This is a genomic window from Hymenobacter sp., assembly GCF_036387835.1.
Taxonomy (GTDB): Bacteria; Bacteroidota; Bacteroidia; order Cytophagales; family Hymenobacteraceae; genus Hymenobacter.
The window spans coordinates 1-40,799 of sequence record NZ_DASVSY010000107.1; the positions used below are offsets into that span (position 1 = coordinate 1).

The following is a 40,799-nucleotide window of genomic DNA, read 5'->3' on the forward strand; positions in this document are numbered from 1 at the left end:
CGCGAAGTGTCGCGTCTCTACATCGTCCAACACACTCGACTTGTGCATACCGAGAATTGCGTTTGGGCTTTAACGTTGGAAAGCGTACTTGTTACGCGTAATAAAGCTTTCAGTGCCGTCGTATTTTACCTCTTTCAGCACCGAAAACTGACTAGCACCTAAGACGAGCGTGCGTTTGATCAGGCAGTTTCGGTTGTCATCGAAGCCGCGGCCTTCGAGCACAAGTTCCAGTGCTTGATTGGGCAGACGCGTTTTGCGGCTGATTTGCAAAGGGGTGCCATCCCAAATCAAGCGGGTTCCATCGTCGGATAGCTGCACTTTGTCGTACCCTTTCACTTGGTTGCCCTCAGGTTCCTGGTAGATAAAGTCCAGCACCAGTTCCCGTGGCTTCGACTGCATCCCGTTGAGTGTAGTTACAAGTGTCACGGGCTTCTTGGTCTTGTAGTCGAGGTAGGTGAGGGAGCCGTTCCACTGTTGGGCAATGGCTGATAGCTCCTGCATAGCCACTTTGGCGGGAGTGCCCACCGTTTGGGCCACCCCCGACCCCGACGCCAGCAGCACCAGCACTACGGCCGTTACTTGAGTTTTCAAGCCCAGTAGTTGCGTTGTTGGGATGCTGCTGCTTCGCTGCAACAGCCAGTAGTCCAGTGAGTACCGGCCGCCACCTACCATCGTCACGAGCACAAAGGACCAGAAAAGCAGTTGCTGATAATACATGCCCAGCAGGGGTTCGGGCTCGCCATACCATACGAAAGCAATTATCAGAAACTGAACAGCTAGCTGCAAGCCGCTCCAGCGCGTGAGCAGCCCGAATGCTACCAGGAGGCCGCCCACAAACTCACCCCAGGCGGCCAACCAGGCCCATAGGTAAGGTGAGGGATAACTGAACCCAAGGTTGGCAACCTGTTGTACAAACCAGTCGGGCGGCCCCAAAGGAGCGGCCCCAACGGCTAGTTTGCTGGTTTCCTGCGCAGTAGTGAGGTTAACAAGCTTGGCCCAGCCAGCCCCAACGGCAATAGACAGGCCGAGGTGCAGACGGAACAGCAGCCAGGCGCCATCGGCAAGGCGAGACGAATGAGGTCGAGCAACAAAGAGGAGCTTTTTCATGGCAAGTCAGGAAGGTGAGTGAGCAGTAGTAGCAGCGCTAAGGCAGCCGATTTATTTACTCGCATTGTCCTGATTGCGCATGTCAAGCCCGCCTGCGCCGGTGATGTGCAGGTCTAGGTTAGCTTGGATAGTGGTGGTATTGACGAGCACGGCGGCTGAGCCAGCCGCAAAGCGGAGGATAGCCCGTTGCCCGGGGTTGAGAGTAGCTTTACTGAAAACGGCCCCGTTCGCGGGCCGCTCTTTCACCTCCACGGCCACCTTGCCCACGTTGTGGGCCGCCACCTTGAAGGCGCCGCGTTGGTTGCCTCCTAGCACAAACTGCTTGCCGGGCTCGATATATAAATCGGAATGAACGTCGGCCCAACAGGCGGTAGCCAGCAACAGCAAACCAGCGAATACAGATAAGAGGGCCTGACGACGGAGGCTAATTAGAGTGCACATAAGCCATGAGGTTAGTGGAAGGATGACCCAAAGGAAGGCTTCCCTTCCACCCCACGCGCTCCGAATTACCTTTCGGGACGTCCCAACTTATGAATTGAGCCCTGCCGCCACCTCGCTAGGCGTAGCGCCCCGCAGCTTCTTGAACACTCTGTTGAAGGTGGACTTGGAATTGAACCCTGATTCCAGAGCCACAGCCAACAGTGTATACTGCTGAAACTTAGGGTCACGCAAACGGCGCTCGGCCTCGCGCACCCGGTACTCGTTCACGTAGTCGTTGAAGTTCTGGCCGAACCCGGTATTGATAACCCGCGACAACATCGATGTATTGGTGCCTAAGCGAGCAGCTAGCTCCGGCAGCGTTAGCTCGGGCGCCAAGTACGGATGGTCGGTTTCCATGAGTTGGGTAAGGCGCGTTGCCCAACGGGCCAGTTCTGGGTCGGCGGCTTCGGGAATTGCGGCCGCTGGCCGCTCAGTTGCCGGAACCAATGTGGTGGTTTCAACGGCCACCGCCGGCGCTGCGCCCGCAGCTACAGCACCGTCGTCGATAAGAGGCGGCCAGGAGGCGGCAACAGGTACCGTGCTCGTAGCAATAGGTACTGGCTGCGGTTGACGCTCGACCAACGATACAGCTGGTACGCTGACGGGCGGCTTGCCGGGGGCGTTGAGGGCGGGACTGAAGTGCAGCGGGGCAGCCAGCCGGTCGTTGGTGAGCAAGCCGGCAATGCCAAGAAAGTAGATGAGAATACCTGTGGCAAGATACTCGTACCACGCCTGGTTGTAGTTGAGCGACATCACGCCCACGTCCACCACCGAAAACAGGAAGGTGATACCTACGCCCAACAGCATAGCCACCAGCAAGTTGCGCAGCCACACAAACCGAATTTGTTCGGTATCCGAGAAGTAGTCGTTGATGTAGCGGCGGTACTGCCAGTATTCGCGCAGCGTCAGCCAGCAATAGTAAGCCACCGATACGTAGCCTACGGCTTCCACCCAAAAGCCTACACCTTCTTGCACAACCGCCAACTCGCCTTCCGTGCCGAAGTGGTACGGGAAAGGCACTCCGCGCACCCCATGCTCCCACCCCACATCCACCCCAAACGCCACCGCCCGCCAGCCCAGATACAGTAAAGCCGGCAGGAAATGCAATAAGTCGCGCCGCTGAAATCGAAAGTCTTGGTTGGTGAGACTGCGGAAATAGAAGTAGAGCGTCGGCCCTAATGCCAGCCAATTCCCGAACGGGAAGTAGAACATGAACGTCGACAGCGCATTGTGCGCGTCGTACCAGCCGGCAAACCCGAGCATCCACTGCGCCAGCCGAACGGTGTGCAGCAGCAGGAGGAGCGCCAACCAGCCATCCGCAACTGTGCCGTGCCGCCGCCCCCGCGTCAGTAGCACCACGCTCACTACTATCCCCTGCAGGAAAAAAGGCAACAGCAAGCTACTGTAGGCGTCGAAGTCGAAAATCATTGGGCTCCGTGCTTAGTTGTTAGTGCTTCGTGGCAGAACAGGCAACCGTTCAAGTCCTGTATCCACCTTAAAACTAAGCACAAAGCACTAACAACTAACAAGCTATCCGAATGGCCCGTCATGCTTCGGCTGCGCCTCTGCAGGACGGGCCATTCGGATGAGCCCTAAGCGGCTGTTTGAGTTAAGTGCTGGAAATCACCGAACGATGTAGAGCGTCTCGGCGTTAAACAAAATCGGCGGGTTGGGGCGGGCGCCGAGACGCAAAGAGGCGGCTCTACATCGTCCTAACCAGTTTTTGGTTAACTCAAACACTCAAACAGCTTCTAAGCACTAATTACTCCAGCTCCTGCCGCAGCGCATACACTTTGCGCAGGTTGCGAATCAGGCGGGCCGACTCCTGAAAGTTGAGGGTTTGGGCCCCATCGGAGGCGGCTTCTTCGGGCTTTTCGTGAGCTTCGTAGATGATGCCATCGGCACCGGCCATGACACCGGCCAGCGCCATAGTGGGCACGTATTCCCGGATGCCAATACCGTGCGAAGGGTCCACAATTACCGGCAGGTGGGTTTTCTCTTTCAAGATAGGCACCGCGTTCAGGTCGAGCGTATTGCGGCTGGCAGTTTCGAAAGTACGGATGCCCCGCTCGCACAAAATCAGCTTCTCGTTGCCGCCTGAAAACACGTACTCCGCCGACGACAGCAGCTCTTCCAGCGTGCCCGATATACCGCGCTTAATCATCACCGGCTTATCCACGCCGCCTAGCGCATCCAGTAGGTTGAAGTTCTGCGTGTTGCGGGCGCCCACCTGAAACACGTCCACGTAGTCGTGCATCTCCTCCACTTGCGACACCTGCATCACCTCCGTAATAATTTTGATGCCGTGGGCGCGAGCCATCTGGTGGAACAGCTTCAGCCCCTCCATGCCCAACCCCCGAAACGAGTACGGCGACGACCGAGGCTTAAATACGCCCCCCCGCATGATGCGCACGTCATTGTCGAGCAGGTGTTGCATCATCAGCTCCATTTGGGCTTCACTCTCGATGCTGCACGGCCCAGCCGCCAGTGTCAGGCTGCCTTCCCCAATGCGCACCCCGTCGCCAAGGTCCAGCACCGTGGGCCGCACGCGCCACTTGCGGCTCACCAGCTTGTAGTCGTCCGACACCCGATGAATGTCGAGGATGCCGGGCAGCTGACCGATGGTGCGCAAGTCGAAATCGGCCTTGCCGATGGCCACGAGGTAGTGCGCCCGTTGCGTGGTGACGTCCGTGGCTTTGTACTTCACGGCTTTGATGTGCGCCAGAATATCCGCTTTGGCGGCTTCGGTGATATGGGGGTCGAGTTGGATAATCACTGATTTACGCTGATTAAAAGCTGATTTCGCAGGTTTTTTCAAATAGACCGTCATGCTGAGCTTGTCGAAGCATCTCTACCGCCAAAGTAAATTATATACCATTGCGGTAGAGATGCTTCGACAAGCTCAGCATGACCGTTTTCTCATCTCAACTAATTCAAAACAGAAGAAACAAACCGGGCGGCGGCGGCGGGAGCATCGTCGGCACCTTCCAACGCTTTAATCAAGGCCGAGCCGATAATGGCGCCTTCCGCGTATCGGCAGGCGTGCTGGAAAGATGCTTTGTCGCCAATGCCGAAACCGATGAGGCGCGGGTTGCGAAGCTGCATGTCCTCGATGCGCTGGAAATACGCATCCTGCACACCGGCGGCCTGCGTGTTGGTGCCGCCCGTGGTGCCCGGCCCCGACACGAGGTACAAAAACGAATCCGTCAGTTCATCGATGCGCCGGATACGCGCCGGGGCGGTTTGGGGTGTAATCAGAAACACTGGCTTCAGGTTGTGGCGCCGGAAAATGTCCTGGTACTCATCCACGTAGTCGTCGAGGGGCAAATCGGGCAGAATAACACCATCGACGCCCGCGGCGGCGGCTTCGCGGCAGAAATTTTCCATGCCGAATTGCATCACCGGGTTCAGGTAGCCCATGAGTAGAATAGGCGTTTCGGGCACTTGCTGGCGCACATCTTTGAGCTGGCTGAACAACACGCGCATGTTCATACCGTTTTGCAAGGCTACAGTGCTGCTCTGCTGAATAACGGGGCCGTCAGCCAGCGGATCGGAGAAGGGCATCCCGATTTCGATAAGGTCGGCGCCGGCTTTAGTGAGGGCTTGGAGCACGGGCACCGTGTCGTGCAGGTGCGGGTACCCGGCCGTAAAGTAGACGTTGAGCAGCTTCTTGCCTTTGCTCTGGAAAGCGTGTTGGATACGGTTCATACGTAGGTTCCCGCAGAGGGCGCAGAGCATTCTGCGCCCTCTGCGAGCTAAAGTTTATTTAATAGAATCCGCGTACTTCATGTACGTTTCCAGGTCCTTGTCGCCCCGGCCCGAGAGGTTGATGACCACTACATCGTCGGGGCCGGCGCCGAGCTGACCGAGCGCCGCCAGGGCGTGGGCAGTTTCCAGAGCCGGAATGATGCCTTCCAAGCGGCTGCATTCCGCCACGGCCCGCAGCGCCGGCTCGTCTTCAATGGAAATGAACCGCGCCCGGCCTTCCGCCGCCAGATACGCGTGCAGCGGCCCGATGCCCGGATAATCCAGCCCCGCCGACAACGAATACGGCTCGGTAATCTGCCCGTCTTCGTCCTGCATGAGCAAGGTGCGCGAGCCGTGAATAATGCCTGGCTTGCCCAACACCGACGTAGCCGCCGAGTGGCCCGACGTGATGCCGTGCCCGGCCGCTTCCACCGCCACCAGCTTCACCGAAGGCTCGTCGAGGAAATGGTAGAACGCGCCGGCCGCGTTGGAGCCGCCGCCCACGCAGGCTACCACATACTGCGGCAGCTCGGAGCCCGTCTTTTCCAGCAGCTGCTTGCGCATTTCCTCGCTGATAATGGCCTGCAAGCGCGCCACCAAATCGGGGTACGGGTGCGGGCCTACTACCGACCCAATGATGTAGTGCGTATCAACGGGGTTGGAAATCCAGTCGCGAATGGCCTCGTTGGTGGCGTCTTTCAGGGTTTGGCTGCCGCTGGTGGCGGGCCGTACTTCGGCACCGAGCAGCCGCATTCGCTCGACGTTGGGGCGCTGCCGCTCCATGTCCACCGAGCCCATGTATACGATGCACTCCATGCCCATCAGGGCACAGACGGTGGCCGTAGCCACGCCGTGCTGACCGGCGCCGGTTTCGGCAATGATGCGCGTTTTGCCGAGTCGCTGCGCCAGCAGAATCTGCCCTACCGTGTTATTGACCTTGTGGGCACCGGTGTGGCACAGGTCTTCGCGCTTGAGGAAGATGCGCGTGTTGTACTTCTTGGAAAGCCGCTTGGCCTCGAACAACGGCGTGGGCCGCCCTACAAAGTCGCGCAAAAGCTGCTGGTACTCCCGTTGAAACTCGGGGTCGGCGAGGATGATGAGGTAGTTGTCGCGCAGCTCTTCCACGTTGGGGTAGAGCATTTCGGGGATGAAAGCGCCGCCGAATTGGCCGTAATAGCCGCGGGCGGTGGGTTCTTTGTAGGTAGTAGGTGTCATGTCGTGTAGGATTAGGTTTCCCCCTAGTTTCGCAGAACACTGCTTCTTTTGCGCCCTCTGCGGGCTAAAAAAGTCAGGCTCGTAAGCTTTCAAACATCTGCTCTAATAATTTGACGTCTTTCACGCCAGGCTCGGTTTCAAAGCAGCTATTTAGGTCCAGTGCAAACAAGCCAGGCAGGCGCAAGTTCCGCAATGCCTCAGCTTGCTCTAAACTGAGGCCGCCGGCCAGAAAATAAGGCACCGGCAACTCATAGTCGGCCAACAGATTCCAATTGAAGGCCGTGCCGTTGCCGCCCGGTTGCGCGCCTTGGGTATCGAAGAGAAAGTAGTCGACGCTGCCTACGTAGGGGTGCAGTTTCTTGAAATCGAACTCCTTTCCCACTGAAAACGCCTTGACAACCGGCACACCGGCTGCTTGTATGGCGGCGCAATCCGCCGGGGTTTCCTGCCCGTGCAGCTGCACCAGATCCAGCCCCAACTCTGCCACGCGCGCCAGTACCGCTTCCGGGCTTTCATTCACGAACACGCCCACCTTGCGAATCCCGGCCGGTAGTGCCGCCAGTTCCTCCCCGCTGAGCTGCGCGCCCACATACCGGCTGGATTTCGGGTAGAAGATGAACCCCAAAAAGTCGGGCTGCAAAGCTGCCACAGCGGCCAGATTATCCGGCTGCCGCATCCCGCAGACTTTCAGGTAGGGAGTTGTTGGGGACATGGATTTGATGTTGTCTATTTGTTCGTCATGCTGAGCGAAGCCGGAGGCGAAGTCGAAGCATCTCGCTAGTGTGGTAAACCCCTTTGCCGGTGCAACGAAGCGGAAGAGATGCTTCGACAAGCGGACGCCAGATCAAGCATGACCAAATTAGTTTGTCAACGATTTGAGCGAGATGCTTCGACTACGCCTCCGGCTACGCTCAGCATGACGTTTAAGCCCTTACGACCCCAACCGTGGCGCGGAGCTGCTGCACCAGCGCGGCGCAGGCTTTTTCGGGGCGGCCATGGCGCATGAAAGTTTCACCGATGAGGAAGCCGCGGTAGCCAACGGCGCGCAGCGCTTCAATGTCGGCTGCCGAGCTTAGGCCGCTTTCCGTCACTTTCACGTACTCGTTGGGAATGCGTTGGGCTAACTCGCCGGAGGTGTCGAGGCTGACGGAGAAGTCGTGGAGGTTGCGGTTGTTGACGCCGACTACACTCACGGCATCGGGATGCAGTGTTTTGTCGAGCTCTTCGGCACTATGGATTTCGAGTAGCACTTCCAGCCCTAGGCTTTTAGCGAAGCGGCCTAAGCGCAGCACTTCCTCACCCGACAGCACGGCCGCAATAAGCAGCACCGCATCGGCGCCAATGCTCTTGGCTTCCAGAATCTGGTATTCATCAACCACAAAATCCTTGCGCAGGATCGGGCAGAAATTGTAGCGCCGCGCAATCGTCAGGTCTTCGTTTTTGCCCCCGAAAAATTCGGTGTCCGTCAGCACCGATAGCGCCGAGGCCCCGGCCTGCATGTAGCCGAGCGTGGTGCGCTCCACCGGCGCGTGGGCATTGAGTACGCCCTTGCTCGGTGACTTGCGCTTGAACTCGGCAATGATGCCGCTCAGGTCGTCGCGCAGCAGATACTGGCGTAAGCTTAGCGGTTGCGAGTCGATGTACAAGCTCTTTTCCAACAGCTTCACAGGCACCAACGCTTGGCGGTCAAGTACTTCCTGGCGCTTGTGGGTGATGATTTTATCGAGGATGGTCGGCATTTCAATTTGGATGTAACACCAAGCTCCTGCTTGGTGAGGCGTTAAACGGTTATTAGTCGTTGTCATTCCGACGCAAGATGAATCTGGGTGAAGTCATTGCACGAACTAACTCAGATTCCTCCTGCGTCGGAATGACAACTATCATTGGTATGACCTTTACACGGCCACGGCTTTGTTATGCGTGGCGGCCAGCAGATTCTTCAGTGCTGCGCAGGCCCGCCCGGAATCCAAGGATTCCTGCGCGGCGGCCAAGGCCTCGGCGAAACCAAACTCTGGTTCCAGACACCGGATAGCCAGGGCGGCATTGGCCGTCACTACGTCGCGTTGCGCGCGGGTGGCATGGCCTTCCAGCACACTCAAGAACAGCTGCGCCGACTCCGCCGCGCTACGGCCGCCCGCCAACTCAGTTGGTGTGGTGGCTGCCAGCCCAAAATCAGCGGCCGACACCACCTGCTCGCCGGTGATGGTGGCTAACTTAGCAGAGCCGGTGAGGGAAAGTTCGTCGTAGCCGTCGAGGGCGTGCACTACGGTGTAGCAAGTGCTGGTTTGTTGCAGCAAATAGTGGTAGAGGCGCAACAGCTCCAGGCTGAAGGTGCCTGCCACCTGGTAGTTCGGGCGGGCCGGATTTACCAGCGGCCCGAGGATGTTAAAGAACGTGCGCACCCCTAATTCCCGCCGCACGGGCCCGGCGTGGCGCATGGCCGGATGAAACGATGGCGCGTGCAGAAAGCAGATATTGGCGTGCTCTAACTGCCGTTTCAGCACGTCGTTGCTGGCCGCAAAATCTACCCCCAACTGCGCCAGCACATCCGACGAGCCGCACACCGACGAGACGCCAATGTTGCCGTGCTTGGTCACTTTGTAGCCTGCGCCCGCCACCACAAAGCAAGCCAGCGTGCTGATATTGAGCGTGTCTTTGCCGTCGCCGCCGGTGCCTACTATATCTACCGTTTCGTGGGTGCCAAGCTCCGGGTCGCGGCTGAGACTGAGCAGGGCCTCGCGGAAGCCAGCCAGTTCGGGCACCGAGATGGGCCGCATCCGGTACACCGCCATAAAGGCCGCCATTTCTGCTGGGTTCGCCTCGCCCACGCCGATGTGCAGCATGGCCTGCCGCGCCTCGGCGTGGGAGAGCAGCTGCTGGTCGAAGAGGATGTTGAGAAGGTGTTTCACAATCGCTGATTTGCGCTGAATAATCGTGATTTCGCTGATTCCTGTAAAAAGAACGTCATGCTGAGCATGTGGCGCATCAAGCCAGGGACCGAAGGCGTAGTCGAAGCATCTCGCTCGTGTGGTAAAATCATTTACCACACGAGCGAGATGCTTCCTGTCGTCAGCATGACGGATAATGCTTGGCAACGTCAGCACGCGAGATGCTTCGACTACGCTCCGCTGCGCTCAGCATGACGTTCCCGTACTACAGCCTAGGCTAGCCAGTTGCGTAGCATCCGGTGGCCGTGTTCGGTCAGGATGGATTCAGGGTGAAACTGGACGCCGCGCACGTCGTATTCGCGGTGGCGGAAGGCGAGCACTTGGCCGTCTGCGTCGAGGGCGGTTACTTCCAGCTCGGTGGGTACTGACTCGGGGCGGACGCTCCAGGAGTGGTAGCGGCCCACCCGAAACTGCGTCGGGAGGCCATCGAATAGCTTGTCTTCGGTGGTAACTTCGGCCTGCGTGGCGATACCGTGCAGCACCTCGGGCATATTATACAGCTCGCCGCCGAAGCTTTCGGCCAAGCCCTGGTGGCCGAGGCACACGCCCAAAATCCGTTTGGTAGGTGCGTAGCGGCGGATGATTTCGGGCATCAGGCCGGCTTCGGAAGGCAAGCCAGGACCGGGCGAAAGCAGAACGGCGTCGTACGCCTCTACGTCGTCGACGGCCAGCTTATCGTTGCGGATGACCGTGGTGGCTTCACCGTGGCCTAACTCCCGCAGCACCTGCACAAGATTGTAGGTGAAGGAGTCGTAGTTATCAAGGACTAGGATTTTCATGTTGCTAGGTGGGTATTGGGGTAGGGGTTAGGAGCTTAGGGTCTTAATTTTCGAGCAGAAGTTGCAGCCAAAGCCTGAGTAAATCATGAAGTTGAGTTTGGGGTTCAACGGCTACTGGCTTCTTGGCTCTATACTATATGTCAGCAAAGGGCCTAAGCCCTTCACACTTGCTCTGCTTCTTTCAACGCTTTGCGTAGGGCGGCTAGTTTGTGGTGCACTTCATTTAACTCGGAGTTGATATCGGAAGCCGCCACCACGCCGGCCCCGGCCTGGAAGTAAAGCTGACTCGCAGTGCTCAGGAACGAACGAATCATGATGGCGTGGTTGAAGTCGCCGTTGAAGCCGAGGTAGCCAATGGCGCCACCATAGTAGCCGCGGGCCGTGGGCTCCAGGCCGTCGATGATTTGCATGGCGCGGTGCTTGGGGGCGCCGGAGAGCGTACCGGCCGGGAAGGTATCGGCCACCACTTGCAGGGGGCTGGCGTCGGGGCTGAGGGTGGCGTTTACTTCACTCACCAAGTGAATGACGTGCGAGTAAAACTGAATTTCGCGGAAGGTTTTCACCCGCACGTTGTCGCCGTGGCGGGCCAGATCGTTGCGGGCCAGGTCGACGAGCATGGTGTGCTCGGCGTTTTCCTTGGGGTCGTCGGCTAGCTTTTGGGCCAGGGCGGCGTCTTCGGCATCGTGGCCGGTGCGGCGGAAGGTGCCGGCAATGGGGAACAAACTGGCTTCGCGGCCTTTAATAAGGAGTTGGGTTTCGGGCGAAGAGCCGAAGATTTTGAAGTTACCGTAGTCGAAGTAGAACAGGTACGGCGACGGGTTGATGGAGCGTAGCGCCCGGTACACGTTGAATTCGTCGCCGGTGAAACCTTGCTGGAAGCGGCGCGAAAGCACAATTTGAAACACGTTGCCTTGGTGGCAGTGCTTTTGCCCGGTCGCCAGCACCTTCAGAAACTCTTCGTCGGTCTGGTTGGTGGTCTCCTCTCCCACCGTCGCAAACTTGTAGTCGGGCAACGACGGGTTGCGCACCAGGTTCACGAGGCGAGTGAGGCCTTCGGGGTCGGTTTCCTCGCCGGCTAGCGTGTGCTCGAACACGTACAGCTCGTTGCGGAAGTGGTTTACGGCAATAACGTAGCGGTAGGTACCGTACAGAACGCTCGGAATCTGGCCGGCCGCTTGCTTATCGGTGTTCAACTCCAGGTCTTCGAAATACTGCACCCCCTCGTAGCCGATGTAGCCGAACAGGCCCCCGGTAATAAAATCGTAGTTGGTAGGCTCGGTCTGGAAGCAGCTAGCAAATTCCTGGAGGCGCGTGAGGGCCAGCCGGGGCTCCGCCAGGGTTTCGGTTTCGGTGCTGTCGTCGGGGAAAGTTAGTTTCAGCTGGTTACCGCTTAGCTCGAAGCGGGCCAGGGGGTCGAAGGCGAGGTAGCTGAAGGCGTTTTGCTGGCCGTGGTAGTCGGAGCTTTCCAGCAGCAGGCAGTTGGGGTACCGGTCGCGCAACCGCAGGTAGAGGCCTACGGGCGTAACGGTATCGGCCAGAACGCGGAGGTGACGAGTGTTGAGCTGGAACTGTTTCATAGGGGGCGTATCAGGGGAAGCGAAGCGCCGGGTAATAAAAAAGCCCGGCGGGGCGGCCGGGCTTTCTGTAGAGTCGTTGCGGAGAAGAGTTTCAATAACCTTAACGCACGCACAGGAGGTCCCGTCCGGAAATTCCGATAGGCCACCACCAAGCTTGCTGAGTCATTGAAACGGTCATTGCCAAAGTTGATTTAGGGCGTTGAGTGGCACAAAGGTAAAGCTGCATTTTTATAATGCAAGCAAAATTCAAGTTTTCTGTTGAAGTATCAGCAAGAATAAAGGCTACTAGTTGCGAGAATGTTAAAAAAACTCTTGCTGTAGACGAAAACCACAATTAAGTGAGCTACTCTCCTACTTCATAGATACTGTTCCAGAGCCGCAATAGTAGCTAAAGGAGCACTTAGATGCGGGTAATGCCCGGAGGTGTCTAAAATGTGTAGCTCGCTATCAATCAGGTGCTCGTTGAGGTAATGCCCTACTGCTGGCGGAGCCACCGAATCGTCGGCGCACTGCACAATAAGGGCCGGAACGCGCAGATTGGGCAGTTGGGCGCGGTAGTCGGACAGGAAGGTGGCGCGCGCAAACTGACTGGCAATCTTGGGGTCTACCTGGGTGAACGTATCCAACAGCTTATCAAGCAAATCCGGGCGCATATCCCCTCCTACCAATGTTGGAATCAGGGTGCTAGACCATGAACGATAGTCCCGGTCGAGGAAGCCTAGCAGTTCCTCCAGGTCACCGGCATCGAAGCCGCCGAGGTAACCGCCGTCGTTGACGTAACAAGGCGAAGCAGCCAACAGCACCAACCGCTCGAATAAGTCGGGCTCCTGTATGGCGGCTAGCACCCCTATCATACCACCCACCGAATGCCCAACATAGATAACCTTGGGTAGTTGCATGGCTCGCAGCAAGATTAGCAGGTCCTCTACGTAGCCGTCGAGAGTACGGTAGCGGTTGAAGTCGTAGGCGCTTTTGTCGGAGGCGCCCGCCCCCACTAAATCGAACAGCACAACTTGATGCTGCGCGGCAAAAGCTGGTGCTACATAGCGCCAGGCATGTTGGTCGGTGCCAAAACCGTGGGCAAACACCATGGGTGGTAATCCAGAACCATAAGTGGAGACGTGGTGGCGTATAAATGGATTCATAGGACGTCCAAGCTACATAAACTCAACCATACCAAACCTTATCTTCGGAGCGCTTAGGAGCTGCCACTATTTAACTAGAAATGCAAATAACTGTTTATCAATTACATCAGTTACATTCCGTTGATAAACAGTCGGTACTTTAGCAGGACAAATTTAATTCTCGGGGGAAAGCATTCCTGCCGATGCCTGTTGCGGACGTGCTGAAGCAGGCAGTTCTCCCACTTATCGGAAACACCAAAGACGAGTACGGACCGGGGGAGTTTCTTCCAACAAGCTACCTGTGTGAGCTACACATTAGAGCGTATGGAGAGTAGCGCGGAAGCTTCCAGGATTTACTTCGGTAGCGCTCTGCACAGCTGACGGCAAGCAAGTCAGGCTCGACATTGCTCTCAACTATTCTGTTAGCTTTATAGCATCGGCCGGTGCAGCATAAGAGCTTCTGCGAGAACAGGAGAAGCGGCAACAGAACCTTCTACTTCAGCCGGCGCAGCAGGACAACTCGGGTACGCACACTCACCCATTTCGCACCATGAGCAGCACCCCAACGATAACCTGGCCCTATGACCACCGTGCCCGCTTGGCACTGGCTACCGCCGCGCTAGCGCTAACCACGCTCGCCAGCTGCAACATCTCCGACAAATCCGAAACGGCCGCCACGCTCCCCGCCGCGCCCACTTCCTGGACGCTCCTTAATTTCACAAAGGCCGATGAGGCCAACCCCATTATGGGTCCTAGCCGGGTGGGCCGCTTTCAGGACCCCATTCTGAAGCAAACCATATTGTGGGAAGAGAAAGACGTGTTTAACCCCGCCGTAGTAGTGCGCCACGACACCATCTACATGCTTTACCGGGCCGAGAATATAGTGGCCGGCAAGGTGGGGAAGGCGTCGCGCATTGGGCTGGCTTTCAGCACCGACGGCATCCATTTCACGCGCCGGGCCAAGCCCGTGCTCTACCCTGCTAACGACGCCCAGAAAAAGTACGAGTGGCCCGGCGGCACCGAGGACCCGCGCGTGGTGGAAGACGCCACCGGCGTGTACTACATGACTTACACCGCCTATGACGGCAACAAAGCCCGCCTGCACGTGGCCTCCTCGCCGGACCTGCTGCACTGGATTAAGTACGGCAACGCCTTTACCCAAGCCGGTGGCGGTCAGTACGTAGACAAGTGGAGCAAGTCGGGGTCGATTGTGTCGCGTTACGAGCCAGACGGGCGTATCGTGGCCACCAAAATCAACGGCAAGTACTGGATGTATTGGGGCGACGCGCAAATCTGGCTGGCTACGTCCGACGACCTCATCCACTGGACGCCCGTGGAAATGGCCCCCGGCGAAAAGCCTCGGGTGCCCCTGCGCGCCCAGGCCGCAACCCTGCCCAACCTGAAGATTGTGCTGCCTACCCGCGCCGGTAAGTTCGACAGTGACCTGGTAGAATCCGGGCCGCCCGCCATGCTCACCGACCAAGGTATCCTGCTGATTTACAACAGCCGCAACGTGCCCGCCATCGGCGACAAGGCGCTACCCGAGGGCACCTACACCGCCGCCCAGGCCCTGTTCGACAAAAACAACCCCAGCAAGCTGCTGCTCCGCACCGACACCTACTTTATGCGCCCCGAGAAGCCGTACGAAACCACTGGGCAGGTAAATCAGGTCGTGTTTCTGGAAGGCTTGGCTCGCCTGCAAAACAAGTGGTTTCTCTACTACGGCACCGCCGACTCGAAAATTGCCTTGGCCACTCGGTCTGTAGAGTAAAGCCGCCTTCCCTTAGCTAGGCCATTTGCTACTTTGGCTGCCCGCTATTCCTCCAGCTATTTCTTCAGCAGCATCTGTGTACCATGCTGCAAATTGCTAGTTGCTCGCACTGTATAGTTGCCTTTAGATAAGTGACTTACGTCTAATGATTGGCCTGAGTGCATTTGCTGCTGAAGCTTCTTCCTGCCTCTGCTATCCACTATTTCTATTTTTGCTTGGTGCTGCGCATTCGGCAGAATCACAATCAGGTTAGTCTCTGCTAGATTTAGATAAGCGCTGAACCTAAGTGGTTGCACTGTACGTAGGCAGCCTTCAAAAGTCAGAGGCGCATTCAGCCAGCGGTAGGCCGCCGGAAACTCCCGCCGCCAAAACCACTCGGAATGCTGCCCGTCGGTTCGGGGGTTGAAGCTTAGGTTGGTAGGTGGCACACCGCCACGCGCCAGGGCATCATGCACAGTCCGCATTAAAGGCACCATGTTCGAGCCCTCGGTGGTGCCGCACACGAAGTAGAACCGCGTGTTGGGGTTGGCCGGGTGCTGGCGCACGTACTGCATCAGCGAATCCCCGGCAAACCAGAAGGCGGGTGAAAACGCTCCCACTTTGCTGTACACGTTTGGGTATTTTAAGGCGGCGTAGATGGATATGAGGCCGCCCATGCTGCTGCCCGCAATGCCCGTATACTCGCGGCCTGTGAGGGTGCGGTAGTGGCTATCGATGTAGGGCTTTAACGTTTCAACCAGAAAATCAACGTATTGGTCGCCCTGCCCACCCCCGAGTTTGAGGTTGCGCCAGGGCGAGAGTTCATTGAGCCGCTCGGTGCCGCCGTGGTCCACGGCTACCACAAGGGAGCCAGTGGCGTCGAGGCCCTGCTTTTGCAGCTCGCTCAACGTTTCATCGACGCCCCATTCGCCGGCGAAGCTAGTGCAGGCGTCGAACACGTTTTGGCCGTCGTGCAGGTAGAGCACGGGGTAGCGTTTGGTGGAGTTGGTGGCATAGTCGTTGGGCAGGTAGATCCAGATGCGGCGGGTGCGGCGGAGCTGCGGTATCTCAAAGGCCATGCTGATTATCTGCACGTTGGGCTGCAAGGCCGTGCTTTGGCACGGTTTGCTGCTACCGCCGAAGTCCTTCCAGTTTAGCACTTGCAAATCCACGGTGGCGAGACCTTTATTGATGGTGTAGCGGCGGTTGGCTACGTCGTTGTTTTGCGCGTCGGTTTCCGCAGAAGTCCAGGCGCCGCGGGTAAATTTGAATTCCACAGGCCCCGTTACGGCTACCGGCAGCGTGAGTTGGTAAGTGCCGTTGGGTTTGCGGGTGAAGGCGTGGGCGGCACTGCCGGGGTTCCAGTTGTTGAAGGAGCCCGCCATGTAGAGCACGGCATGGGCAGGCGTGGTGGCGGGCACGCGGGTGAGGCGGAAAGTGGTTTGCGCCGGTAAGGCACCCGCCCACAACAGCAGGCCAGCCAGCAAAAGCAGGATACGCATGGGAATTAAGCAGGTTGAGAGCTGGTGGTGGACCCCACCCCCGTCCCAAAGCAAGCTAAAAACTTGCTATGGACGTAAGGCGGAACACAAACGATTGGGTAACCCAATAAACCTGTCTACTTTTCAGCCTGCTTCCTCACAATGCAAGCAGGCCGTACGCTACTTCCCGCTTTATGCCCCACCGGTTACTGGTCTTACTTCTTATTATTTGCAGCGCCACAATAGGATTGCCATCGGCGGCGCAGAAAGCCCCGCGTCAGTCGGAGGGCGACGTATTTGTGGACAAGCAAGGCGTATTGCGCTGGCAGAAAGACAAGAAAGAAGTAGCGCTGTTTGGGGTGAATTACACCACTCCTTTTGCCCACGCCTACCGGGCGCATCAGCGGCTAGGCGTGTCGCACGAGCAGGCTATAACGCAGGATGTGTACCACCTCTCCCGGCTCGGGGTTGATGCGTTTCGGGTCCATGTTTGGGATGTAGAAATCACCGACACGCTTGGTAATCTGCAAGACAACGAGCACCTGAAGCTGCTTGATTTTCTGGTGGCGCAGCTTAAGCAGCGTGGTATTAAAATCATTCTAACGCCCATCGCCTACTGGAACAACGGCTACCCGGAGCGCGACACCGGCACCGGCTTCTCCAGCATCTACTCGAAAAGCGAGGCCTACACCAACCCGCGGGCCATACTGGCGCAGGAGAAGTACCTGACGCAGTTCCTCAACCACCGCAACCCCTACACCAAGCAGCTTTACCGCGAAGAGCCCGACATCATTGCCTACGAGGTGTGCAACGAGCCTCGCTACCACAAGCCCGAAGACCAGGTCACGGCCTTCGCCAACCGCATGGCTCAAGCCATCCGGGCCACGGGCTGCCGCAAGCCAGTGTTCTACAACGTGTCTGAGAATCCCGACGTGTACCAGGCCATTCTGAACGCCAAGGTGGATGGGCTAACGTTTCAGTGGTATCCGCAAGGGCTGGTGAGCGGGCACGCGCTACGCGGCAACTTCCTGCCTTACGTCGACCAGTACCCCATTCCGTTTCGGACCGACAAGCGCTTCACCAGCAAGGCCAGGATGATTTACGAGTTCGAGTCGGCCGACATTATTCAGCCGGTGATGTACCCGTTTATGGCGCGCAGCTTTCGGGAAGCTGGTTTTCAATGGGCCACGCAGTTCGCCTACGACCCCATGGCCATGGCCTTCGCCAACACCGAATACCAGACCCACTACCTGAACCTGGCGTACACGCCAGCCAAGGCCCTGAGCTTGCTGATTGCCTCGAAAGTATTTCACCGTGTGGGGCGCGGGCAGTCGTTTGGGCGCTACCCGCAGGATTCGGTGTTTGAGGCTTTCCGGGTGAGCTACCGGCAGGGTTTAAGTGAAATGAACACGCCGGAAGAATTCTACTACACCACGTCCACCACCACGCAACCCAAACGAGTTGCCAGCTTGCAGCACATAGCCGGCACGGGCTCTTCGCCAGTAGTACACTACGGCGGTACCGGCGCCTACTTCCTCGACCGACTGGCCGCGGGCGTGTGGCGCCTGGAGGTGATGCCCGATGCCGTACCAATTCAAGACCCGTTTGAAAAAGCATCCTTGAGCAAGCCCGTGACGCAGATTTTGTGGAACGAGCAGCCGTTGCAGATTACCCTGGCCGAATTGGGTGGTAGCTTCACGCTACGTGCCCTCAACGAAGGCAATACCACGCAGGAGCAAGCTACCAACGGCCGCCTTGCGGTGCAGCCCGGTGTGTACCTGGTGGCGGCGGCCGGCAAATCGACCACGCAGTTCACCGGGGCATCTATCTTCAACCGCATTAAGCTAGGAGAATTTGCAGCGCCCGCGCCCACCAAGCTCGGCCCGCAGGTGCTGCACACGCCGCCCGCGCAGGTATCGGTGGGGCAACCAGTACGCATCAGCGCCCGCCTCACCGGTGCCTCACCCCAAGACAGCGTGTTCCTGGTAGCGCAGCATTACTACGGCCGCACCCGCACCCTGCCCATGACCACCACGAGCTACGCCACCGTGGAGGCCACCGTCCCCGCCGACCTTGCGTATTCGGGGCTGCTGCGCTACTGGATCGTGTTGCGCAAAAAAGAGCAGGCCCTCACGTTTCCGGGCGCTTTCGAGGGCCAGCCCCGCGATTGGGACTACGCGCACCCCGAACACTACGAGGTACCCATTGTGGCCGCGGGTACGCCTCTGCCCCTCTTTGAAGCCAGCCACGACCAGGACCTGGTGGAAGCCCGCGGCGTCGCCAGCACCGCCTGGACTGACTACGTAACTACGCCGACCGGTACGTTGGCCTTGCGCCTGGTGCAGGGCACCCCGCGGCCCAATCAGCCACAGCCCGCCGCTACTGCGGGGCCGGCCGCGGCTTTGCGGGCCTATTTCGGGCACAAGCTCTCGGGCCGGGCCACCGAGCTGGCGGCCTTCAAGGAGGTAGTTGTAAGGGGCCGGGCCAGTGAGGCGGCTACTACCGTGAAAGTGGTGCTCACCACCAAAGATGCCATAACCTATTCGGCCACCGTTCAGCTTGGGCCCGATATGCAGGACCTCCGGATTCCGCTGTCCACTTTCCGCCCCGATGCGCTGTTGCTGGTGCCGCGCCCCTACCCTGGCTTCTTGCCTCTGACCTACCAGCCCACCCGCCCATCAGCCCTGCAACTACCCGAAACGGAGGTGCTGCAAGTACTGTTTGACGCGCCCGCTCCGGCCAGCGGCACGCGCCACCTCGACCTCGAATCTGTTTCCCTGCAATAAGGTATATGTCTGACTATCCGCTGCTTTCGAATTCTTTTACCCGCCTTGGCGCTGGTTTGCTGCTGCTAGGCGCCCTGAGCGAGTGCACCAAGCCAGCAGGCAGCATCACGCCCGCCGTCGACTTCAACCAGGACTGGCAGTTTGTGAAAGACATGGATACGGCCGTTACGGCGCCCCTCTTCACCAAAGCCACCGACAGCACCATGCAGTGGGCAACCGTATCGTTGCCCCACACGGCGCAAGTAGAGCCCGTCGTGACCGACAAAAAGCAGTGGCAGGGCACTTGCTTCTACCGCAAGTTTTTCCAGGTACCGGCCACCGATTCCAGCAAACACGTAGCCATTCACATCGGGGCAGCTATGCACACCGCCGACGTGTACCTGAACGGTAAAAAGCTGCAACGGCACGTGGGTGGGTATTTGCCGTTCACTGTGGATGTTTCGCGCCAGCTCAAGTTTGGGCAGGAAAACTGCCTGCTGGTGAAGCTCAACAATCAGGACAACCCCGCCGTGCCGCCCGGCAAACCCCTCAAAGATCTGGATTTCAACTTCTACAGTGGCCTCTACCGCTCGGTGCAGCTGCTGGTGCAAGACAAAGTGCATGTTTCCGATGCCGTGGCGGCCAACCGCACGGCCGGGGGCGGCCTCCTGCTGCACTACGAAAACGTCAGCCCGCAGTCGGCCACGCTACGGCTCCAAGCCGAAGTGCAGAACGATGCCGCGCAGGCCCAAACGGTGCAGGTACGCGCGACGTTGCTCGACGAAAAAGGCCAGGAAGTAAGCCGGATTCAAAATGAAGCGGCCGGCATTGGAGCGGGTGCTTTCGAGCGGGTAGATCAAGTGCTCAACATTGCGAATCCGAAGCTTTGGTCGCCGGAGCAGCCCTACCTCTACCGGCTGGTGGTGGAAGTGCTGCGCGAAGGAGCCGTGGTTGACCGGCAAGAGCTGCAAACCGGCATCCGCACCATCCGCTTCGCCACCGACGGCTTCTACCTCAACGGCCAGAAGCTCCGGCTGCGCGGCACCAACCGCCACCAGGAGTATCCTTACTTGGGGTATGCCTTGTCGGATAACGCGCAATACCGTGACGCCTGGCAGATTCGGGAAGCCGGTTTCAACTTCGTACGCTGCTCGCACTACCCGCCCTCGCCCGCCTTCCTGCAAGCCTGCGACGAGCTAGGCATTCTGGTGATGAATTCCATTCCCGGCTGGCAGTTTTTCGGAGGAGCAGAATTTCAAAAGAACAGCCTGCAAAACGTGCATGACATGGTACGCCGCGACCGGAACCACCCGAGCGTCGTGCTGTGGGAGTCGTCGCTGAACGAGACCGGCATGAGCAAGCCCTACATGGAGCTGACGCACCAAGCGGTGCACCAGGAGCTACCTTGGAAAGAAGGCGTGTACACCTGCGGCTGGATGGATTACGCCTACGACGTGTTCATTCCGGCCCGCCAGCACAGCAAGGCCCCCGATTATTGGAGCAAGTACACCGGCAAAAAGCCGCTGTTTCTTTGCGAGTACGGCGATTGGGAATATTACGCCCAAAACGCCGGCTTCAACCAAACCGCTTACGCCGGCCTAAAAGAGTCGGAACGCACCTCACGCCAGCTGCGCGGCCAGGGCGAGCGGGCCCTGGCGCAGCAAGCCCTCAACTTCCAGGAAGCTCACAACGACAACTTCCGCAGTCCGGCCGTCGGCGATGCTAACTGGCTACTGTTCGACTACAAGCGCGGCTACGCCCCGGATATCGAGTCGTCGGGTGTGGGCGACATATTCCGGCTGCCGAAATTCGCGTACTACTTCTACCAAAGCCAATACGGCCCGGTCACCACTCCGCAAGGCTTCGGTAAGCCGATGGTGTACATTGCCAGCTACTGGCAGCCCACTTCCAGCAAGCAAGTGGTAGTGTATAGCAACTGCGACGAAGTGGAGCTGCAACTCAACGGCACCCCCGTCGCCCGGCAACGCCCCGACGCCAACAAATTCTCCGACCGACTAACCCACCCGCCTTTCACGTTCACGCTGCCCGCCTTCACGCCCGGCACGCTGAAAGCAGTTGGCTACAGCAACGGCAAAGTGGCCGCTCAAATGGAACGGCGCACTCCTGGCGCGGCGCAGCGGCTGCAGCTCCGCTACGCCCGCCACGGCAAAGACCTGACCGCCGGCCAAAACGATGCGGTGTTCGTCTATGCGTCCGTAGTGGATGCCAACGGCACGGTAGTGCCAGATGCAACGACAGCTGTAAAGTTCACCGTGCAAGGCGCCGAGCTGCTTGGCAACAACCCGGTGGAAGCGGAAGGCGGCATTGCTACCATTCTGCTTCGCGTGGGCCTAAACCCTGGCGCTGTTCAGGTGTCGGCGGAAGCTGCCGGTTTAACTGGCAATACGCTTGAAATCGGCGTTAAATAGAACTGTCCGGCTGCTGATGCCCTGCTGTTCCATGGGCGCACCTGGCTTTCGGGGCACGCTGGTTTCTGGTTACGTCTTCTTTATGCAAAGCAGCAAGCTGTGGGGGTAGCTGAATCCCTGGAGTGAGGAAAGCAGTACCTGTAGTAAGCCAGACTGTGGAGACTGCGGGCAAACAGGACGACTTACCTGACTGGGTCAAAGACTTGATTTTTTTCCGGTGGCCCTTCACAAACCTTAGCTAGAAGCTGTTTTGAGTTAGAAAAAATGGTTCGGCCGGTGTAGAGACGCAAAGAGGCGTCTCTACACCGGCCGAACCAACCCGCCGATTTTGTTCAACGACAAGACGCAAAGAAGCGTCTCTACCTCGTTCGGTGATTTCGAAAACGTAACGCAAACTGCCTCTTAGACTGTTAGTCATGAGTTGGCGTTGAAAATATTTATTGCATTTTTCCCCGAAAACTAAGATGAGCTAGGCTTTTACTCCCATTGAGCAAGCGTCAAACGATAAAGCACGTTTGCCTTCGAGATATTCAGCTATCAGCTTCAATTACAATAGGTTAATACTATTCAGCCATCGACTGATACTATTTTATCATAAAGGCACCCATACAAGTCTATTACAAAAGGTCAGAACACCGTACCTAACTGCTTTGCTTCCTTCATCTGCGCAGTATTTCGATGCCATTAATTCCTGCATGAAGTAGACTTCATCTACTGCGCTAAAGGATGTATACCGGCAACATGGCCATAATTTCTAGGGATGCAGGTATATATTCTGCTTTTTTATTGAACAGACCCCATGATTTACATACTGTTTTGAAGATTGGAGGATAGCTCATCAACTCAGGCTATTAGCGTTATCGTTAACAAAAAACGTCTATGAAGCGTAGCCTTACGCAAGGCTTACAGTTAGGCTTAACTTGAAAAGTGGGACAGGTACAAAATAATCTACGCTAGCTTCAATAGCATTACTGATGTGACCAAGAGAAATTTTGTGCGCCAAATCAATTTATTGCTATTCTTAGAGTGGTTCCGCAAACGTTTCCGATGTCGCTGGCAAAGCTTTAACTTGCGCCCTACTTGCAAGAGGTGCCTTCTTTAAATGTGTTTGGCAGAGGCTTGTATTGCAGTCTATAGCTTCATTTTGCTTTCCAGTAATTTCTTAGAAGACATCACAAATTTCCACTCCGGCTAAATCGGAAAAATCCAGTTCAACACCCAAATCATTTCCCAATGAAACACCCTTACCTGGCAAAACTCTTGTTTTTGCTGCTGTTTGTGTGCGCCGGTTTCACCGGCGCATTCGCCCAGACTGGTTCAGTAAGTGGCCGCGTTATAGACGAGAAAGGTGAAGGCCTACCGGGCGTTACGGCTCTGGTAGAAGGTACTACGCTTGGCAACTCCACTAACGCAGACGGCACATTCTCCATCCAGAATATTCCGGCTGGTCCCCACACGCTGATTGTCTCGTACGTGGGCTTCACGTCGTTGCGCCAGCCTTTTACCAGCACGGCTGGCCAGAATACAGCTTTGGGCAACCTGACTCTTGGCGAGAATACTACCCTACTTAATGAAGCCGTAGTAGTGGGCTACGGTACGCAGCGCCGGCAAGACGTGACGGGCTCTGTTGCCACTGTGCAGTCCAAGGACTTTGTGCAAGGCCAGGTAACCAACCCCGAGCAACTGGTGCAGGGCAAAATTGCAGGCGTGAGTATCACTACGGGTGGCGGCGCGCCGGGCGCACCGGCCAACGTTCGTATCCGCGGCAATTCTTCGCTCAATGCCAACAACGACCCGTTGTATGTCATTGATGGTGTGCCGGTAGACAAAGGCGGTATTTCTGGTGCCTCCAACCCACTTACGCTCATCAACCCCAATGACATCGAGAGTGTGACCGTGTTGAAGGACGCCTCGGCCACGGCTATTTATGGTAACCGCGCTTCCAACGGCGTTATTCTGGTTACCACCAAACGGGGCTTGCAAGGCGAAAGGCTTACCGTCAACCTGTCGTCGCAGACTTCTATTTCCAGGCGGGCCAACGAGTACGATGTGCTTGGCGCCCAGGAATTCAGTGATATTGTGCGGGCCAATGGCTCTGCCTCGCAGGCGGCTACCCTCGGCACGGCCAACACCGACTGGCAGAGCGAGCTTTTCCGCACCGCCGCCACCTACGACAACAACATCAGCCTGACCGGCAGTGTAAAAAAGGTACCGTTTAGGGTTTCTTATGGCAACCTCTCCCAGGAAGGCATTGTTATCACCAACAAGCTCAAGCGCAACACCGGCTCGGTAAGCCTTACGCCTTTACTGTTCGATGACCGGCTGCGCATCGATATCAATGCCAAAGGCACGTTGGTTGACAACCGTTTTATTGATGGCGCGCAGGTAGGCAACGCCGTGCTTTTTGATCCGACGCAGCCGGTGCGGGGGGTTGATGAAACCCGCTATGCACCTTACGGGGGCTACTTTCAGTTTCTGCAGCCCAACGGCAACCCCTTGGGCCAAGCCATTGGCAACCCCGTGGCGGCGCTCAACAACGCCAACAACACCAGTGACGTAAAGCGCCTGATTGGCAACGTGCAGCTCGACTACAAGATTCACGGCATCGAAGGGCTACGCGCCAACCTGAACCTGGGTACTGATATTTCCCGCGGCGAAGGCTCTACGGCTACCAACCTAGCCGATTTCGGCAACTTCCTCAACCAGGGCCGTTTCACGCAGTACAACCAGCAAAAGGACATGCGCCTGCTCGAAGCCTACCTGGCGTACAGCAAGCAGTTCGGCGGCACCAAGTTCGATATTCAGGGCGGCTACTCGTACCAGGATTTCGTGACCAAAGGCGACAACTTCCTGGACTACCGCTTCGACCGTACCACGCTCGTGGTGCCCACCGCCGTGCTAACCGTGCCCGGCTACTACTCGAAGCTGGTGCTGCTCTCTTATTTTGGCCGCACCACCCTCAACGTGAAAGACCGCTACTTGCTGACCGGTACAGTGCGCATAGATAATACCTCGCGCTTTGCGGAAAACAACCGCAGCGGCGTGTTTCCGGCTATTGGCTTGGGGTGGCGCCTGAAAGGCGAAGACTTCCTGGCCGACAATACGCTGATTTCGGAGTTGAAGCTGCGGGGCGGCTGGGGCCGGACCGGGCAACAGGAAGTGGGCGGCAACTACGACTATCAGTCGCGCTACGTAATTGGCAACGGCGCGGCGCAGTATCAGCTCGGCGACACGTTTGTTACCACGTCGCGGCCTTCCGGCTACAACACAGATCTGCGGTGGGAAACCACTACCACCTGGAATGCCGGACTTGATTACGGCTTCTTCGACGACCGAATTTCGGGCGCTATCGATATCTACCAGCGCACTTCTACTGATCTGCTCTCGTTGGTAAACGTGCCCGCCGGTGCCAACCAAACCAACCAGCTGAACCGCAACATCGGGTCGTTGCGCAATCAGGGAATTGAATTCAACGTCAACGCGGTGCCCGTACGCTCGGAAACCTGGAACTGGGACCTGAATTTCAACGTGGCCTACAACCGCAACAAAATTACGGAGCTAGACCAGCAGATTGGTTTCGAGGGTTACCTGACGGGGGGCATTCCCGGCGGCACGGGCAGCACCATTCAAATCAATTCAGTGGGTTCTCCTTCCAACACCTTCTACGTCCGCCAACAGGTGTACGACAGCAATGGCCGCCCGCTGCAAGGCATTTACGTGGACCGCAACGGGGACGACATTATCAACGAGCGGGACAACTATCGTTACAAGCAGTCGGCCCCGCTGGCCGTGCTTGGCTTCTCCTCGAACGTGGCTTACAAGAAGCTGAATCTATCGTTTCTGCTGCGCGGCAACGTGGGCAACTACGTTTACAACTCGGTAGCGGCCAATATTGGCAACTTTTCGAACGCGCAGGGCTCGTCGGGCTTCCTGACCAACCTGCCCACCGATATCCGGAATACCGGCTTTACGGCCCAGCAACTTTTCTCGGACTATTACGTGGAAAACGGCTCTTTTCTGCGCTGCGAGAATATTACCCTGGGCTATAACGTAGGGAAAGTTCTTGGTGAGAAAGGGACACTTCGCCTGACCGGCGCTGTTCAAAACGCATTTTTGATTACCAAGTACGAAGGGCTTGATCCTGAAATATTTGGTGGTATTGACAACAACTTTTATCCCCGCGCCCGCACCTTCACTTTTGGTCTTAACCTGGGCTTTTAATTTCCCCACCTATGAACAAGTATCTAATCCGCGGACTAGTGGCTACGGCCACCAGCTTGGTACTGGCGGTGGCTAGCACCTCCTGCACCAACGACCTGGATCAGCAGCCTAAGTATGAGTTGACGCCCGATAAAGTATACGTTGACTTGAATGGCTACCGCCAGGTACTGGCCAAACTGTATGGCGGCTTTGCGCTGACCGGTCAAATAGGCCCGGCCAATCCTACGGCCAATGGTGGCGACCTCAACGGCATCGACGAAGGCACCTCCGACTACCTTCGCCAGTATTGGAGCGCTCAGGAGCTAACCACTGATGAGGCTACGGTAGTTTGGAACGACCTCGGCATTCGCGACTGGCACAACATGAATTGGGATTCCAGCAATCCGCTGATTCGGGGTTTGTACAGCCGCATTTACTTTGAAATTGCAACCTGCAACCAGTTTATTCGGGAGTCGAGCGACGAGAAGCTGGCCGCGCGCCTGAGCGGCAACGACGTAGCCACCGTGAAGCGCTACCGGGCCGAAGCGCGGTTCCTGCGCGCGGTATCCTACATGCACGTCATCGACTTGTATGGCAACGGCCCGTTTGTAACGGAAACCGATGCGGTGGGCTTCACTAGCCCCCCCTACTCCACCCGGCAGCAGCTCTTCACGTACGTGGAAAGCGAGTTGACGGCCCTAGCCGCCGACCCTGACTTCGCCGAGCCCCGCACCAACGAGTACGCCCGCGTAGACAAAGCCGCCGCCTGGGCTATGTTGTCGCGCCTCTACCTGAACGCCCAGGTGTACACGGGCACTGCCCGCTACGCCGATGCGGCCACCCAAGCTAAAAAAGTAATCGATGCCGGCTACTCGCTGGTCACGGCAGCAGCCGGCAGCGTAGCCTCGCCGTACGGGCGCCTTTTTCTGGCTGATAACAATACGGCCCCGGCGCGCAACGAGATTATCTGGCCGGTGGCCTTCGACGTCAACAACACCCAGAGTTACGGGGGCACCACGTTTCTGGTCAACGGCGCCACCGGCTCTTCGGCCGCCTGGCAGGCCCGGGTGGGCCAGTCGACCGGCTGGACGGGTTTGCGCACCACCCGGAATCTGTTCAACCTTTTCCAAAACCCGGGCGGTGGGTTGGTATCCGATACTACCCTCGACACCCGCGGCCGTTTCTGGACCAGAAAAAACGACAACTCAGCCCGCTCCCTGGAAATCGGTGATTTATACGATTTCGAGCAGGGCTACGGCGTCGTGAAATTCCGCAATGTGAATTCGGCCGGCGCAGCGCAGGGTGCTGGCCTGAACTTCTCGAGCGTTGACTTTCCAATGATTCGCTTGGCCGAGGTGATGCTGACCTACGCCGAGGCGGCCATACGCGGTGGCGGTGACCGGGCGCTGGCCCTGCGCTACGTAAACCAGCTTCGGGCCCGGGCTTTCAACAACCAGCCGGGCAGTGCCATCACCGACGCGCAGCTCACCGACCGGTTCATTCTAGATGAGCGGGGCCGGGAGCTGTTCTGGGAAGGATACCGCCGCACCGACCTGATTCGCTACAACCGCTTTGTAGAAAGCAGCTACCTCTGGCCCTGGAAGGGTGGAGTTGCCGCTGGTCGGGCCGTCGAGCCTTTCCGGGTCTTGTTCCCTATTCCAGCCGCCGACTTATCGGTGAATCGTAACCTCCGTCAAAACGACGGCTACTAGATAGTAGTGAGTAGTTGCTTATACCGGATTATATCGGAGCACTTAGAGCCTATGTAAACAGAAGTTGTCATTTCAGTGCAGTTGGAATGACAACTTCTGTTTCAGACAAACACTGAAGAACTGGCCGGTGCTACCTCCGAAAGCCGGCCTGCTTTTATTCTCTTTTCCTTTAAAACTTCCTGTTGTATGAAAAATTGGTTTTCTCAGCTTGCAGGAGTGTGCGCCTTGTTGTTTGTGTTTTCGGCTTGCGAAAAAGACGAAACCAAGGTTACGCTTACTCCTTCGAATACTCCTACCCTCGCGGCCTCGACTAGCACGGCCGTGCTGGTGCAGGGCAGCAGCTCCCGGCCGGCCGTCACCTACACCTGGACTCCTATCACGTCCTTGAACTGGAGTGGCGCTGAAAACACGTATTCCCCGGCTATCACCTACACCCTGCAAATAGACCGCCAGGGCAACAACTTCGCCTCCCCTGTTTCTATCGATGCCGGTACTGGCCCAACCACCGTGCTAACGTACGGCCAGCTTAATGCCAGCCTCAACAGCCTAGGCGTTACCCCCGGCGTTGCAACTCCCGTTGAAGCGCGGCTTCGGGCCAGCTTTGCCGCAAATAGCCCCTTGTACTCGCCGGCTGTCGCGCTGACGGCTACTTCTTACGAGTGTAAAGCCCCTACTTCCACCACCTGGGCTATCATCGGCCCGGCTGGCATGGACTGGGATACGGATGTGCAGCTGACCTACGACTGTGACCTGCAGGCCTATACCCTAACCCGCGCTTTGAAGGCTGACAACTTCAAGTTCCGGTCCAACAAGGCTTGGACTACGAATTATGGCGCGAATGCCCGGGATGCCAACAACACCGGGACGCTGGTTCTAGATGGCCCGAACATCACTGTTCCTACCGCGGGCACCTACACCATCATCTTTGATCTCAACAGGATGACGTACACTCTGACTCCTAACTAACCTGGTAAAGATTACTTTTTTGCAAAAGGCTGCCGTGCTTCGGCAGCCTTTTCTTTTGAAATGCTCTGCCCAAACTCTCTCCGCTACTGTCCTGATACGTATGCGGTTCGTGTACAAGGGAAATTTTTCTTTGCTTTGTCACTCACTGCGTTTTTTTACTCTGCCCCAACCTTTCCTTTCCTATGATTCTTATTGCCGACGGCGGCTCGACCAAGAGCAACTGGTGCCAGCTTGATAACGCTGGAAACCGCGTGTTTTTTAACACCGAAGGATACAACCCCGACTTTATGGGCACCGAGGCTATTGCGGCCTCCCTCGAAAAAAGTTTGCCTGGCACCTTGCCCCGCCAAGAAATAACGGAAGTGTACTACTACGGAGCCGGCGTATCAAACGCAGAGAAAGCCGAGCGAGTAGCGGCCGCCATGCGCCAGATTTTCCCGAATGCCAAGGCGAAAGTAGCCGAGGATTTGCTGGCGGCGGCCCACGCCCTGCTTGGCGATAAGCCCGGCTTCGCGGCTATCCTGGGTACTGGCACCAACTCCTGCCTGTACGACGGCGAGAAAATCATTTACAACGTGGATTCGCTTGGTTACTTTCTCGGCGATGAAGGGAGCGGCTCGTTTATCGGTAAGCGCTTGCTCCGCGACTACCTGCGCGGTTTGCTGCCCGACGGCCTGCAGGAAATCTTTCAGCAAGAGTTCAAGCTTACCCGCGAAGAGGTTTTGGATCGGCTCTACAACAAGCCGCTGCCCAACCGCTTTCTGGCTAGCTTCGGCAAGTTCACCTACGACCACAACAACATTAGCTACTGCCGCGAAATTGTGTTGCACGGCTTCGAGACGTTCTTCGAAAACATTGTTGTCCACTACCCTAACTACCAGCAGTATACCTTCAATTGCATAGGTTCGGTAGCTTACAACTTCCGCGATGCCCTGGCCCAGGCAGCCCGCAAAAACGGTATGGAAGTCGGCAAAATCATCCGCTCCCCCATCGACGACTTAGTATCATACCACGAAAGCAAGCTTAGGACTACTTGATTTCGAGTTTTTAGTTGAAAAAGAAGGCCGATTCCTAATGGAATCGGCCTTCTTTTTGGAATCCTAACTCTCTAAACAGCAGGCACTAATAAGCTGTTTGCGTTAGCTGAAAAACCGGTTTGAACGGTGTAGAGACGCCTCTTGGCGTCTCGTCGTTGAACAAAATCGGCGGGTTGGGCGGGCGCCCAGACGCCAGGAGGCGTCTCTACATCGTTCGAACCGGTTTTTGGCTAACGCAAACAGCATCTAAATCAATGTTGTACTATCAGCCGGGTGGTCTGCGTGAGTTGGCCAGTGCTGAGCCGTATGAGATATACGCCGTTGGCAAGGTCCTGAACAGGTAGGTTTAGCTCATGGCGGCCGGTTGCCTGACGAGCATCCACCCGGATGGTGCGCAGGGTGCTGCCCAACAAATTGTGAACGGTAACGGTAATAGCGGCTGGCGCAGTCAACTCATAGCGAAGTAGAGCGCTGCTGCTGCTTGGGTTAGGCGCGGCCGTCAGGCGCAGGGCGTCGGTGGCGCGAGCTTTGGTGCCAAGGACTGTGGCTTTCTTGATCAGGCGGGAAGTATATACAGCATACTGACCAGGCTGAAGCGTAATATTCGCGGTGGCATTGGCTACCGTGATACTGTCGCCGGTGAGGTAGTTGTACCATTTGCCAGTGCGCTGAAACTCTGGGTTGATAGGCTGGGTCACCACGTCGAAGTTGCCTAGTACGGTCATGCTCAGGCTCGGGTCGGTGAGATGCAACGACTTGGTGGCGCCGCTTACTTGCTGCGTAAAGGTGCCGGTTTCAAAGGCGGGCTCTACCTTGTGCAAGGCAATCAACTCGCGGCATACGTTGTAGAGCTTGCGTCGGTCGGCTTCCTGATAGTAGTTCCAGCGGATAGGCTTGGCGCCGGTACGGCCGTTGAAATCGATGCTCACATCGTAGCCTACTTCGCCAAACTGCCACACCATTTTCGGGCCGGGCACCGTGAAAAAGAAAGCCGCTGCCGCTTCCTGGCGGGCCAGGGCCGTAGCCGGGTTGCGCACGTCGTAAGCGGGGGCGCCGGCTTGGTTGCCGTAGGTAATGTTTTTGAACATCATCCGCTCCTCGTCGTGGCTTTCCATGTAGGTAACCAAGTTTGGATTCAACCAATTGCGGTTGCCAAAATAACCGCCGCTAAAGTTGGAGTTGGGGATGTAGCCCATCGAAGCCTCGTTATAGGCCCCGTTCATGTTACCCCATAGCATGAGGCCGGCGTCGGCCAACACTTTTTCTTCGCTGTTGTCGGCAAAGTGCTCCAAGATTGGGTACACCGTGGGGTCAATGGAGGTCAGGAAGTTGTGGTAGTCCAGCCAGATATTGATGCGCGACTGGTCGTAGTTGCCCCATTGGGCCACGTTGGTGCCGGAGTTGGTTTGGGTGAAGCCCTTGCTTAAGTCAAACCGGTAGCCGTCTACGTGGTATTCCTGGAGCCAGAACTCCATAACGCGCTTGCTGAAATACTTGGTGAAGGCACTTTCGTGGTTGAAATCGTAGCACACGTTGAAGGGGTGCGTGGCCGTGCGGTTGAACCAGGGCGAATTCGTGGCCGGGTTACCACCGTCGAAGTACATCTGTACCATGGGGCTTTGGCCGCAGCTGTGGTTGAGCACCATATCGAGCACTACGGCCATACCGCGCCGGTGGGCTTCGTCGATGAAGTTTTTGAGGGCGTTCTTGGTGCCGTAGTATTTGTCGGGAGCGAAGTAGAACGAGGGGTTGTAGCCCCAGGAGTCGTTGCCCTCGAATTCATTGACTGGCATCAATTCGATGCAGTTGATGCCCAGGCGCTGAAGGTAGCCGAGCGTATCGCGCAGGGTCTGATAGTCGTGACGGGCCACAAAGTCGCGCAGGTGCAGCTCGTACACCATCAAGTCGGTGCGCTTGGGCTTCTGGAAGTTATTCACTTGCCACTGGTACGGCGCCTGGTTGGTTTGCAGCACCGACACAATGCCGGCAGTTTGACCGGTGGGGTAAGGTTTCAGGTTCGGGTACGTGATGGCCGGGATAAACTGGTCGTTGCTGGGGTCGAGCACTTTCTCGCAGTAGGGGTCGGCCACGCGCAGAGCCCCGTCTACCTCGTACTGATAGGCATACTCCTGACCGGGCGTCAGGCCATTGATCTGCACCCACCAACGGGCGTTTTCAGCATCGGTAGCCGGCGTACGGTTCATGAAACTGGTAGTGGTTTGCTGCCAGTTGTTGAATTCACCAAGCACATACACAAACTGCTTGCCCGGCGCTGTCAAACTTAAAACCACCGAGGTGCCGCCGTTGAGATACGTAATACCGTCTTTTTTGGCGCCTGCTGGTAAGGCCGCCACCGTAACAGTAGGCCGTACCACTACCACCAGCGAATCAGAAACCGTGGAGCCGCCGTTGACCGCCGTGAAGCGCACGACGTTGCGACCGGTCTGCGTGATTGTAACGCCCGTGGTAAGCATAGTCGCCGAAGCCTGCTGTGCTACTTGCGCGCCATTTAGTCGGAAAGTGAGCTGTGAAGTTAAAGAAGCCTCACCGGTCACGTTGATGGTAGTACCCGGGGCCACAAATTGAGCGTTGCCACCGGTAGCGGGTGAGGTGATGCGCGCCGCTAAACCGCCCTGAAAGACATCTACAAAAATGTCGCTGCCGTTGGGTCCGCGTCCGACCACACTGCCATCAGCATTTTTGAAAATCATAGCCAGCCGCAGCATCTGCTCGGCAGCGGGTACGCCGTAGAACGTACGCGGCGTAAACGTGATACGATAAAGGTTGGCGTTGTTGGCGTCGCGCGTCATCAGCGCCGCCGGGTCGGCCGTGTTGAAAGAAGGGCTTTTCACATACTTCCAATCGGAAGGCGACGTGCTTTGATTGGTAATTACGCCGGTGTAGATGTAAACGGGCCCCGTGAAACCAGCCAGGCCGCCGTCCCCTTGGGTGGCGTCGAAAGTAAGTGTAACCGGAGCGTTGCCCTGGAAAAAGGTCGGCTGCGTGACAACCACCTGCGCCCGGACCGCCAAGGAACTGGTTAGTAGCAGCCACAAGCTGCTCAATAGTCGAAGTGCTTTCATGAAAAAAAGTAAAGTGGGAATTGGGGATGGGCTAAATGGGGATTCAGCCGCGAAAAAATGCTAATAAAGCCGAATAAAGGTAGTCAATCTGCACAGTCGGCTTGCAGCCCCACCGCAGCTTTTGTTTGTAGCTTTGTTGCCCCCTACAGGTAGACTGTGCCTTACTCCTTCTCCCCCTTTTTTCGCCTTTTTCTTGAGCAGCCAGTTGCGCAGTACTGCTTCAGTGCGGCCCTCACGAGCGTGTTGCTGACGGTTCCGGCACTGGCACAACAAGCCTCTTCGCCTGGTAGCGCGGCCGACACAGCAGTTTCCCTTTCAACCTCCCCTCCCCTGCGCCCCGATACCGTGGCGTCGCGCCTGAATCGGCGCTTGCCTTTGTTAGCGGCCGGGCTAGCCGTTTCGTACACGGGCCTCACGTATGCGCTTAGCAAAGGCTGGTATACCGGCGACAAAACCAGTCTCCACTGGTTCAACGACCTGCGCGAGTGGAAGCAGCTCGATAAGGCGGGTCACTTCTGGGGCGCTTTCCACGAAAGCAGAGGAGCCGTGGACATGCTGCAGTGGGCTGGCGTGCCCGAGCGTCGCGCTATCTGGTACGGGGGCTTTGTCGGGTTCCTGTTGCAAAGCCCCATCGAGCTACTCGACGGGCGCGACCCCGCCTACGGAGCATCGGCCTCGGACTTGGCTGCCAATTTTCTCGGCTCGGTGGGCCTTATCGGTCAGCAGTTGGCGTGGCACGAAGTGCGCATTATGCCTAAATACTCGTTCCACACAACGCCTTATGCCGCCCGTCGGCCTAATGTGCTCGGTAAGAGCCTGGCCGAACAATACTTGAAAGACTACAACGGCCAGACCTACTGGTTGTGCGCCGACGTGGGGGCCTGGCTGCCGGCCGGCTCACGCTGGCCTCGGTGGCTGCAGCCGGCCGTGGGCTACGGGGCTCAGCAAATGGTGTACAATGACCCCGCCACTAACGCCGCCGCAGGCCTGCAGTCTTACCGCCAGTACTACCTGAGCCTGGACATAGATTTGCGCCACATTCCAACGCGTAGCAAACTATTGCGCCGGGTGTTCTACGTGGCCAGCATCTTCCACATCCCCGCCCCGGCCTTGGAATGGAACAAGCGCCGGGGTTTCGTAGCGCGCGGCCTGTACTATTAGGAGTGAAGAATTAGCAGACGAAGGCCTTTGCTTGTTCCTCAAAAGTATGCAGCGCCTGCACGGTGCTATTTCTAGCTTTCCGTACAGGCGCTGCAGCCTTAAATCGAGACTTGCTCGGGTAGCTCTAGTTAGCTTATTCGACGATGAGCGTGAAGCTTTGTGGTTCGCCGTCGATAGTAGCTTTGAGGTAGTATGTACCGCTCACTAGCGTGGTAGGCAACCGGAAGGTAGACTCTCCTTCTGGCACCGACCGAGTGAGCAAGCTCACCATGGCACCCTGCTTGTTGAAGATGCGCAAGGTTACGTCCTGCGCTTTTTTGGCCTGCCACGTAATAGTTGGCCGTCCATCGGTGCTAGGGTTAGGGAAAACAGACAGCGGTACCGACAGCAAAGTCGAGGCGGAGGATGAGGCAGCTGCTGTTGCCGTTCTCGAACCGCTAGCCGAGCGGAAGAGCGCCGAGGCGGGAATGACTTGCTTGTTGATGCCCGGACCAGCGTAGCTCACATTAAACACCTCCTGCCCATCTCTTTCAAAGTAGCCTACCATAACAGCGTGCTTACCGGCTTTCAAGCCAATCGTGCCCGACTGCTCGGCTTGAGAGTGCAAGCCGTCGTTGTTGACTATCACGGTGCCGCCGATGGAGAGCACCGAGCCATCGTCGGAGGTGGTGTAGAAGGTGTAAGTACCGTCGGTAGGCACGTCTACGTAGCCGGTGTAGCGGAAGGCAAAGTTATCGTTGCGAGTACGCGGGGCCAGCGAGAAGGAAGCCGCGTCGCCGGTCTTAACCGGCGACAGCGTGCTGAAGTCTGGTACTTGGCTCCAGGAAGTTCCTTCGTAGTAAGAGAATGCTAAACCACTCACTGCGTCACTCGGGTTATCAGGGTTACGCAGGCCTGGTACGGGAGCGTTGAGTGAGGTACGGAAGAGCGCCGAGGCGGGAATGACTTGTTTGTTGATGCCGGGACCAGCGTAGCTCACATTAAACACCTCCTGACCAGCCCGCTCGAAGAAACCGACCGTAATAGCGTGCTTGCCCGCTTTCAGACCAATCGTGCCCGAGCCTTCCTGCTCGCCGTGCAAGCCGTCGTTGTTGACTATCACGGTGCCGCCGATGGAGAGCACCGAGCCATCGTCGGAGGTGGTGTAGAAGGTGTAAGTACCGTCGGTAGGCACGTCTACGTAGCCGGTGTAGCTGAAGGCGAAGTCGTCGTTGCGGGTGCGTGGGGCCAGCGAGAAGGTCGCTACGTCACCCGTCTTAACCGGCGACAAGGAACTGAAGGTTGGCACCTGGCTCCAGGAGCCGTGGTAGTAGGCGTATGATAAACCGCTCACTGCATTGGCTGGATTGTCGGCGTCACGCAGGCTAGCTACAGAAGAAACACTGTTCGCTGTGGCACGATAGAGCACTGAAGCCGGGATAGTTTGTTTGTTGATGCCGGGACCAGCGTAGCTCACGCTTAGAACTTCCCCGGCGCCTCCCTCGAAGAAGCCGACGGTAATGGCATGCTTACCGGCTTTCAAACCAATCGTGCCGGAACGCTCTACTTGGCCGTGCAGGCCGTCGTTGTTAACTACTACTGCACCACCAATAGTGAGCACCGAGCCATCGTCGGAGGTGGTGTAGAAGGTGTAGGTACCGTCGGTAGGCACATCAATGTAACCCGTGTAGCGGAACGCAAAATAATCACTCCTATTACGAGGCGATAGGGAGTAGGTACCGATGTTGCCGGTTTTAGCGGGTGTTAGAGCGCTGAAGTTGGGCACACTGCTCCAAGCGCCTTCGTAGTAGAAATAGTCGAGGCCGCTTGCTGCGTTGGTCGGATTGTCAGGATTACGCAGGCCAAGCGATGAAGCGTTGGTGTAGTGAAAATCAAGCGGCACGTAGGTGAAGTTCGGCTTGTTGGCTTCGGGAGTGAACACGTTGCCAATGCCTGAAACTGGACCATTGCATACGGCAATAGCATCGGTGGTAACGGCGGTGTTGGAGTCATGCCAGTAGTCGCCACCGTTTGTTTCTTCACTCACCAGGTAGTAGGCTGTGTTTGCAGCCAACGTAACCGGGTTAGCGAGGGGCACATAACTGAATTGGTCTTCTGTCCCTCCCGCCATGTTGACGGCCACAGCACCAGAAGCTACGTCGGCCCCATTGCTAGCGGCTACCAGCTTTACCGTGTGTGTTTGGCTGTTTCCGGCCACATACACTCGGCCTAGAGCAGTTATCCGAATAGGATTGTTTCCTACTGTGAATTTCATTCCGAGCCAAACGTTCTGGCTGTAACCTGGCAAGGCGAAACAAAGTACTGCCAGTAACGTAGAAAGTACAAACTTGGGTGTCTTGGCAAAGATGAAATTCCCAATCCAGCGAGGCATGCTGTGCGCAGTATGGTTTTGTTTCATGAAAAGTCCCGTTTAGTGCGTAGCATTTCGCTACTACTTGCTCTTGAATTCGTTTAGAAGATGTTGGTGCTTGCTTTGAGTTGCCGGGCTATTGTGTCAAACCAAGCAAGAGCTTTGACTAGCTGAAGATGGCGCCGCGTAGGTTCAGCTACAGTCTACCAGTTCTGAGAGGATGCGTGCCTGGAGGTTCTTGTTTCGAAGGCCCGTTACAGTACTTGCAGTGCACTGCGCAGGCAACCTATGGCTAGGTAATAGGGCGCTGTTGATCTAATCTTATGAAGCGAATTGCCTTATGGCACGTTGCTGCCAGACACCTGGAATGGCCGGCCTTGCAAGGGGTAAGCACCACCACATTCGAATTGGCCGTTGCCGCCTACCGGGAACGTATTGCCGCCGTTGGTGTGGAAATAAACGGTGCCGTAGCGGTAGTTTATAAGCTGCTTCCCGCTGTAGTCCGTTATGCTCACCACTGGCACTTCCGTACCGTGGTTATCGTTGTCTTGCACCCATACCGGGTCCTTGAGGCGAGTGTCACGCAGGGTTTTCGTAACAGTGGCTGTGTTACCATTTAATTGCACCCACTTAATAGCCCGCTCGCCGCGTGAGCATACAATAAGTTCTTTGCCTATGTTACAGGTGCCGGCGTCGTTGTTGGTGCCTTTGTTTTTGGAATACGCAATGCTAGTTGGGTTGCTTCCCACGGCCACGCTTCCTACTTCTCTGATATCTGCTGGCGTACCACCATTAGTAGTGCCGTAACCGCCCACGCCAAACAAGTGCAACGTACCGTCCTGCGTAGCTACATACGCTTGGTTGCGGCCGGGGATGATGTTGTTGCGCACTGCTGTTGGAGCCTGCGCCATGTCCACTACTTTGGCCACGGTTGGCGCAGAGTTTGGGGCTACATCAAATGTGAAAGGCCACTGATTCGGCAGCATCCCCGTATTCTGGGTAAGCAGGAAGTTGCTGCGCGAGGTGAAATACATGTTATGTATCTGCGCAAACAAAGGCTTCAAATCCAAGAAAATCACTTTCTTTTCAGCCTTGCTGATGATCGTAGCGTACCCACTCCGCGCATAACGGCCTTGGTTGGCACCCGAGGCAAAGCTCAGACGAGCTGCTTCGTTGTTTAGGTACAAATCCCTCGCCTGATAGCGTCGGTCACGCCCGTCGGCCGATACCAACCACCCATCGTTGTCGTCGCTGCTGGCCGTGTAATCCGTTGCGGTGCAGATTTCGGTGGGCTGCGTCATACCGGGCAAGTCTACGTAGCCCAGAATCTTAATAAATGTGAAGAGACCTAAGTTGCGCAAACCTGGATAATTAACTGACCAGTCGCCCCAGAAGGTATTGCCGGTACCTAGCGCCAGCACAGCTACCTGCCCTTTCTGCTGGTTGGTATCCCATACGGTTACCAGTGCAAACTCATTGTTGGGGGTAATAGAAATAGCGGTGGGCACCTTGCCCGGCGCTAGCTTCACGGCCGCATTACCAGGGGCTGTGTTACTGCCAAATGCGGCCACAAGACCAGATTGAAAGGTTATCAGGCTGTTTGCTGACCAAGTGTCTTGACCATAAGAATTAGCAATAGCCGTGGCTTGGCGCAGCGGCCCGCCATTCAGTATTACGTAATTCAACCGGGTTATCAAGTCTGGTATTGGGTTACCCTGACCATAGTATACCCAAGGCAGTTCCGGCTTCTCGCTTACCGTTCCCTCACCCATTACGAGGGTTTGAAGTACCGCTAACCCAGGATGCGTAATGGCATCAGGCACGAAGAGCAGTTGGGCGTGGTTGGAAAAGTAATCGTTCTTGGAAGGGTCTTGCGAACCAATCTGATAGTCCCAGCCGCTACCATTGCCGTGGTTATCGAACCGGCGGCTGCTTGGCTGGTATAAGGTTGGAAAACCGTTATCCGACAAAGTACTCGGTGCGCCATAACGGTATTCCATACCAGCGGCAAGCGAATAATTCTGGGCCAATTGCTGATAATTGGCGGCATCTCCCCCACCTGACACAACTGTTGTATTTCTTGGGGTTCCTAACGTTTTGCCAGTCAAAAACGGAGTTGGGGTTTGACTAAAAGCAGCATTGGCGGTTAGAAAAGGTAATGCCAGGCAACAGATAAGGCGATACTTTCTGAAAGCCGGGCCTTGAAGCCATTGCTTATTAAGTTTAGCCTCACTGTTGCTAATGCCCTTACAAAGCAGTTCTCCTATCACAGGACCTTCTATGTGGGGGGGTTCTAGCAGTGTATTTAAGCTGTGGTGCTGCCGACCAGATGTTCTAAAATTGGGGGAGCAGCGCTTTAACGTACGAGCTGTTGATTCGACCATTACAGAAGAAAAAATTGGAATGAAGGCGCTAAAGAATTAGCACTTTTTTACTGGCCTCTCTTTTGATTTTATTGCATTTTTCAAATCTCTTTAAAGCAAGCTCTTTAAGATTTGCATTAAGCCGTGCAATTATTTGTGTGACTTCAGCTAAAACTTACGCTACGTATTGAAAAACTTGAATGAGTCAAGAAAGCATTTTAGCGCATTCCCATGATTAAATCCCGTTAATAATCAAGGATATAGGAACAACGTTAGGAAAATCAGCTTCTTGAACTCATGTTATTCAATTACTGCTTCAGTTCTTTTAGAAGGCAACAACTTCTTACTACTGAACTCTGTTTAGGGGGCCCTATCACCACAAGAAAGTGATACTGGCTACCTCTATTTCGACCACAAGTTATTAATAACCCATGATAATCAAACCACGCCCTCTGTTATCCGTGTAGACACAGCTACCGCTAAGCCTTCTAATTATGAGAAATAATATCTGGGATGCAGGGGCACTATGTGGTCATTTACTATAGTTATTTACGCTCCATTAGTTGCGCTTACAATGCAAATAAGCAAAATAGTGCAAGCGTCAACTATAGACTTCCCACCCAATGAGGCACACCCTCAACCTGAATTTTTATGGCTAAAAATTACCTTGAAATTATTTTAATTTTCTTTAAAAAATTAAAATCTATATCCATAATGCAAAATTAGATTATCGAAATAGTTTGAAATACCTATGTAAGTCATCCTTAAATTTAATTTAACTTGCTGATAAAGAGATATATAAATCAGTATAACATATCATAATCTTTGCTCCCTTGCCTTTCTTGCGTCTGTTTTCAGCAATTGACGACTTAGAGATGCTTATTATATTGGTATCCTGACGAGCTAGTATTTCTTGGTGCAAAACTTACCACTTACGGAGGGAAACTACTTGTGGTTTCACTATAGCTTGAGAGTACCATGACGAAGGCGTATTTTCTTGCTTCACCTACTGTTTCGGATAGTAAAAAACGACGCACTGCATTTTATAGAAGCCGGACTTTGTTATGCTCAATCCCACACGTAAAAGTTCTATACTTGCTTTTTACCTAATATACTTGTTGCACAGTTGTCAAATTATTTCATATTCCTTGTTCCTAGGAGAAAATCTTGGCCCAAGGGAGCCAAATATGATTCATTTTCACCTCTTTATTAAATAATTATGTATGGTTAGAAAATTCATAAAACCAGACTTATACTAAGTTGTTAGATTGGGTTGGCTCATTCATTAAACAAGATTAATTTATCTTTAATCTTGTTTTAAATCTACTTTCCACTCATATTGGGCATCTCACACTTGTAGTTTAACCCATTCTGAGATTTGACATTAGGGCTGTAGCATGTTTGTACCTATTGCATTTTGTTTTTGCCTCCCATCTACAAGTTGTTGACAAACACAGCTTTCGCAGTTTACAGCTTGCATTTAGTGGCACCTGATTGGCATTGTTGCTCTGTTTGCAAAATGTAGTATTGAGGCTCTAGTATATGTTCGGCTCTTTTGCACACAAACATGGAGCTTTCTGCAAGGTGAGCCTGCAAGTCAAGACTTTTGCAGATGCTTCAAGCTCACACTTATCTATCAACATGCACTAAATCGTGTTCCATGACTCAGGCCGTGCCTGCTTTGCAAGGAGATTCACAAGCTGCTGAGTTGTAACAAGGGCATCAAGCTCTTTGAAGACTCCCGCAAAAAAAAGTTGGGCTACGGCGCTACGTTAGCTAGATCGAAATAAAAGCTTCACTGAGCTTCGCTAGGAGTCGGAAACAAGAAATTAATTAAGTATAAAGAGCCGCTAGTAAGACACGTAGTCTTGTTAGCGGCTCTTTTGCAGTGTACGTTACTTGATCTGCGAGACTCCTGCCTGTTGATTCGATCCTGCAGTTATGGTAGCCGGCACGCTCTTATACCATAATTATATACACACCTTATATAAGGTGTGGCCAACGACGTCACAGTTCTATCCCGAGATGTCTCGTCCGGCTCTAGCTATACAGGTTGTCCGATTCTGGAAAAAGGTTGTCAGTTTTCGGTGAGAGATGATTGTGCTTTAGTAGTCCTGACTAGAGCCTGTTATGGACTAGTAACGTAATTTGGGGGATGGCTCAACGAAGTGGTTACCCCAGCGACGTAACGGATGCGGAGTGGGCGTTTGTAGCGCCGTATCTGGCCCTAGTGCGCGAAGATGCGCCGCAACGGCAGCACTCGTTGCGGGCCGTGTTCAACGCCCTGCGTTACCTGGCCAAGACCGGCTGCGGCTGGCGCTACCTGCCCCACGATTTGCCGCCTTGGCCAGCGGTGTATCAGCAGGGGGCGCGCTGGCGCGATTACCGCTGTTTCGAGCCCTTGCTGGCCGATTTGCGCGAACTGGCGCGCCTGCTGGCTGGCCGTCAGGCCGAGCCCACGGCCAGCATTCTGGACTCGCGCACGCTGCAAAGCCCGCCCGAAAGCGGGGCACGGGCGGGCTATG

25 protein-coding genes are annotated in these 40,799 nt (G+C 56.0%); 9 read left to right on the plus strand and 16 right to left on the minus strand.

Annotated elements, in window-relative coordinates:
* Positions 1–69: 69 nt before the first annotated feature.
* The 12 genes from VF639_RS20655 to VF639_RS20710 form a co-directional block, all read right to left on the minus strand.
* A complete protein-coding gene (locus tag VF639_RS20655; protein WP_331147840.1) occupies positions 70–1,107 on the minus strand; it encodes a DoxX family protein in 1,038 nt (345 codons plus the stop codon).
* Positions 1,108–1,158: 51 nt separating this feature from the next.
* Positions 1,159–1,548, minus strand: a complete 390-nt coding sequence (locus VF639_RS20660; RefSeq protein WP_331147841.1) for a hypothetical protein — start codon at positions 1,546–1,548, stop codon at positions 1,159–1,161.
* An 87-nt stretch (positions 1,549–1,635) separates the two neighbouring features.
* Positions 1,636–3,015, minus strand: coding sequence for a helix-turn-helix domain-containing protein (locus VF639_RS20665; protein ID WP_331147842.1), 1,380 nt, complete (start codon positions 3,013–3,015; stop codon positions 1,636–1,638).
* A gap of 334 nt (positions 3,016–3,349) precedes the next feature.
* On the minus strand, positions 3,350–4,363 hold the full coding sequence (gene aroF, locus VF639_RS20670) for a 3-deoxy-7-phosphoheptulonate synthase (RefSeq protein ID WP_331147843.1): 1,014 nt from the start codon (positions 4,361–4,363) through the stop codon (positions 3,350–3,352).
* Positions 4,364–4,515: 152 nt separating this feature from the next.
* Positions 4,516–5,295 carry a tryptophan synthase subunit alpha gene (gene trpA, locus VF639_RS20675; protein ID WP_331147844.1) on the minus strand — a complete coding sequence of 260 codons (780 nt, stop codon included), beginning with the start codon at positions 5,293–5,295 and terminating at the stop codon, positions 4,516–4,518.
* Positions 5,296–5,349: 54 nt separating this feature from the next.
* Positions 5,350–6,549: a tryptophan synthase subunit beta gene (gene trpB, locus VF639_RS20680; protein WP_331147845.1), complete on the minus strand. Its 1,200-nt coding sequence runs from the start codon at positions 6,547–6,549 to the stop codon at positions 5,350–5,352.
* Positions 6,550–6,622: 73 nt separating this feature from the next.
* Positions 6,623–7,261 carry a phosphoribosylanthranilate isomerase gene (locus VF639_RS20685; protein WP_331147846.1) on the minus strand — a complete coding sequence of 213 codons (639 nt, stop codon included), beginning with the start codon at positions 7,259–7,261 and terminating at the stop codon, positions 6,623–6,625.
* Between the two features lie 211 nt (positions 7,262–7,472).
* Positions 7,473–8,288, minus strand: coding sequence for an indole-3-glycerol phosphate synthase TrpC (trpC, locus tag VF639_RS20690; protein WP_331147847.1), 816 nt, complete (start codon positions 8,286–8,288; stop codon positions 7,473–7,475).
* A 156-nt stretch (positions 8,289–8,444) separates the two neighbouring features.
* Positions 8,445–9,458 carry an anthranilate phosphoribosyltransferase gene (gene trpD, locus VF639_RS20695; RefSeq protein ID WP_331147848.1) on the minus strand — a complete coding sequence of 338 codons (1,014 nt, stop codon included), beginning with the start codon at positions 9,456–9,458 and terminating at the stop codon, positions 8,445–8,447.
* A gap of 251 nt (positions 9,459–9,709) precedes the next feature.
* Positions 9,710–10,276 carry an anthranilate synthase component II gene (locus tag VF639_RS20700; protein WP_331147849.1) on the minus strand — a complete coding sequence of 189 codons (567 nt, stop codon included), beginning with the start codon at positions 10,274–10,276 and terminating at the stop codon, positions 9,710–9,712.
* A 161-nt stretch (positions 10,277–10,437) separates the two neighbouring features.
* Positions 10,438–11,853, minus strand: a complete 1,416-nt coding sequence (locus tag VF639_RS20705) for an anthranilate synthase component I family protein (protein ID WP_331147850.1) — start codon at positions 11,851–11,853, stop codon at positions 10,438–10,440.
* Between the two features lie 356 nt (positions 11,854–12,209).
* A complete protein-coding gene (locus tag VF639_RS20710; protein WP_331147851.1) occupies positions 12,210–12,998 on the minus strand; it encodes an alpha/beta fold hydrolase in 789 nt (262 codons plus the stop codon).
* A gap of 529 nt (positions 12,999–13,527) precedes the next feature.
* On the opposite strand from VF639_RS20710, the gene VF639_RS20715 reads away from it, so the two are divergent.
* Positions 13,528–14,748 (plus strand): glycoside hydrolase family 130 protein, encoded by a 1,221-nt coding sequence (locus tag VF639_RS20715; RefSeq protein ID WP_331147852.1) that lies wholly within the window; start codon positions 13,528–13,530, stop codon positions 14,746–14,748.
* A 56-nt stretch (positions 14,749–14,804) separates the two neighbouring features.
* On the opposite strand, the gene VF639_RS20720 is transcribed toward VF639_RS20715, so the two are convergent.
* Entirely contained in the window at positions 14,805–16,229 is a 1,425-nt protein-coding gene (locus VF639_RS20720) for an alpha/beta hydrolase-fold protein (protein WP_331147853.1), read from the minus strand.
* A 173-nt stretch (positions 16,230–16,402) separates the two neighbouring features.
* Between VF639_RS20720 and VF639_RS20725 the strand changes: the two genes are divergently transcribed.
* The 6 genes from VF639_RS20725 to VF639_RS20750 all read left to right on the plus strand — a co-directional run bounded on the left by VF639_RS20725 (position 16,403) and on the right by VF639_RS20750 (position 29,317).
* A complete protein-coding gene (locus VF639_RS20725) occupies positions 16,403–18,994 on the plus strand; it encodes a cellulase family glycosylhydrolase (RefSeq protein WP_331147854.1) in 2,592 nt (863 codons plus the stop codon).
* Positions 18,995–18,999: 5 nt separating this feature from the next.
* Positions 19,000–21,402 (plus strand): glycoside hydrolase family 2 protein, encoded by a 2,403-nt coding sequence (locus tag VF639_RS20730; RefSeq protein ID WP_331147855.1) that lies wholly within the window; start codon positions 19,000–19,002, stop codon positions 21,400–21,402.
* 1,233 nt (positions 21,403–22,635) lie between these two features.
* Complete coding sequence (locus VF639_RS20735) at positions 22,636–25,623, plus strand: SusC/RagA family TonB-linked outer membrane protein (protein ID WP_331147856.1); 2,988 nt, start codon at positions 22,636–22,638, stop codon at positions 25,621–25,623.
* 11 nt (positions 25,624–25,634) lie between these two features.
* Positions 25,635–27,314 carry a RagB/SusD family nutrient uptake outer membrane protein gene (locus VF639_RS20740; protein ID WP_331147857.1) on the plus strand — a complete coding sequence of 560 codons (1,680 nt, stop codon included), beginning with the start codon at positions 25,635–25,637 and terminating at the stop codon, positions 27,312–27,314.
* A 186-nt stretch (positions 27,315–27,500) separates the two neighbouring features.
* Entirely contained in the window at positions 27,501–28,280 is a 780-nt protein-coding gene (locus VF639_RS20745) for a SusE domain-containing protein (protein ID WP_331147858.1), read from the plus strand.
* Between the two features lie 182 nt (positions 28,281–28,462).
* Positions 28,463–29,317 (plus strand): N-acetylglucosamine kinase, encoded by an 855-nt coding sequence (locus VF639_RS20750; protein WP_331147859.1) that lies wholly within the window; start codon positions 28,463–28,465, stop codon positions 29,315–29,317.
* A gap of 251 nt (positions 29,318–29,568) precedes the next feature.
* Here VF639_RS20750 and VF639_RS20755 read toward each other — a convergent pair whose 3' ends face one another.
* Positions 29,569–32,400, minus strand: coding sequence for a DUF4961 domain-containing protein (locus VF639_RS20755; protein WP_331147860.1), 2,832 nt, complete (start codon positions 32,398–32,400; stop codon positions 29,569–29,571).
* 156 nt (positions 32,401–32,556) lie between these two features.
* Here VF639_RS20755 and VF639_RS20760 point away from each other — a divergent pair, with 156 nt between their 5' ends.
* Positions 32,557–33,561 (plus strand): YfiM family lipoprotein, encoded by a 1,005-nt coding sequence (locus VF639_RS20760; protein WP_331147861.1) that lies wholly within the window; start codon positions 32,557–32,559, stop codon positions 33,559–33,561.
* Between the two features lie 133 nt (positions 33,562–33,694).
* Here the strand turns inward: VF639_RS20760 and VF639_RS20765 are convergent, their stop codons facing one another.
* Positions 33,695–35,815 carry a PA14 domain-containing protein gene (locus VF639_RS20765; protein ID WP_331147862.1) on the minus strand — a complete coding sequence of 707 codons (2,121 nt, stop codon included), beginning with the start codon at positions 35,813–35,815 and terminating at the stop codon, positions 33,695–33,697.
* Between the two features lie 434 nt (positions 35,816–36,249).
* Entirely contained in the window at positions 36,250–37,911 is a 1,662-nt protein-coding gene (locus tag VF639_RS20770; protein WP_331147863.1) for a hypothetical protein, read from the minus strand.
* A gap of 2,518 nt (positions 37,912–40,429) precedes the next feature.
* On the opposite strand from VF639_RS20770, the gene VF639_RS20775 reads away from it, so the two are divergent.
* On the plus strand, positions 40,430–40,799 hold a 370-nt coding region (locus tag VF639_RS20775; RefSeq protein ID WP_331147864.1), incomplete at its 3' end, for a transposase.

Bases quoted from the DNA above. Each gene is read 5' to 3' on its own strand.
- trpC (WP_331147847.1), bottom strand. From the start codon at position 8,288: ATGCCGACCATCCTCGATAAAATCATCACCCACAAGCGCCAGGAAGTA.
- trpA (WP_331147844.1), bottom strand. From the start codon at position 5,295: ATGAACCGTATCCAACACGCTTTCCAGAGCAAAGGCAAGAAGCTGCTC.
- VF639_RS20705 (WP_331147850.1), bottom strand. From the start codon at position 11,853: ATGAAACAGTTCCAGCTCAACACTCGTCACCTCCGCGTTCTGGCCGAT.
- VF639_RS20665 (WP_331147842.1), bottom strand. From the start codon at position 3,015: ATGATTTTCGACTTCGACGCCTACAGTAGCTTGCTGTTGCCTTTTTTC.
- VF639_RS20735 (WP_331147856.1), top strand. From the start codon at position 22,636: ATGAAACACCCTTACCTGGCAAAACTCTTGTTTTTGCTGCTGTTTGTG.
- VF639_RS20730 (WP_331147855.1), top strand. From the start codon at position 19,000: ATGTCTGACTATCCGCTGCTTTCGAATTCTTTTACCCGCCTTGGCGCT.
- trpB (WP_331147845.1), bottom strand. From the start codon at position 6,549: ATGACACCTACTACCTACAAAGAACCCACCGCCCGCGGCTATTACGGC.
- VF639_RS20770 (WP_331147863.1), bottom strand. From the start codon at position 37,911: ATGGAATACCGTTATGGCGCACCGAGTACTTTGTCGGATAACGGTTTT.
- VF639_RS20765 (WP_331147862.1), bottom strand. From the start codon at position 35,815: ATGAAATTCACAGTAGGAAACAATCCTATTCGGATAACTGCTCTAGGC.
- VF639_RS20715 (WP_331147852.1), top strand. From the start codon at position 13,528: ATGAGCAGCACCCCAACGATAACCTGGCCCTATGACCACCGTGCCCGC.
- VF639_RS20660 (WP_331147841.1), bottom strand. From the start codon at position 1,548: ATGTGCACTCTAATTAGCCTCCGTCGTCAGGCCCTCTTATCTGTATTC.
- VF639_RS20685 (WP_331147846.1), bottom strand. From the start codon at position 7,261: ATGTCCCCAACAACTCCCTACCTGAAAGTCTGCGGGATGCGGCAGCCG.
- VF639_RS20725 (WP_331147854.1), top strand. From the start codon at position 16,403: ATGCCCCACCGGTTACTGGTCTTACTTCTTATTATTTGCAGCGCCACA.
- VF639_RS20740 (WP_331147857.1), top strand. From the start codon at position 25,635: ATGAACAAGTATCTAATCCGCGGACTAGTGGCTACGGCCACCAGCTTG.
- VF639_RS20710 (WP_331147851.1), bottom strand. From the start codon at position 12,998: ATGAATCCATTTATACGCCACCACGTCTCCACTTATGGTTCTGGATTA.
- VF639_RS20750 (WP_331147859.1), top strand. From the start codon at position 28,463: ATGATTCTTATTGCCGACGGCGGCTCGACCAAGAGCAACTGGTGCCAG.
- VF639_RS20655 (WP_331147840.1), bottom strand. From the start codon at position 1,107: ATGAAAAAGCTCCTCTTTGTTGCTCGACCTCATTCGTCTCGCCTTGCC.
- VF639_RS20720 (WP_331147853.1), bottom strand. From the start codon at position 16,229: ATGCGTATCCTGCTTTTGCTGGCTGGCCTGCTGTTGTGGGCGGGTGCC.
- VF639_RS20745 (WP_331147858.1), top strand. From the start codon at position 27,501: ATGAAAAATTGGTTTTCTCAGCTTGCAGGAGTGTGCGCCTTGTTGTTT.
- VF639_RS20700 (WP_331147849.1), bottom strand. From the start codon at position 10,276: ATGAAAATCCTAGTCCTTGATAACTACGACTCCTTCACCTACAATCTT.
- VF639_RS20755 (WP_331147860.1), bottom strand. From the start codon at position 32,400: ATGAAAGCACTTCGACTATTGAGCAGCTTGTGGCTGCTACTAACCAGT.